The organism is Streptomyces sp. NPDC031670 (assembly GCF_055580545.1).
The window spans coordinates 56994-105289 of sequence record NZ_JBVILC010000024.1 but is presented as its reverse complement, the minus strand read 5'-3'; the positions used below and the strand labels follow the sequence as shown (position 1 = coordinate 105289).

At 72.9% G+C, this 48296-nt stretch carries 48 protein-coding genes and 1 pseudogene (1 of these 49 only partly in view); 26 read left to right on the top strand and 23 right to left on the bottom strand.

Annotated features, from left to right (window positions below):
• Positions 1-101 precede the first annotated feature (101 nt).
• On the bottom strand, positions 102-1892 hold the full coding sequence (locus ACZ5ID_RS31570) for an ABC transporter ATP-binding protein (RefSeq protein WP_468904714.1): 1791 nt from the start codon (positions 1890-1892) through the stop codon (positions 102-104).
• 213 nt (positions 1893-2105) lie between these two features.
• Here ACZ5ID_RS31570 and ACZ5ID_RS31565 point away from each other — a divergent pair, with 213 nt between their 5' ends.
• Positions 2106-2693, top strand: a complete 588-nt coding sequence (locus ACZ5ID_RS31565) for a GNAT family N-acetyltransferase (RefSeq protein WP_468904712.1) — start codon at positions 2106-2108, stop codon at positions 2691-2693.
• 84 nt (positions 2694-2777) lie between these two features.
• Here ACZ5ID_RS31565 and ACZ5ID_RS31560 read toward each other — a convergent pair whose 3' ends face one another.
• A complete protein-coding gene (locus ACZ5ID_RS31560; protein ID WP_468904710.1) occupies positions 2778-3011 on the bottom strand; it encodes a hypothetical protein in 234 nt (77 codons plus the stop codon).
• A gap of 151 nt (positions 3012-3162) precedes the next feature.
• Here ACZ5ID_RS31560 and ACZ5ID_RS31555 point away from each other — a divergent pair, with 151 nt between their 5' ends.
• Both ACZ5ID_RS31555 and ACZ5ID_RS31550 read left to right on the top strand, forming a co-directional pair.
• A complete protein-coding gene (locus tag ACZ5ID_RS31555) occupies positions 3163-3633 on the top strand; it encodes a flavin reductase family protein (RefSeq protein WP_468904707.1) in 471 nt (156 codons plus the stop codon).
• 76 nt (positions 3634-3709) lie between these two features.
• Entirely contained in the window at positions 3710-4252 is a 543-nt protein-coding gene (locus ACZ5ID_RS31550) for a GNAT family N-acetyltransferase (protein ID WP_468904704.1), read from the top strand.
• 35 nt (positions 4253-4287) lie between these two features.
• Here the strand turns inward: ACZ5ID_RS31550 and ACZ5ID_RS31545 are convergent, their stop codons facing one another.
• The gene (locus ACZ5ID_RS31545) at positions 4288-4734 is read right to left on the bottom strand and encodes a phosphatase domain-containing protein (protein WP_468904702.1); all 447 of its coding nucleotides are present in this window, start codon (positions 4732-4734) and stop codon (positions 4288-4290) included.
• 57 nt (positions 4735-4791) lie between these two features.
• On the opposite strand from ACZ5ID_RS31545, the gene ACZ5ID_RS31540 reads away from it, so the two are divergent.
• Positions 4792-5604, top strand: coding sequence for a class I SAM-dependent methyltransferase (locus ACZ5ID_RS31540; protein ID WP_468904699.1), 813 nt, complete (start codon positions 4792-4794; stop codon positions 5602-5604).
• Between the two features lie 68 nt (positions 5605-5672).
• On the opposite strand, the gene ACZ5ID_RS31535 is transcribed toward ACZ5ID_RS31540, so the two are convergent.
• Positions 5673-6671 (bottom strand): hypothetical protein, encoded by a 999-nt coding sequence (locus ACZ5ID_RS31535; protein WP_468904697.1) that lies wholly within the window; start codon positions 6669-6671, stop codon positions 5673-5675.
• A gap of 378 nt (positions 6672-7049) precedes the next feature.
• On the opposite strand from ACZ5ID_RS31535, the gene helR reads away from it, so the two are divergent.
• From helR to ACZ5ID_RS31520, 3 genes are all read left to right on the top strand, one after another.
• Entirely contained in the window at positions 7050-9257 is a 2208-nt protein-coding gene (gene helR, locus ACZ5ID_RS31530) for an RNA polymerase recycling motor ATPase HelR (RefSeq protein WP_468904725.1), read from the top strand.
• Positions 9258-9399: 142 nt separating this feature from the next.
• Positions 9400-10368 carry an aminoglycoside phosphotransferase family protein gene (locus ACZ5ID_RS31525; protein WP_468904695.1) on the top strand — a complete coding sequence of 323 codons (969 nt, stop codon included), beginning with the start codon at positions 9400-9402 and terminating at the stop codon, positions 10366-10368.
• 236 nt (positions 10369-10604) lie between these two features.
• A complete protein-coding gene (locus ACZ5ID_RS31520; protein WP_468904693.1) occupies positions 10605-11699 on the top strand; it encodes a methyltransferase in 1095 nt (364 codons plus the stop codon).
• A 61-nt stretch (positions 11700-11760) separates the two neighbouring features.
• Here ACZ5ID_RS31520 and phzG read toward each other — a convergent pair whose 3' ends face one another.
• Entirely contained in the window at positions 11761-12462 is a 702-nt protein-coding gene (gene phzG, locus ACZ5ID_RS31515) for a phenazine biosynthesis FMN-dependent oxidase PhzG (protein WP_468904690.1), read from the bottom strand.
• A gap of 105 nt (positions 12463-12567) precedes the next feature.
• Entirely contained in the window at positions 12568-12960 is a 393-nt protein-coding gene (locus tag ACZ5ID_RS31510) for a nuclear transport factor 2 family protein (RefSeq protein WP_468904687.1), read from the bottom strand.
• A 90-nt stretch (positions 12961-13050) separates the two neighbouring features.
• On the opposite strand from ACZ5ID_RS31510, the gene ACZ5ID_RS31505 reads away from it, so the two are divergent.
• Entirely contained in the window at positions 13051-13497 is a 447-nt protein-coding gene (locus ACZ5ID_RS31505) for a MarR family winged helix-turn-helix transcriptional regulator (RefSeq protein WP_468904685.1), read from the top strand.
• Positions 13498-13586: 89 nt separating this feature from the next.
• Here ACZ5ID_RS31505 and ACZ5ID_RS31500 read toward each other — a convergent pair whose 3' ends face one another.
• The 4 genes from ACZ5ID_RS31500 to ACZ5ID_RS31485 all read right to left on the bottom strand — a co-directional run bounded on the left by ACZ5ID_RS31500 (position 13587) and on the right by ACZ5ID_RS31485 (position 17823).
• Positions 13587-15305, bottom strand: coding sequence for an acyl-CoA dehydrogenase family protein (locus ACZ5ID_RS31500; protein WP_468904683.1), 1719 nt, complete (start codon positions 15303-15305; stop codon positions 13587-13589).
• A gap of 37 nt (positions 15306-15342) precedes the next feature.
• A complete protein-coding gene (locus ACZ5ID_RS31495) occupies positions 15343-15918 on the bottom strand; it encodes a PadR family transcriptional regulator (protein WP_468904680.1) in 576 nt (191 codons plus the stop codon).
• 191 nt (positions 15919-16109) lie between these two features.
• On the bottom strand, positions 16110-17057 hold the full coding sequence (locus ACZ5ID_RS31490) for an alpha/beta hydrolase (RefSeq protein WP_468904678.1): 948 nt from the start codon (positions 17055-17057) through the stop codon (positions 16110-16112).
• A gap of 142 nt (positions 17058-17199) precedes the next feature.
• Positions 17200-17823 carry a TetR/AcrR family transcriptional regulator gene (locus tag ACZ5ID_RS31485; protein ID WP_468904676.1) on the bottom strand — a complete coding sequence of 208 codons (624 nt, stop codon included), beginning with the start codon at positions 17821-17823 and terminating at the stop codon, positions 17200-17202.
• Positions 17824-17978: 155 nt separating this feature from the next.
• Here ACZ5ID_RS31485 and ACZ5ID_RS31480 point away from each other — a divergent pair, with 155 nt between their 5' ends.
• Positions 17979-18164 carry a hypothetical protein gene (locus ACZ5ID_RS31480; RefSeq protein WP_406553053.1) on the top strand — a complete coding sequence of 62 codons (186 nt, stop codon included), beginning with the start codon at positions 17979-17981 and terminating at the stop codon, positions 18162-18164.
• 52 nt (positions 18165-18216) lie between these two features.
• Here the strand turns inward: ACZ5ID_RS31480 and ACZ5ID_RS31475 are convergent, their stop codons facing one another.
• The 6 genes from ACZ5ID_RS31475 to ACZ5ID_RS31450 form a co-directional block, all read right to left on the bottom strand.
• Positions 18217-21174: an AfsR/SARP family transcriptional regulator gene (locus ACZ5ID_RS31475; protein WP_468904673.1), complete on the bottom strand. Its 2958-nt coding sequence runs from the start codon at positions 21172-21174 to the stop codon at positions 18217-18219.
• Between the two features lie 97 nt (positions 21175-21271).
• A complete protein-coding gene (locus tag ACZ5ID_RS31470; protein ID WP_468904671.1) occupies positions 21272-21667 on the bottom strand; it encodes an NUDIX domain-containing protein in 396 nt (131 codons plus the stop codon).
• Positions 21664-22887, bottom strand: coding sequence for a hypothetical protein (locus ACZ5ID_RS31465; RefSeq protein WP_468904669.1), 1224 nt, complete (start codon positions 22885-22887; stop codon positions 21664-21666). Before ACZ5ID_RS31465 ends, ACZ5ID_RS31470 begins: the two co-directional genes overlap by 4 nt.
• Positions 22884-23648: a dTMP kinase gene (locus ACZ5ID_RS31460; RefSeq protein ID WP_468904667.1), complete on the bottom strand. Its 765-nt coding sequence runs from the start codon at positions 23646-23648 to the stop codon at positions 22884-22886. Before ACZ5ID_RS31460 ends, ACZ5ID_RS31465 begins: the two co-directional genes overlap by 4 nt.
• A complete protein-coding gene (locus ACZ5ID_RS31455) occupies positions 23645-25624 on the bottom strand; it encodes a hypothetical protein (RefSeq protein ID WP_468904665.1) in 1980 nt (659 codons plus the stop codon). The genes ACZ5ID_RS31460 and ACZ5ID_RS31455 overlap by 4 nt, the downstream gene beginning before the upstream one ends.
• Positions 25621-26430 carry a glucose 1-dehydrogenase gene (locus ACZ5ID_RS31450; RefSeq protein ID WP_468904663.1) on the bottom strand — a complete coding sequence of 270 codons (810 nt, stop codon included), beginning with the start codon at positions 26428-26430 and terminating at the stop codon, positions 25621-25623. Before ACZ5ID_RS31450 ends, ACZ5ID_RS31455 begins: the two co-directional genes overlap by 4 nt.
• Before the next feature lie 382 nt (positions 26431-26812).
• Here ACZ5ID_RS31450 and ACZ5ID_RS31445 point away from each other — a divergent pair, with 382 nt between their 5' ends.
• From ACZ5ID_RS31445 to ACZ5ID_RS31415, 7 genes are read left to right on the top strand one after another with little or no spacing between them, the layout of a single operon-like run.
• On the top strand, positions 26813-28018 hold the full coding sequence (locus tag ACZ5ID_RS31445; RefSeq protein WP_468904660.1) for a M16 family metallopeptidase: 1206 nt from the start codon (positions 26813-26815) through the stop codon (positions 28016-28018).
• On the top strand, positions 28015-28842 hold the full coding sequence (locus ACZ5ID_RS31440; RefSeq protein ID WP_468904658.1) for a hypothetical protein: 828 nt from the start codon (positions 28015-28017) through the stop codon (positions 28840-28842). The genes ACZ5ID_RS31445 and ACZ5ID_RS31440 overlap by 4 nt, the downstream gene beginning before the upstream one ends.
• A complete protein-coding gene (locus ACZ5ID_RS31435) occupies positions 28839-29894 on the top strand; it encodes a nucleotidyltransferase family protein (protein WP_468904656.1) in 1056 nt (351 codons plus the stop codon). The genes ACZ5ID_RS31440 and ACZ5ID_RS31435 overlap by 4 nt, the downstream gene beginning before the upstream one ends.
• Positions 29891-30844 carry an ABC transporter ATP-binding protein gene (locus tag ACZ5ID_RS31430; RefSeq protein WP_468904654.1) on the top strand — a complete coding sequence of 318 codons (954 nt, stop codon included), beginning with the start codon at positions 29891-29893 and terminating at the stop codon, positions 30842-30844. The genes ACZ5ID_RS31435 and ACZ5ID_RS31430 overlap by 4 nt, the downstream gene beginning before the upstream one ends.
• On the top strand, positions 30844-31611 hold the full coding sequence (locus ACZ5ID_RS31425) for an ABC transporter permease (RefSeq protein WP_468904652.1): 768 nt from the start codon (positions 30844-30846) through the stop codon (positions 31609-31611). The genes ACZ5ID_RS31430 and ACZ5ID_RS31425 overlap by 1 nt, the downstream gene beginning before the upstream one ends.
• Positions 31608-32420: an ABC transporter permease gene (locus tag ACZ5ID_RS31420; RefSeq protein ID WP_468904650.1), complete on the top strand. Its 813-nt coding sequence runs from the start codon at positions 31608-31610 to the stop codon at positions 32418-32420. The genes ACZ5ID_RS31425 and ACZ5ID_RS31420 overlap by 4 nt, the downstream gene beginning before the upstream one ends.
• Positions 32421-32422: 2 nt before the next feature.
• Complete coding sequence (locus tag ACZ5ID_RS31415) at positions 32423-33202, top strand: HAD family hydrolase (protein WP_468904647.1); 780 nt, start codon at positions 32423-32425, stop codon at positions 33200-33202.
• On the opposite strand, the gene ACZ5ID_RS31410 is transcribed toward ACZ5ID_RS31415, so the two are convergent.
• On the bottom strand, positions 33166-33651 hold the full coding sequence (locus tag ACZ5ID_RS31410) for a carboxymuconolactone decarboxylase family protein (protein WP_468904645.1): 486 nt from the start codon (positions 33649-33651) through the stop codon (positions 33166-33168). The two genes, ACZ5ID_RS31415 and ACZ5ID_RS31410, sit on opposite strands and share 37 nt — an antisense overlap.
• Before the next feature lie 172 nt (positions 33652-33823).
• On the opposite strand from ACZ5ID_RS31410, the gene ACZ5ID_RS31405 reads away from it, so the two are divergent.
• Entirely contained in the window at positions 33824-34756 is a 933-nt protein-coding gene (locus tag ACZ5ID_RS31405) for an RNA polymerase sigma-70 factor (RefSeq protein ID WP_468904723.1), read from the top strand.
• A gap of 60 nt (positions 34757-34816) precedes the next feature.
• Here ACZ5ID_RS31405 and ACZ5ID_RS31400 read toward each other — a convergent pair whose 3' ends face one another.
• Positions 34817-35128, bottom strand: coding sequence for a hypothetical protein (locus tag ACZ5ID_RS31400; RefSeq protein WP_468904643.1), 312 nt, complete (start codon positions 35126-35128; stop codon positions 34817-34819).
• Positions 35129-35362: 234 nt separating this feature from the next.
• Here ACZ5ID_RS31400 and ACZ5ID_RS31395 point away from each other — a divergent pair, with 234 nt between their 5' ends.
• From ACZ5ID_RS31395 to ACZ5ID_RS31385, 3 genes are all read left to right on the top strand, one after another.
• Positions 35363-36361, top strand: coding sequence for an aldo/keto reductase (locus tag ACZ5ID_RS31395; protein WP_468904641.1), 999 nt, complete (start codon positions 35363-35365; stop codon positions 36359-36361).
• 75 nt (positions 36362-36436) lie between these two features.
• On the top strand, positions 36437-37246 hold the full coding sequence (locus ACZ5ID_RS31390) for an alpha/beta fold hydrolase (protein WP_468904638.1): 810 nt from the start codon (positions 36437-36439) through the stop codon (positions 37244-37246).
• Entirely contained in the window at positions 37246-38526 is a 1281-nt protein-coding gene (locus ACZ5ID_RS31385) for a SpoIIE family protein phosphatase (RefSeq protein ID WP_468904636.1), read from the top strand. The genes ACZ5ID_RS31390 and ACZ5ID_RS31385 overlap by 1 nt, the downstream gene beginning before the upstream one ends.
• Positions 38527-38548: 22 nt before the next feature.
• Here the strand turns inward: ACZ5ID_RS31385 and ACZ5ID_RS31380 are convergent, their stop codons facing one another.
• Entirely contained in the window at positions 38549-39166 is a 618-nt protein-coding gene (locus ACZ5ID_RS31380) for a dihydrofolate reductase family protein (protein WP_468904634.1), read from the bottom strand.
• Between the two features lie 131 nt (positions 39167-39297).
• Between ACZ5ID_RS31380 and ACZ5ID_RS31375 the strand changes: the two genes are divergently transcribed.
• From ACZ5ID_RS31375 to ACZ5ID_RS31360, 4 genes are all read left to right on the top strand, one after another.
• A complete protein-coding gene (locus ACZ5ID_RS31375) occupies positions 39298-39756 on the top strand; it encodes a GNAT family N-acetyltransferase (protein WP_468904631.1) in 459 nt (152 codons plus the stop codon).
• A 313-nt stretch (positions 39757-40069) separates the two neighbouring features.
• A complete protein-coding gene (locus tag ACZ5ID_RS31370; RefSeq protein WP_468904628.1) occupies positions 40070-40639 on the top strand; it encodes a hypothetical protein in 570 nt (189 codons plus the stop codon).
• A gap of 201 nt (positions 40640-40840) precedes the next feature.
• Entirely contained in the window at positions 40841-41371 is a 531-nt protein-coding gene (locus tag ACZ5ID_RS31365; protein ID WP_468904626.1) for a DUF2243 domain-containing protein, read from the top strand.
• Positions 41368-42165 (top strand): cytochrome c oxidase assembly protein, encoded by a 798-nt coding sequence (locus tag ACZ5ID_RS31360; RefSeq protein ID WP_468904624.1) that lies wholly within the window; start codon positions 41368-41370, stop codon positions 42163-42165. The genes ACZ5ID_RS31365 and ACZ5ID_RS31360 overlap by 4 nt, the downstream gene beginning before the upstream one ends.
• Here ACZ5ID_RS31360 and ACZ5ID_RS31355 read toward each other — a convergent pair.
• Positions 42145-42705, bottom strand: a complete 561-nt coding sequence (locus ACZ5ID_RS31355) for a carboxylesterase family protein (RefSeq protein ID WP_468904622.1) — start codon at positions 42703-42705, stop codon at positions 42145-42147. The genes ACZ5ID_RS31360 and ACZ5ID_RS31355 overlap by 21 nt on opposite strands.
• A 69-nt stretch (positions 42706-42774) precedes the next feature.
• On the opposite strand from ACZ5ID_RS31355, the gene ACZ5ID_RS31350 reads away from it, so the two are divergent.
• The gene (locus tag ACZ5ID_RS31350; protein ID WP_468904720.1) at positions 42775-43926 is read left to right on the top strand and encodes an MFS transporter; all 1152 of its coding nucleotides are present in this window, start codon (positions 42775-42777) and stop codon (positions 43924-43926) included.
• Positions 43927-44205: 279 nt separating this feature from the next.
• Positions 44206-44805, top strand: a complete 600-nt coding sequence (locus tag ACZ5ID_RS31345; RefSeq protein ID WP_468904620.1) for a cupin domain-containing protein — start codon at positions 44206-44208, stop codon at positions 44803-44805.
• A gap of 68 nt (positions 44806-44873) precedes the next feature.
• Here ACZ5ID_RS31345 and ACZ5ID_RS31340 read toward each other — a convergent pair.
• The 3 genes and pseudogenes from ACZ5ID_RS31340 to ACZ5ID_RS31330 all read right to left on the bottom strand — a co-directional run.
• Positions 44874-45528, bottom strand: a pseudogene (locus ACZ5ID_RS31340) (enolase C-terminal domain-like protein); the annotation flags it as partial.
• Between the two features lie 277 nt (positions 45529-45805).
• Complete coding sequence (locus tag ACZ5ID_RS31335; RefSeq protein ID WP_468904618.1) at positions 45806-47575, bottom strand: NlpC/P60 family protein; 1770 nt, start codon at positions 47573-47575, stop codon at positions 45806-45808.
• A gap of 259 nt (positions 47576-47834) precedes the next feature.
• Positions 47835-48296: the end of an alpha-L-arabinofuranosidase C-terminal domain-containing protein gene (locus ACZ5ID_RS31330; RefSeq protein ID WP_468904616.1), read on the bottom strand. The gene runs 2133 nt beyond the window's last position; the window shows 462 of its 2595 coding nt (coding positions 2134-2595); its start codon lies off the right edge, out of view; its stop codon occupies positions 47835-47837.

Below are 48296 nucleotides of genomic sequence, written 5' to 3'. Positions count from 1 at the left end.
CCCCCCCCCCCCCCCCCCCCCCCCCCCCCCCCCCCCCCCCCCCCCCCCCCCCCCCCCCCCCCCCCCCCCCCCCCCCCCCCCCCCCCCCCCCCGCCCCCGACTCAGCGCCGGTCCGCCCGCTCGGGAGCGCCGTCCAGGAAGCCGCCCGACTGGTGCTGCCACAGCTTCGCGTAGGCACCTTCGGCGGCGAGCAGTTGGTGGTGTGTGCCCTGCTCCACGATCCGGCCGCGGTCGAGGACGACCAGCCGGTCCATGGTGGCGACCGTGCTCAGCCGGTGCGCCACCACCAGCGCCGTACGCCCGTCCATCAGCCGCCACAGCGCGTCCTGCACGAGGATCTCGCTCTCGGAGTCCAGCGCGCTGGTCGCCTCGTCGAGCAGCAGGATCGGCGCGTCGCGCAGGATCGCCCTGGCCAGCGCGACGCGCTGGCGCTGGCCGCCGGAGAGTTTCACCCCACGCTCGCCCACCATGGTGTCGAAGCCGTCGGGCAGCGCGTCGGCGAACTCCGTGACGTGCGCTGCCTCGGCCGCGCGGCGGATCTCCTCGTCGGTCGCGGCCGGCCGGGCGAAGGCGATGTTCTCCCGCAGCGTGCGGTGGAACATCGCCGGGTCCTGCGGGACGTACGCCATCAGCCCGCGCAGTTCGCGCTGGCGCAGCGTACTGATGTCCCGGCCGCCGACCAGGATCCGCCCGCCGTCGACGTCCGTCATCCGCAGCAGGAGCCGGGTCAGCGTGGTCTTGCCCCCGCCGGACCGGCCGACGAGACCGATCTTCGTCCCGGTGGGGACCGCCAGGTCCAGGCCCTCGAAGAGCGGCTTCACGCCCGCGTGGGCGAACGTCACCCCTTCGAAGCGCACATCGCCGGCCCGGGCGGGCAGTGGCTGGGGCGAGGCGGGGTCCAGCACGGTCGGCGGCTCCAGGAGCAGCTCCGTGAACTGCGACGCCTCCGTCATCGAGCTCTCCAGACGGCGGTAGATCTGGTTGAACTCGAACATGATCCGGGTCGCGTTGGCGTAGTACGTGAAGGCGACGATGACCGCCTCGACCCCGTGCTCGCCGCCCCCGAGCCCGACGGCGAGCACCAGGCCCAGCACATTGGTCAGTACGGACAGGGGGGCGACCAGTGTGTCGATGCGCAGGTTCCCGTAGTCCCAGGACCGCAGGGTCAGGCGCCGCGACTCCGCGACACGCAGACGGTGTTCGGCCGCCTCGCGCTCCTCGGCGGCGAAGGCCCTGACGGTGTCCATGTTCATCAGGCTGTCGGCGACATGGCCCGACACCCGGGCGATGGCCCGCTCGCGCTCGGCCACCAGCGCCTGGCGTCGGCGGATCAGGGGCGCCGCGCACAACGCCGTGAACACGATCAGCGTCAGGAGCCCGAGGACGAGCAGCGGGTCGTAACTCCAGAGCACCACCGAGGCGAAGGCCAGTGGCAGGAAACTGCCGACCACGCTGAACGTCAGGGTGTCGACGCAGTCCTCGAAGCGGGTGGCGAAGCTCAGGACGCGCTTGGTGAGCGACCCGGCGAAGTTGTCGTGGAAGAAGGCGGCGTCCTTGGCGAACAGCTCGTCCATGGCTATCACGTAGAGGTGCTCGATGCCGCGCGCGTCGAGCCGGTTCAGACAGTGCAGCCCGACGCGCCACAGCGCCTCCGCGAACAGCAGCACCCCGGCGAAGCCCAGGACGTACGGCAGTATCGACCCGATACCGACGGTGTCGCCCTGCCCGGCCATGCGGGAGACCAGTTTGGCGACGACTAGGGGCGCCACGTACTGGAGGCCGATGTTCCCGAGCGCGGGCAGCAGCAGCGCCGGCACGGTCAGCCGCCGCAGCCGGGCCAGTTCGCGCCCGTAGTAGCGCAGGGCGAGGAGCACCGAGCCCCTGCTCGTCATGCCCTCGCGCGATTCTGATGATCCCATCCCACCCCTGTGCTAGGACCGGCAGGTGAGCACACGAGTGTCCCGCGCCCGTGCGCCCGCGGTCCATGCGTTTTCCGGCGCCGCGCGGAGCGGCCGAGGGGCGGCCCCTTCCCGGCCTCACGCCCGGGCGTACGCGTCGGACTCCTCGGCCGCGTGCGCTGCCCGCCCCCGCCCTATGCTTGGCCGGTGAACGCCTCCGTCATCCTCACGGCCAGCCCGACGCCGACCGCGCCCGCGCTCACTCTCCGCCCGTGGTGCCCGGACGACATTCCCGCCCTGATCGAGGCGTACCGGGATCCCGCCCTGCGCCGTGGTGCCACCGCCCCGCTGGACAGCGAGGACGATGTGCGGCGGTGGATGCGGAGGCAGGAGGAGGGCTGGGCGACGGGCAGCCGGTTCGGCTTCGCGGTCCTCGAAACGGCCCGTGGCCCGGAGCCGGCGCGGCTGGTGGGCAATGTGGCGCTCAAGGACGTGGCCGTGGGCGGCCGGGGCGCCGAGGTCGGGTACTGGACAGCAGCGGCGGCACGCGGTCGCGGCGTGGCCCCGCGCGCCCTGGAAGCCGTCACGGCCTGGGCGTTCGACACCTTCGGGGCCGCCGGCCTGGAGCACCTCGAACTGCTTCACCAGGTGGACAACGGGGCATCGTGCCGCGTCGCGGAGAAGACGGGGTACGCCTTCGACCGGATTCTCCCAGCGTGGCCGCCGAAGTTCCCCCTCGACGGGCACCGGCACGTCAGGAGGGCGACGGGGCGGGCCCCGCGCGCGGAGGAGTAGCACCTTCCTCCGGCAGCCGACCGGCATACGACGACCGGTATGCGACGCCGGGCGCGGGGCCGGGTCGGCCGCGGCACCGTCCCGCTAACCGCGCAGGAAGGCGTCCCCGTGCGTCGCGATATGGGCTTCCAGCGCGCTCAGCGCCTGCTGGGTCGCCTCCGCGGTGCCCGAGCCGCGCCGTTCGGCGTAGTAGGCCGCCCCGAGCTTCTTCAGCAGGTCGTTCCCGGCCCGTTGCTGTTGGACCTCGTCCACCTTCTGCTTTCCCTGGGTGAGGGCGGACTGGGCCTGTTCCTTGGCCCGGTCGAGGAATCCCGGCATACCAACCTCCGCTTTCGGTGTGCGGCCATTGTGCGTGCTGGGACGGGCCGTCCGGGGCAGGGCGCGCCGCCGCGGCGCATGTCGGGACGACGATATGGCGGCGAGCGCGTGCGTATCCTCGATCGAGGACCCGGAATCAAGGAGGCTTCAGGTGAGTTTCGACGACTTCACCAAGCTGGTCGACTCTCCCGTCTACGTGGTGACCGCGTCGGCGGGCGGACGGCGGGCCGGGTGTCTGGTGGGCTTCGCCGGCCAGTGCTCCCTGGAGCCCGAGCGGTTCGTCGTCTGGCTCTCCACCTCCAACCACACCTATCTGGTCGCCCGGGAGGCAGCGGTCCTGGCGGTGCACCTGCTGCCGCAGAACCACGATCTGGCCGTGCGGTTCGGCGCCCTGTGCGGGGCCGAGGTGAACAAGTTCGACGGCCTGGCCTGGACCGAAGGCCCCCACGGCACGCCCCTGTTGGCGGATGCCGCGGCCTGGTTCACCGGGGAGATCCTCGAACACTTCGACGGAGGCGACCACGTCGGATTCCTCCTGGCACCCCTCACCGTCCAGGCGAACGGCGGCACGCCCCTGTCCCTGCACCAGACGCTGGACATCACCGCCGGGCACCCCGCGTAAACAGCTCGCGTAGGCAGCTCGCGTAGGCAGCTCGCCCCCACCCGGCGCTGTCAGTGGCCGGTGCCAGAATCCGCGTATGAACAGCGAACCCCTGGCCCTACGACAGGTCACCACACCCGACGCCGTCACCCCCGAGCTCCGGCAGGCCCTCGTGGACTGCTGGATCGAGGTCACCAACGCCGGTGGGGCTGCCGGTTTCCCCTTCCCGCCGATCGACGCGGCGCAGGCCGCCCCCGCCGTCGACGCGCTCGTGGCGGGCCTGGACCCGAGGACGAGCCGGCTCGTGGTCGCTTCGGTCGGCGGCCACTTGGCGGGCTGGCTGAACGTCCGTCGTACGCTCTTCGAGCTCACCGCCCACTGGGGGACGGTCCACCACGTCCAGACACGGACGGGCCTGCGCGGCCGGGGCATAGGGGCGGCTCTCATGAACCACCTGCGGAAGATCGCCCGCGACGAGATGGGGCTGGAACAGCTCCGCCTGGCCGCGCGCGGCGGTGTCGGGCTGGAGGAGTTCTACGGGCGGCTCGGCTGGAAGGAGACGGGCCGCTGGCCGGACGCCCTTCGCCTGGCCCCCGGAGACGACCGCGACGAAGTCCTGATGATCCTCGCCCCGCTCTGAACAGCCGCCGCCGATTCCCGCCGGGCTCCGGGCGGTCAGCCGCCGAAACGGCGTACGTACCGGTTCTGCCAGGGTGTTTCGACCGCGTGGCGGTCGTAGTCGCGCCGTACGTAGGCGACCGCGTCCTCGGCGGGCACCCCGTCGAGGACCGCCAGGCAGGCGAGTGCCGTGCCGGTGCGGCCCCGGCCGCCGCCGCAGGCGACCTCGACGCGTTCGCGTGCCGCGCGCTCCCAGGCCTCGCGAAGCACCTCGACCGCTCGCGCGCGGTCGCCGGGCAACCGGAAGTCCGGCCAGCGCAGCCACTCGGCCCGCCAGGGGACTCGCGGAGGCTGTTTGCCGAGCAGATACACGGCGTAGGTGGGCGTGGGGCCGTCGGGGAGCGGGCGGCGCAGTGCGCGGCCCCGTACCAGCCGTCCGGAGGGCAGTCGCAGCACTCCCGGTCCGTCCGGATCCCAGGACTCACCGCTCACGCTCACACTCACGCGTCCACCGTAACTGCCCGACGCGGTGCCGCACCGGCCGTCTGCCACAATCGCCGGATGGCTGAGGCTGAGTACGACACCGACCGCGGCTATCTGCTGGACAACCGGCAGTCGGAGGCGGGCGTCCGTTTCCGCGCCCTCGCCGAGATCTTCGATCCGGTGACCTTCCGACACGTGGACCGGCTCGGGATCGGCCCCGGTATGCGGTGCTGGGAGGTCGGCGCGGGCGGCCCCTCGGTGCCGCTGGGGCTGGCCGGGCGCGTGGGTCCGACCGGTACGGTCGTCGCCACCGACATCGACGTGTCGTGGACCCGGGACGCCGCCGACGGCGTGGTCGAGGTGCTCCGCCACGACGTGGCGGCCGATCCGCCGCCGCCCGGCGGCTTCGACCTCGTCCACGCCCGCTTGGTCCTGACGCATGTGAGCGACCGTGCCGAAGCCCTGCGCCGGATGGTCTCGGCGCTGCGCCCCGGCGGCCGACTGCTCCTGGAGGACGCCGATCCCACGTTGCAACCGCTGCTGTGCCCGGACGAGTCGGGGCCCGAGCAGCGGCTCGCCAACCGGCTGCGGGCCGGGTTCCGTACCCTGATGGCGGCGCGCGGCGCGGACCTCGCGTACGGGCGGACCCTGCCCAGGGTGCTCCGGGAAGCGGGTCTGGACGGGGTGGAGGCCGACGCGTACTTCCCGATCACCTCGCCGGCGTGTGCCGTGCTGGAGGAGGCGACGGTGCGGCAGATCCGCCATCTGCTGACCGGGCAGGGGCTGGCCACCGACGAGGAGATCGACCGCCACCTGGCGAACGTCGCCGCCGGACGGCTCGACCTGGCCACCGCTCCGATGATCTCCGCCTGGGGACGCCGACACCCCTAGGGGCGGGGGCGGTTGCGCTTCGGGGGCGGTTGCGCTTCGCCCCGCCGCGGTGCAGCGGGCCCTCCCGTTCAGCGCAGCTTTTCCACCGTGCGGGCGGCTTCACGTGCCGCGCGTTCGGCCTCCGTCAGCGCCTGGGCGGCCGTCCGGTGGTGGTCCTCGGCTGTCCGGTGTTCGTGTTCGGTCTTCCGGAGCTCGTCCCGGGCGCGCCGGAGCTGTTGCTCCAGGGCCGACACCTGCCGGTGGGCCCGGTCGTAGTCGTCGCGTGCCTGGCGCCGCCGCTCGTCCGTCCGCGCGTGCTCGGCACGCCGCTCGCGCAGCCGCCGCTGGGCCGCGTCCGCCGCCTCCTTGGCCCGGGTGAGCTCCGCTTGGGCTTGTTCGGCCTGAGCGCGTTCGGCCTGAGCGCGTTGCTCGGCTTCCTGGTCGCGCTTGCGGCGTCGGGCGGCGAGTTCGTCCTTGGGCGCGGTCTTCGCAGGAGGTGGCGCCGCCGCCTCGCGTCCGGCCGCCGTCTCGCGTCCGGCCGCCCCCTTGCGTGCGGCCGGTTTGCCCGACGCACTGGCCGTCTGAGGGAACGTCGACGGCGGGGTGAGCGCCGACTCCAGACGCCCTGTGGCCCACTGGTCCGCCGCGTCCTGGTCGGCCAGGACCGCGCGCAGGGTGTTCTCGACGTCCTGCCGTGCCGCGTCCGACAGCCGGTGGCCGTTCTGCTGGGCCAGTGCGGCGGCCTGCCCGGACATCGCGGACACCACACTGCGGCGCTGCTCGTTGAGTTCTCTGATCCCGTCGGCGTCGAGCGACCGGTAGGCCTCGCGCAGCGCCTGGCCGAGCTCCAGGAACCGTTCGCTCTCCTCGGGGCGGGAGCGCAGCAGCAGGTTCGCGGCCCAGGCCGCGAGGGTGGGGCGGCGGGCGGCGCGGATACGGCCCGCGTCCTGGGCACGGCCGGCTGCCTTGGCCGCGACGGCCAGCTCCGCACGGCGCGCCACGAAGTCGGGGGGCGGCGTGCCGTAGAGCTGGTCGAGAACCGCCTCCGGGTCCTGGTCCGCGCCGCCCGGCTCGCCCTTGCGCTGCATGGTGTCCAGACTCCGCCGAACCGGCGCGCGACGCACCTCGGCGCCGGAAAGACGAATGGCAAGGAGGTGTTCCCACTCCTTGCCACTCTCAATTTATAGCGCAATGGGGGCCTTGCCGCAAGGCCCCCGAGGTGGGGCACAATCGCGCACCGAGCTCAGAACGTCAGGTCAAAAGGGGGATGTGCGACGTGTGTGCGTTGTTGTCGGTGTACGAGCCGTGGTTGTCGGCTCAGGGGGCGAGCGGTGGCGTGGAGCCGATGGTAGGACCCGTGCGGCCGGCGTGGGCGCCCGGCACCGGTGTGCGGGTGTGCGCCCCGTCGTTCTCCACGGTCGCGTCCTCGGATCGGAGCCGCTGACATGACCAACCTGACCACTGCCATGACCAAGCTGACCACCAGCGCGTTCGACCTGCCCGAGCGGCTGTCCCACAAGGCCGACCGCGCGCTCGTCGACGGCGACGAGCGGCACTTCGCCGCGATCGCGGAGAGCCTCGGCCAGTCGATCGCCGAACTGTCCGACCGGCTGGAGGACACCCGCAGGGCGCCCGGCGGCAAGGGCCGGGAGGCCATGGACCGGGACACCGAGATCCACCGGCTGACCGGCCGTCTGCGCACCCTGCGCCGCTTCGGCCTGGACCTCTGCCTCGGACACTTCGTACGCGAGGACGACGCCGAGCCCGTGTACGTCGGCCGCCTCGGACTCACCGACAGCACGGGCCGCCGGCTGCTGGTGGACTGGCGCTCCCCGGCCGCCGAGCCGTTCTTCGCCGCGACCCACGCCAACCCGATGGGCCTGGCGAGTCGCCGCAGGTACCGCTGGAGCGGGGGCCGGATCAGCGACTACTGGGACGAGGTGTTCACCTCCGAGGGACTGGAGGGGCGCGCCGCGCTCGACGACCAGTCCGCGTTCATCGCCAGCCTGGGCGGCAACCGGTCGGCCCGGATGCGGGACGTGCTCTCCACCATCCAGTCCGACCAGGACGCCATCATCCGCGCGGGCTCGCGGGGCGCTCTCGTCGTCGACGGCGGCCCGGGTACGGGCAAGACCGTCGTGGCCCTGCACCGCACCGCCCATCTGCTCTACTCCGACCCGCGCCTCGGCCACCGTCGGGGCGGCGTGCTGTTCGTCGGCCCGCACCGGCCCTATCTGGACTACGTCGCCGACGTCCTGCCCAGCCTGGGCGAGGAGGGTGTGCGGACCTGCGTCATACGGGACCTGGTCGCCGAGGGCGCCTCCGTGAACGCCGAGACCGACCGGGAGGTGGCCCGGCTGAAGTCCTCCGCGGACATGGTGAAGGCGATCGAGCCGGCCGTCGCCCTGTACGAGGAGCCGCCCACCGAGGGGATGACGGTCTCGACCCCCTGGTCCGACGTATGGCTGAGCGCGGACGACTGGGCCGCGGCGTTCGCGGCCGTGGAGCCCGGCACCCCGCACAACGAGGCACGCGACCAGATCCGCGAGGAACTGCTGACGATCCTCATGGACAAGCACACGGACGAGTACGAGGGCGACGGCGACAGCGACAGCGACGGCGACGGTGAGGCGGACGACGAGGTCCCGCCCGGGCTGCTGCGCAGGGCGCTGCTCCAGAACCGGGAGCTGATGGGCGCCCTGAACCGCGCTTGGCCGATGCTGGAGGCCACCGACCTCGTCGGCGACCTGTGGTCGGTGCCCGCGTATCTGCGCAGGTGCGCCCCTTGGCTGAGCGCCGATGACGTACGCAGGCTCCAGCGCGGGGACGCACGGGCGTGGACGGCGTCCGACCTGCCGCTGCTGGACGCCGCCCGGCAGCGGCTCGGCGACGCGCGGGAGTCCGCGCGCAGGAGCCGCCGCGAGGCCGCCGCCGCCACCGAACGCGCCCGCCGGGCCGACGCCATGGCGAGCATGCTCCAGAACGTCGAGATCGACGAGAGCGAAGGCGCGCTGGGGATGCTGCACGGGCGGGACATCCAGGACACCCTCATCGACGACAGCGCGCTGCCAACCGCCGAACGGGACCCGCTGGCCGGGCCGTTCGCGCACATCGTCGTGGACGAGGCCCAGGAGCTCTCCGACGCCGAGTGGCAGATGCTGCTGCGCCGCTGCCCCTCCCGCAGCTTCACCATCGTGGGCGACCGCGCCCAGGCCCGGCACGGGTTCACCGAGTCGTGGCGGGAGCGGCTGGAGCGGGTCGGACTCGACCGGATCGAGGTGGCCACCCTGAGCGTCAACTACCGCACGCCCGAGGAGGTCATGGCGCACGCCGAGCCGGTCATCCGGGCCGCACTCCCCGACGCCAACGTGCCGGCCTCCATCCGCAGCAGCGGTATCCCCGTCCGGCACGGGTCGGCGACGGAGCTGGAGGCGATCCTCGACGAATGGCTCGCGACGCACGGCGAGGGGGTGGCCTGTGTCATCGGCGCTCCCGGATTCCGCGGTACACCCCGCGTACGGTCGCTGACTCCGACCTTGTCGAAGGGACTCGAATTCGACCTGGTCGTCCTCGTCGACCCGGAGGCGTTCGGCGAGGGCATCGAGGGCGCCGTCGACCGCTATGTCGCGATGACCCGCGCGACCCGGCAGCTCACGATCCTCACCAGCGCCTGAGCTGCCGTGCCACCCGCCGACGGGAGAGCGGGGACGGGAGACCGGGGGCAGGGGGGACGGGAGACCGGGGGCCGGGTGCGGGCGGGCGCCCTCGCGCGAAAACTTCTCGCGTCCCCTCCACCGCATCGCCGATCATGTCCGCATGAGCCTCACCACACCGCCCGCCACCGGAGTCCGCACCGCCTGGGAACAGGTTCCCGAGCACGTCAGGCACGGGTTGGAGGCAGGGCTCGGTGCTCCCGTCGTCGACGCGGTGACCCAGCGGGGCGGGTTCTCGCCGGGCGTGGCCGCGCGGGTGCGGCTGGCGGACGGGCGGCGCGCCTTCGTGAAGGCGGTGAGCGCCGAGGCCAACCCGGGCAGTCCGCTGCTCCACCGTGCCGAGGCGCGTATCTCCGCGTCCCTGCCGTCCGCCGTACCGGCGCCCCGGCTGCTGGCCACCCACGACGAAGCGCCCTGGGTGGCTCTCGCCTTCGAGGACGTCGAGGGGCGTCAGCCCCATGTTCCTTGGCGGGCGGCCGAGTTGGCGCGCGTCCTGGACGCGGTGGGCGAACTCGCGTCGGCCCTCACGCCCGCGCCCGTGGCCGTCCCGGCCGTCGCGGAGGCCGAGGCCGAGTCCTTCCGGGGATGGGAGCAGCTCCTCGACGAGGAGGGCGCGGAGTGCCGGGACCGGCTGGACCCCTGGGTGCGCCGGAACCTGCCCGCGCTCGCCGATCTCGCCGCGCCCTGGGGCGAGTCCGCCTCGGGCGACACCCTCGCCCACGGTGATCTGCGCGCCGACAACCTGCTGCTGACGGCAGACGGCCGTGTCGTCTTCGTCGACTGGCCGCACGCCGTACGGGCCGCGCCCTGGTTCGACCTGCTCCTGATGCTGCCGTGCGTCCGTGCCCAGGGCGGCCCCGACCCGGACGAGGTGTTCACCGCGCACCCGCTGGGCCGGGACGCCGAGCCCGCGGGTGTGACCGCCACTCTCGCCGCCCTGACCGGCTATTTCATACGCCAGTCGCTGCACGAGGCACCGCCCGGCCTGCCGACCGTGCGCGCCTTCCAGGCCGCGCAGGGCGCCGCGGCACTGGAGTGGCTCAGGACGCGGCTGGGCTCACGCCTGCCGTAACGGGCACCCGGGAGCCGACCCACCAGGGACACGAGAGGCGTAAGGAACATGAGGGCATGACGGCCCCCTGCACCCGTTGCCCCTCGGTGCTCGCCACGAAGGCGACTTCCAGGACTCACGTCGCTCTCCAGCGGGACAGGACACACCGGACGTAGGCTGAGGCGCCGTTCACGCGATCGTACGCATATTCCTCTGCGCCCTTGCCGGTGACGGGGGTTGAGAGAGGGGACCCACCGATGGCAGACGCTCGCCCCGAAGGCACCGGAGCTCCGCGGCCGACCGGCACCCCGCACGGCACGGGGGCGCGACGGCACGACGCCTCCCCCGCGACCCCTGAGGTGACGGGCGAGTTACTCGAACTCTCCCTGGGATACCTCTACTCGGCCGCCCTGCACACCGCCGCGCGTTTCGGTGTCGCCGACCATCTGGCGGACGGGCCGCTCGGCGCCGACGAACTCGCCAAGGCGGCGGGGGTCGACGGCCCCCACCTCTACCGTCTGCTGCGCTTCCTCGCCACCAAGGGTGTCTTCCGCGAGGACGACGAGGGCCGCTTCCACCTCACCCCGCTCGCTCAGCCACTGCGCACGGACACCGAGCGCTCGCTGCGCGACTACATCATGGTGCGCGGCGAGCCCGTGTTCTGGCAGTCGGCGGCCCAGCTCCACGAGGCGGTACGCACCGGCAGCACCGCCTTCGAGAACGTGTACGGCGTCCCCTTCTACGACCATGTCGCCGCCGACCCGGAGCTCGGCAGGGCCTTCAACTCCAGCATGGCGGCGTTCTCCGAGACGCTCAGCAACGACGTCGTCGACGCCGTCGACTTCTCCGGAGTCACCAGCGTGGTCGACGTGGGCGGCGGACGCGGCGGTCTGCTGCGCGCCGTCCTGCGGCGCCACCCGCACCTGAACGGCACTCTGGTCGATCTGGAGAGCGTGGTGGCGGGGCATGTGCTCGACACCCCGGAGCTGGCCGGCCGCTGGAGCGCGCGGGCCGGGGACTTCTTCACCTCTGTGCCGTCCGGCGCCGATGTCTACCTCCTCAAGCACGTGCTGGCCAGCTGGCCGGACGAGGAGTGCGTACGCATCCTGCGGACCTGCCGCGAGGCCATGCCCGCGCACGCGCGGCTGCTGGTCATCAACGCGATGATCCCGGCGGGCAACGAGCCGCACCCCGGCAAGACCATCGACGTGCTGATGATGACGGTCCTGAACGGAAAGGGCCGCACCCGCGCCGAGTACGAGGCGCTGCTCGCCACGGCGGGTTTCACGGTCGCGCGGGTCCTGGAACCCTCGCCGCACGCCTCGGTGATCGAGGCGGTCGTGGTGGACTGAGGTTCCGTACGCACCGGGTGACCGGGGGCCGCGGGTGGCGGCCTCCGGTCGGTCCGGCCGGTCAGGGCTGGAGCCTGCTGATGTCCCAGCCGCCGTCGGTACGGTCGTAGCGCAGCCGTTCGTGCAGGCGGTCGGTGCCGTCGGCCCAGAACTCCACGGTCTCGGGGACGAGTCGGTAGGCGGTGAAGGTCGCGGGGCGCGGCAGCGGGCGCCGCGCGTCCGCCAACTCCCTTGCCGTGGCGCGCAACCGGTCCACCTCGTCGAGTCCGTTCATGGTCCGGCTCTGCCGGGAGGCGGTCGACATGGCGTGGGTGAAGACGGGCCGTGCGGACCACATGCGGTCGGACTCGGCGTCGGGCAGTTTCTCCACCGGCCCCGCCACAGTGATCTGCCGGCTTGTCTCGCGCCAGTAGAGCACGCCGGACGCCCAGGGGTTCTCCGCGAGTTCGCGCCCTTTCTGACTGCTGCTGTGACTGAGGAAGACCAGGCCGTCCTTCGTCACGGAGCCGAGCGCCACGATGCGGGAGGAGGAGCGCCCCCGGGCGTCGGCGGTGGCCAGGGCCAGTGCGCGCGGCTCCCGCACTCCGAGCGCGACGCTGTTCTCCAGCCAGGCGGCCAGTAACCCCATCGGCTCGGGCGGCGGGGTCAGGAACTCGGGGAACTCCACCTCGATGGTCCCGGTGAGCGTCTCCGAACGGGAGCCGGGCGGACGGGCGTTGGGGGCCTCGGTGGAAGATCCATGGGTCTGGGGCAGGTCGGGCATGAAAAATCCTTTCGATTGTTTCGCCATGATGACCTGCCCTCCCGATGGCGTCGAGATCGCCGGACCACCCCTCCGGCGACCTCACGTGGCCGGTGACCGCCGGTCTCAGCGCGCGCTGCCGAGGTTGCGGTCGTCGGCACCTCCCGAGAGCATCAGGGTGGTCTCCTCGATGCGGCGGAAGCGGCCGTCGGGGGCGAAGTCGGCGAACACGTACACCTCCATGCTCACCGTCGAGCCGTCCGTCTTGGTGATGTCGACGGTGTGCCGATCGGCGTACTTGGCGCCGTCGTACAGCTCGTCGTGCACGGTGACCTGCCCGGCGGCGACGACGGTGCGCAGATGGGTGATGTGCTCGACGAACCCGGCACGGTCGGCCCACTCTCCGTCCGTGCGCTGACGGTAGTCCGGGGCGAAGTAGCGGTCGGCCGCCTCCTCCACGGTGATGCCGCGGTTGAACAGCAGGTCGTGGAGTGCGGTGGCGATACCGATGCGGTTCATGGTGGATCCTCTCAGGTTTTGCGTGCGCCGCGCACGCTTCTGAGAGCACCTTAACAGGAACGCGTGCGCAGCGCACGCTATTCTTCGGGGGTGAACAACGACGTGGGACACGAGATCGCGGACGCGCTGGGGATTCTGCTGCGGCGCACCACACGCGAACAGTTGCACCGGCAGCTCACCGAGGGCCTGGGCGAAGGGCTGGACGAGGTCACCTATCCGGTGCTCAGCGCCCTGGCCCGGACGGGCCCGCGCAGCGCGGCGGACATGGCCCCCGAGGTCGGGATCGACCGCTCGGGCGTCACCCGCCGCGCCTCGCGCCTGGAGACCGCCGGGCTCGTACGCCGTGAACCGGACCCGGACGACGGGCGGGCCCAGCTGCTCGTCCTCACCGAGCGGGGCCGGGAGGCGGTGACGGAGCTGCGCGGACGGCTGGCCGCGCACATCGCGCAGGCCCTGTCCTCCTGGCCGCCCGGCGAGGCCGAGGCGTTCGCCCGCCAGTTGCGCCGCTTCACGACCGACGGCCCGTTCACGGGCTAGGAAACGCGCTCGGCCCACCGGCGGGCGATGCGCCGGTGGGCCGAGACACAGACCGCTGGTTCAGTGCGCCCGCCGGGCGCCCCCAGGGGTCACTGCGCCATCTCGTACGCTCCCGACAGCGCCTCCACCCGGTCCCAGACACGCGCCGAACGGGCCTCGTCCACGACCGGGCGGCGGACCGCGCCGAGCGCCCAGGACTGCTGCGCCCCGGTCGCCGAGTCCTTGCCGTGCAGCTCCACGGCGTGCGCGGAGAAGTCGCGTACGAGTACCGCAAACAGCTCGTCCAGCACGTCCTGGTCCAGGTCCGTCAGACGGGCCTGCTCCAGGATCAGCTGGCCGTGGACGACCAGCGCGAACAGCTGGCCGACCGCGAGCAGGAGGTCGAGGTCGCGGCTCTGCTCCTCGTCGGGGGCGGCCGTGGTGACGAACTCGCAGAGCGCGTCGGCCTGCTCGCGGAAGCGGGCGACGTTGGGCAGCTCGGCGTAGGCGTCGTAGGCGGCGCGCCAGTCGTGGAAGCGTACGGAACCGAGCCCCCGGGCAGGACCCTGCCTGAAGAGGAAGTCGTCGTCGGCCGCGTCGAGGCGGCTGGGCACGGCCGGGTAGTCCACCGGTTCCAGCAGGTGGTTGCGCATGAACTTCAGGATCAGCGCCAGGTTGACGTGGACCGTGCCCTCCAGCTTGGGCAGTCCGCGGATCTCGATGGCCGCCTGGGCGAAGTAGTTGTCCTTCTCGAAGCCCTTGGCGGCGATGACGTCCCACATCAGGTCGATGACCTTCTCGCCCTCCGTGGTCACCTTCATCTTCGTCATCGGGTTGAAGAGGAGGTAACGGCGGTCGTCCGGTCCGGCGGTGCGGAAGTAGTCGACGGCGCGGTCGCTGAACAGCTTCATCCCGACGAGCCGTACGTACGCGTCCGTCAGCTCGCGGCGCACGTGCGGGAACGCGGTGACGGGGCGGCCGTAGAGGATGCGGTTCTGCGCGTGGGTGACGGCCTCGTACATCGCGTGCTCGCAGATGCCGATCGAGGCGGTGCACAGGTTGAACTTGCCGACGTTGACGGTGTTGAGCGCGGCGTCGAACGCGGCCCGGCCGGTGTGCAGGACGTCCTGCGGGGTGACCGGGTAGTCCGCAAGGCGGAACTCGCTCACGTACTTGGAGGAGTCGACGACGTTCTTCACCAGGTGGTACGCCGGGTGGCGGCTGTCGGCGGCGAAGAAGACGTAACCGTCCGGGCCCTCGATGTCGGTGCGCCGGCCGAAGACGGAGACGAGACCCGCGGCGTTGCCGTTGCCGATGTAGTACTTGGAGCCGGTGGCGCGGAAGCCGCCGTCGCCGTCCGGCTCCAGGAGCATGTCGGTGGAGTAGATGTCGGCGCCGTGCGTCTTCTCGGACAGGCCGAAGGCGAAAACCTCGCCCTGGGAGAGGAGTTCGGCGGCGCGGGCGCGCGCTTCGGCGTTGTCGCTCTGCCAGACGGGGCCGAGGCCCAGGATGGTGACCTGCCAGGCGTACCAGTAGTCGAGGCCGTAGAAGCCGAAGATCTCGTTGAGGGCCGCGATCCGGGCCGTGTCCCAGCGCTGCTCCTCGTTCGAGGCCTCGGAGGCCGGGGTGAGGAAGGTGGCGAACAGGCCCTCCTTGGCGGAGAACGCCAGGAAGTCGGCGAGCCAGGCGCGGGAGCGGTAGTCCTCGATCAGCTGCCGCTTGCCGCGTGCCTCGAACCAGTCGACGGTGGCGCGCAGCAGCCGGCGGGTCTCGGGGTCGAAGTGCGCCGGGTCGTAGGTGCGCGGGTTGAACAGCAGGGCGTCGGCCATGGAGGTCCGCCTTTCGGGAGGGGTCGCGGTCGGGGGTTCAGTGGTCGTCGGTGGCCGGGGAGCCGGTGGAGAGCCGGCGGACGGTGGCGAGGACGTCGTCGAGCCAGGCGATCGTCATCCGCTCGTACGCGATACCGCCCCGCAGCACGACGTGCTGGAGCTCCTGTCCGGTGTCGAGCGGCGCGGGCGCGTCGCGGCCGGTGAAGTCGCGCAGCTCCCCCGCGAGGTAGTGGGCGAGCCGGTCGCTGTGCACCTGGCGGTGGCGTTCGACCTCCCGGATCACGGCGGCCGGGTCGTCGAAGGCGGCGCCGCGGATCTTCACGGCGAGGTCGTGCCGCAGACTCTCGGGCTCGGTCGGCTCGTGCAGCCACTGGGAGAGCGCGGCGCGGCCGGGGGCGGCGACGGAGTATTCCTTCTTGTCCGGCCGGCCCTCCTGGGCCACCTCGCGGACGGCGAGCAGGCCGTCGCTCTCCATGCGCTTGAGCACGCGGTAGATCTGCTGGTGGGTCGCGGTCCAGAAGTAGCCGATGGACCGCTCGAACCGCCGGGCCAGCTCATAGCCTGAGCCCGGCTTCTCCAGCAGGGAGACGAGGATCGCGTGTTCGAGCGCCATACCGCGATCCTTCTATGCAACTCGTTGCATAGCCAAGTCGCACCGCCCGAGTGAGACCCGGATCACCCGGGGCGGAAGCCCCGCACGGCATGGCGACCCCCTCGACGGGCCCCCACCGCGTGGAGGCGGCGGGGGCCCGTCGAGGGGGCCGGGAGGTGGCTGGAGGGGGTGGGTCAGGCGTGGCTACGCCCTCAGACCGACGCGCCCTCGATGCCGGGGGTGGCGCGGTGCGCCGGGTCGGTGGGCAGATGGTGGCGGAGGAAGGCGAGCTCGGCCTCGACGGCGCGTTCATGGCCGCCGAGGAAGGGTTCGTAGTGGCCGCCCGGCATACGGACGAGCTCCCCGGCCGGCGCCCGCCCGGCCGCGTCGGCGGCCGGCCGGGCGAAGGCCGACTGGTCCTGGTCGCAGACGAGGACCAGCAGCGGGCAGGTGATCCGGGCGGCGTGGCGGCCGGGCCGGTAGGTCATCAGGCGCAGAACGGTGCGGGCCGCGATCTCCTGCCGCCACTCGGGGTGGGCGTTGCCCGGGTTGAGCGCCCGGTCGCCGTCGAGGCCGTCCGGTGTGGTGAGGAGCGCGACGGTGCCGGGCTCGCCCGCGAGCGGGACCAGCAGGGGCGTACGGCCGACCAGTTGACCCAATGCGTCGAGCAGGGCCCGGCCGATCGTGCGCAGGGCGGCGAGCGGCTTCTGATGGCGGGCCGCGCCGCGCGCGGACTTCGGCCCGTCGACGAGCGGTGTCTGCGCAATCGCCGCCGCCAGTCGGGGATCGCGCGCCGCGACCGGCAGGACATGGCCGCCGGAAAGGGAGAAGCCCCAGATCACCAACCTGTCCGGAGCGACTTCCGGCAGGTTCGCGGCGCAGTCGATGGCGGCCTGCCAGTCGGCCAGTTGCTCATTGATCCGCACCACCTGGCGCGGGTGGCCGCCGCTCTCCCCCAGATGCCGGTAGTCGAAGGCGAGGACCGAGAACCCGGCCTCGTGGAACCGCCGGGCGAACGGGTCGGTGCCCGGTTCCTTGGTCACCCCGCCCCCGGCGGCCATGATCACGCACGCCCGGTTGGTCCCGGGACAGTGCCAGGCGACGCACTCCACGCCACCACTGACGAAACGGATTTTCTCGCGCTCCAGGGACGCGCTCATGCCGACCTCCGAGTGGTGGGGGCTCACCCCACGCAGGAAGTGAACCACGTGGTTCACATACTGTCCACGTGGATCAACGCGTCGCGCACAGAAGGGATTTGACCGCCGGGCGCCGCAGGTGTCTGCTGCCCGTCCGCGTGGCTCAGCCGGCCTCCTCCCGCTCCAGGGCGCGGGCCAGCGCCTCGAAGCCCGCCGCGATCCCCGCGGTGTCGTCGCCGGTCCGCGCGGCCACCAGGAACCCCCGCAGCGCCGCCAGGACCATCTCGGCGACCTCACGCCCGCGCTCCGCGGACCAGTGCTCGGGACAGACCGCCAGCAGGACGGGCAGATACTGCTCCGACGCCCCCCGGGCCAGTGCCCCGTAGCGGTCCGGGTCGTACATCGCCAGCCCGATCGCCTGCTCCAGCACGCGCGCCTGCGGACCGACGAGGTCGGGCCACACCGCGCGGACCCACTGCGACGGCTTACGGCGGCCGGGCCCCTCGGCGGCGACCGCCCACGCCCGTTCGACACGCTGCTCACGCAGTTGGAGGACCGCCTGCGCCAGCAGGTCGTCCGCGCCCTCGAAGTGGTACAGCAGCACCTTGTGCGTCGTGCCCGCAGCGCGGGCGGCACGCCGCAGGGAGAAGTCGACGAGGCCGTTGGCGGCGAGGTCCTCGCTGACGCGGTCGAGCAGGTCACGGCGTCTGGCCGCACCGCGCGGCGACCCGGTCGACCGGCGGTAGCCCGCTTGCTTCGGTGTGCCGTCCCCGGCGGATGCGTCCATGCGGACAGCTTCCACGATCACGCCGGGCCGCGTCCCGAGCGCGCGTATATGAAGCCCCGTATATGAATCATAGATGCGCCGTTGCGAGACTCCGCGCAGAACAACTCGCAGGCCAGGTCGCAGCCGTAGGCCTCTTCGACAGACAGGGAACTCCCGTGCAGCACAACCCGAAGTCCGCCTCCCGCCGTCTGACCGTCCTGGTCCCCGCCGTTCTCGCCGCGCTCCTCGCCGTCACGGCGCCGGCCCTGTCGGCGACGCACTCGGCGGACACGGGACGGACCTCGCTGGCCGGCGACCCGGGCCACAAGAATGACCACGAGGAGTTCAACACCAAGGCGTGAGCACGGCCGGCAGGGGGAGCGGCCCGGCCGCGCGACGCGGCCGGGCCCCGGCTCACACCGGTACGGCTCCGATGGCGTCCACCAGCAGCCGCGCCTGCGCCGCCTCCGGCAGACCGGCCCGGGTGAAGACCTCCAGCGCCTCGCGGGAGTGGGCCAGCGCCTGTTCGTGCCGGCCGGCGTCGGCGCAGACCTGGGCGTGGATCAGCAGCGCGTAGCCCCGGTCGCGGTCCCGGCCGGGCACGGTCCGGAAGTAGGCCACCGCCCCGGCCGCCGCCTCCCGCGCCGACTCCACGCGCCCCAGCACGCGCAGGGTCTCGGCGTAGCGGTACAGGGCCTGGGCCCGCCGGCCGGGGATCCCCTCCGCCTCGCAGAGCTCCAGGCACTGCGCGTAGTCGATCAGCGCCTGCGGCAGCCGGCCCAGTTCGTGGAGCGCCTGACCGCGTACGCACAGCGCGTGGGCGATCCCGTGGTGGTCCGCCATCGCGCGCAGGGCGCCCAGCGCCTCGTCGCAGGCGGGCAGCGCCTCCTCGGCCCTGCCCCCGCGGATGCGGGCCAGCGCGGCGTTGAGGGTGGTGGTCAGCCCGCCCGAGCGGTTGCCCAGCTCGTGGGCGAGGGCGAGGGCCTGGTCGAAGTGGTCGGCCGCGTCGTCGTAGCGCTGCTCGAACTGGGCGATGACGCCGAGGTCGTTGTACGCCTGCTGGAGGATGGCACGGTCACCGGCCCGTCGGCAGGCCTCGGCGGCGAGCTGGGACTCGGTCCGGGCCTGAGCCAGCTGGGTCGCCTGGAGTGCGGCGTTGCCGCAGATGAAGTGGGCGCGTCCGGCCGCGTGGTGGTTGCCGTGCAGCGCCGAGAGATCCGCCAGCGAGCGTGCGGTGAGGGCCATCCGGCCGTACGGGATGTCCTGGCCGAAGGAGCTGAGGGCCACCAGCAGGTCCGCCGCCACCGTCAGCAGCTCGGGGTCCGCGCCCTCGCCCCGCGCGACCAGGAGCTGGACGGCGTGCAGGGCGCAGTCGAACTCGGCCACGACCCAGGCGCGCGCCTGTCCCAGGGTCGCGAGCCGTTGCTCCCCCGGCTCCCCGCTCACCACGTGGATCGTGCCGTGCACCGGATCGCCGGGCACCATCCGCTGGAACGCCTCGGCCGCCATCCGCAGCAGATGGCTCAGCAGCCGCCGCTCCACCAGGGCGTCCGTCCCGGCCGCCCGCTCGGACTCCGGCCGGGGCAGATGCAGCGCGAAGTCCCGGCCCAGATCGTGGTAGCGGTAGCGGCCCGCCTCCGGCGACTCCAGCAGCGCGGCGTCCACCAGCGCTTCCAGCAGGGTTTCGGTCTCCGGCTCCCCCAGCCCCAGTGCCGCCGCCGCGGCGGACAGACCGATACTCGGCCAGGCGACCGGGGCCAGCGAGCGGAACACCCGCGCCTGCGGGCCCGTCAGCTGGCGGTAGCCGAGTTCGAAGACGGCGGATACGGCCAGGTCGTCGGCCCGCAGCTCGCTCAGCCGGCGCCGTTCGTCGGCCAGCCGGGCCAGCAGGTACGCCACCGTCCAGCCCGGCCGGGCGGCCAGCCTCGCGGCCACGATGCGCACGGCCAGCGGCAGATGGGCACAGGCGCCGACCAGGGCGACCGCCGCGGCCTCCTCCTGGTCGATCCGGTGGGCGCCCACGATGTGCCGCAGCAGGGACAGCGCCTCCTGCGGGCTGAACTCGGTGAGCTGCACATGGGTGCCGGAGGGCACTCCGGAGAGGTGGGCGCGGCTGGTCACCACGACCGCGCAGTGCACCGCGCCGGGCAGCAGCGGCTTGACCTGCGCGGTGTCGCGCGCGTCGTCGAGCAGCAGCAGGACCCTGCGCCCGTCGAGGACCGTACGGAACAGGCGGGCGCGGTCCTCCACCGAGCCCGGTACCTCCGGGCGGGGCACACCGAGGGCGGACAGGAAGCTGGCGAGGACCACGCCGGGGTCGGCCGCGTCCGCGCCCGTGCCGCGCAGGTCCGCGTAGAGCTGGCCGTCGGGGAACTCCTCCTTCACGCGGTGGGCCACCCGCAGGGCCAGGGCGCTCTTGCCGATGCCGCCCATACCGCTGACCGTGGCGACGGCCAGTGCGGTGCGGTCCCGGTCGGTGAGGGCCCCGCCCAGCGCGACGAGCGTGTCGGCCCGGCCGCTGAAGTCGGCGATGTCGGCCGGGAGCTGCGCCGGACGCGGGACGGGCGCCGCGGCCACGGCGTCCACGGGCTCTTCCCGGGCGGGCGGCGCCACGACGGGAGTCGGGGCGGGAGCGGCCAGTTCGGCGTCTCCGGCCAGCATGCGCCGGTGCAGTGCGCGCAGTTCGGGGCCGGGGTCAAGGCCCAGCTCGGCCGCGAGCACCTCGCGCGCCGAACCGAACACCGCGAGCGCGTCGCCCTGGCGCCCGGCGGCGTAGAGCGCGCGCATCAGGAAGCCGTAGGGCCGCTCCCGCAAGGGCTGTTCGCCGATGAACGCGGTGAGCTCCGGGATGACCTGGGTGTGCCGCCCCAGCGAGAGGTCGAGGGCGAAGCGCTCCTCCAGCAGTTGCCGGCGCAGCTCGGAGAGCCGCGAGCGCTGCTGCTCGGCGAACGGCCCCGGCACGCCCGCCAGCGGCTCGCCGCGCCACAGCGCCACGGCCTCGGTGAGCAGGGCGGCGGCCTCGTCGAGGCGGCCGGCCTCGCCCGCGCGTGCCGAGTCGGCCGCCAGCCGCTCGGCGCGGAAGGCGTCGACCGAGGCGGGCGGCACGGCGAGGCGGTAGCCGTCGTTGACGGAGGTCAGCGTCTGCGGATCGCAGCCGCCGCTCTCCAGGATCTTGCGCAGCCGCCAGACGTACGTACGCAGGATCATCACGGCGGAGCCGGGTGCCGTCTCGCCCCACACGGCGCTCATCAGCTCGTGCAGGGGAACGACGTGACCGGATCGGAGGGCCAGGGCCGCGAGGGTGGCCTGCTGCTGGGGCGGGCCGCCGGGCACGACGGCCCCGTCGATGTGTATGCCCACGGATCCGAGCACGAAGAATTCCACAGTTCCCCCGGGCGTGCACGCGCACAACTCTCACCGGCCGCTGGTCTCCAGGGGTCTGGCGCGAACCGGTAAACGGAGGGACATCCTACGTTGCCGGGAGTTCGACCAGGTGAGGCACTATGGCGGCCGGTTTCACCCCGACGGACGCCACCTCGGTCAGGGGCACCCACACCAGCCGGTACTGGTTGCCGGCGTGGTCCCGCTCGCTCTCCGGGCCGCCCAGGCGCGGGGTGCCGGTGGCCCGGCCCATCACGAAGTAGTGCTCGGTGCGGCCCGCGTTGTCGAGGGTGAGCAGGTGCGAGGCCACGTCCGCCGACAGGCCGGTCTCCTCGGCCAGTTCGCGTACGCAGGCCTGTTCGGGTGTCTCGCCCTCCTCGACTCCCCCGCCCGGCAGGGTGTGGTACTCCGCCCCGTCCTTGCGGCGGTGGATCAGCAGTACGGCGTCGCCCTGTCGGACGATGGCCACGGCCCGGGACTTCATCGGGTCCTCCCATGATCGATCAGTGTGCGCAGGACGGTACCGAGGTCGTCGCGCCCGTTCCAGAAGTGCAGTGCCAGAGCCGTGCACACGGCCCGGTCGGTGGGGTCGAGGGTGTCGAGGTCGAGGACGCCGACCGCCCGCATCACCAGGTAGGGGGCGAGCCGGCGGTCGAGGAGTTCGGGGCCGCAGGCCTCCGCGAACACGTCCAGCAGCCGGTGGAGCAGGTCCGCGCGGGCGGGCGAGAGCCGGTGGGCGACGTCGACGCGGAGCGTCGCGGTGCGCGGGTCCAGGTGTGCGGAGCACAGCGGGGCGGCGTCCGCAAAGGGTTCCTCCCGCCAACGGTAGGCGGCGGGGTGGTACTTGGGGAACAGGTACCCGCCGCCGAGGAAGAGCGACCAGAAGGCGGTCGCGAGCTCGCCCCGCACATCGTTGTGCCCGGCATTGCTCAGATCGACGAAGACCGCGCCCCGGCCCACGTTGGTCTCGCTGAAGTCTCCCTGGGACAGCACGCAGTCACGCTCGCCGAGGCCGTCGAAGTACGCCGCGGTGCCCTCCAGGCACTGCCGCATCGTCACCGGCTGCGGCACCCCGTTGACCACCACCGTGCGGTCCAGCCACGGCCGTCGGCGCTCGACGTACCAGGGGATCAGCCGTTCGCCGACGCGGCGGGCGAAGAAGCCGTCGATGGGCGAGGACGAACGCACGCTGCGCCGGGCGCAGTTCGCGCGGATACGGTCGAGCAGCGGCCCGACCTCGTGCTCGGGCAGCAGCGTCCCGGCCCGCTCCGCCCGGCACAGCAGGTCGAAGAGGGTGCCGCGCCCGAGCCCCATGGAGGGCAGGTACTCGTACACCAGGACCGTCCCCGCGCCCGTGCGCAGCAGGGACAGCAGGGTGGGCACCCGGTTGCCCGCGGCGCCGAACTCCAGATAGCCGGCCAGTTCGGCGACGGCGTTCCCGGCGTCTACGTACTTGAAGAAGTGCGGCCGGCCGCCGCGCTGGGCGAAGCCGCAGGTCGAGTTCTTCAGCTCGCTCACACCGGTGATCAGGTAGCCCCAGGACGTCAGCGCGTGCCGCCAGGCGGGGGTGCGGGAGCCGGGCGGGCCCGGCGGCGGGGGCAGCACCTCGACCCCGCTGAGCGCCTCGACGGCTGCCCAGTCCCGTGCCCCGGCCCGCTCGGTGAGCAGTTGCCGCAGGGAGAGCGCGGTCGCGGGCGCGGTCACGGGGACCCGGCCAGGCCCGCGCGCACCCAGGCGGCGGCCCGGGCCGCCGTCGCCTCCCGCTCGGCTCCGGGCAGACCGAGCGCGTCGGCGCCCTTCAGTAGGTCCTCCACGATGTCCTGGACGCGCTGCTGGTAGACGAGGAAGCTGTCGCGGTAGGCCTCCGCGGGCCCGGCGAGGCGCAGTGCGTCGTCGCCGTGCAGGTCCACCCCGCACTCCCAGTACGAGAAGGTCGGCGCCAGGGCCGCCTTGCGGTCGAAGCACTCGGCGACCGGGGTGCGCAGATGCAGGGTGCGGTGCGGCAGCGTGGCCGGGGCCAGCAGGGCGCTCAGCCACTGCCGGTCGCAGCCGCGGGCCTCCGAGCGGCCGATGACGGAGTAGAGGTAGCGGTCCATGATGACCACGCCGCCCGAGGCGAGGTGGGGCAGCACCTCGCGGTTGACGAGGTCGGTGAGCGAGGCCGCGTACAGGAGCGCCATGGTGTACGGGTCCCAGTTGTCGTACTTGCCGCGCGCCTTGGCGTGCCAGATGAGCGGGTTCCTGATGAACGCGCAGACCCGGACGGACCAGCCGTCCTCGGTCAGCGCCGCCTTCAGCAGTTCGATCTGCGTGGTCTTGCCCGCCCCGTCGGGTCCTTCCAGCGCGATGAGCCGTCCCGGCGCCACCGCCTCGGCGGCTGCCGGCCCGATGTTGCGCACCGGCGCCAGTCGGGGGTAGGGCCGGACCACTTCGGCGGGGCCGGGAACGTCGTCGTCGATCTTCACAGTGGTGCTCCTGCGGTCGTGCGGTCGGGTCCGGGGAGGGCGGGCCGGGCGGGGGGTGCGGGGTCGGTGGCCAGGTACCGTTCGAACCACTCCAGGACGGACGCGGCGACCGCCGCGATCTCCTCGCGCCCCATCTGCCGGTATTCCGTGCGGCCCGGAATCCGGGCCCGGTCCGGGGCGGGGAACATCCGGTCGAAGAGGGCGGAGATGGCGCTGGGGTCGGTCTCCTCGGCACCGGCGAGCCGGAGCAGCATCTTGGCGGCGTTCAGCACCGTCTTGTACAGGGCGTAGGGGCTCGTCCCGACGCCCAGCAGCGGTCGCCGGAGCTCGTGCAGGGTCCTCGCCAGGTACTGGATGGTCTGCTGATGGCGCTGGGGGGCGCCGAACTCCGGCAGTTCCAGGTCGTCACTGACGTACTGGCAGCCGATCCGGCCCTGCTGGAGCGAGTGCAGGGTGCTGAAGGTCCGTGAATCGCAGCGCTGGAGCAGCAGCTCATGGCGGGTCAGGACGGTGACGCCGAGTTTCACGTCCAGCTCGCCGCGCAGCCGCGCCAGTGCGCCGGCGAGGTCGGCGGTGGTACCGGCCTCGACGCCGACCAGGACGTCGAGGTCGCTCAGTTCGGGGTCGGCGGTGCCGAATCCGACGCTGCCCGCCACGACGAACAGCAGCAGCCGCTCGCCCAGCGCGGCCCGGAGCCCCGTCAAGGTGGTGGCCGCGGCCCGGCGCAGCGCCGTCGGGGCCGGCAGCTCCAGGGGGCCGGCCATCCGCAGGGACGCCGCGGCCGGGGACGCGCCGGCGCCGGTCATCAGCCGGTCCAGCGCGAGTTCCAGACCGGGACGGGGGCCGGTGTTGTCGATGAGGAGGTCGCACTCCGCCGCGATCTCGTCGGCTCCCCGGAAGAGCTTCACCTCGTCGTTGCGGGCCAGGGCGGCGGGGTCGACGAGCGAGCGCCGGGCCCGGACGGGCGGCGCGGCGTCCAGGTAGACCACGCTGAGCCGTTCCCCGAGGAGCCGCTTCAGCTCCCGGGTGAGCCCGGGCCGGTGCAGGCTCTCGATGGTGTAGTCGCGCAGGTAGTAGTGCGCTCGGGCATACCGGTCCAGCTCGTCGACCACCAGCTCGGCCAGCGGCCCGGGCTCCTCCTCGTACGGCGTCGCGAGGCCGTGCCGGGCGGCGGCCAGGTCGACGAGGTACCCCAGCTTCAGCCGGGTGGTGCCGAACCGGCGGCGCAGATACTCGCCCGCGCTGCTCTTGCCGCTCTCCGACAGGCCCCCGAGACCGACGACGTGCCGGACGTCCTCCAGCAACGGCCGGGTGTGGAGGCCCACTTGGGCCAGATGGGCGCGGAGCTGGTTCTGTACGTCGACGATCGCGGCCCGGTCCGCCTCGATGACCGCGTCGTGGCGGGAGCGGCGGGTCTCCAGCGCGGTGTGCAGCAGGTGCTGGTAGCGCCGGTACCGCTCGTCCGCGACGCGCTCCCGTCCGACGCTGAGCGCGGCGCCGTCGGCCGCCGGGCCCAGGGACAGCAGCACGCTGTACGTCTCGGGGGCCCGGTCGCCCAGGACCTCGGCACGGACGCCCGCGACCAGGGTCTCCGCGTCCCGCGCGGAGCGGCCGTCCTTGAGCATCACGGAGGCGACGCAGGCGGCCTCGACGGTGGCCAGACCGCGGTCGAGGATGACCCAGGGGTGCCGGCCGGTGAGCGCGTCCAGCCGCCGGCCGTAGCCTTCGAGGAGCAGCCCGACCAGTTCCTCGCTCCGTGACTCGGTGAACCACCAGTGGGCCAGTTCGGCGCCGGTGAGCTCCGGCCACCGCGGAAGGTAGTGGTGGACGCCCCCGCCGACGCACACCCCGTCGCCGGTCGCCCGGCGCAGCAGTCTGAGCTGAGTGGTCTTGCCGGAGTTGTCGGCGCCGTCGAGCGCGATGACCCGGGTCCGGACGGGGCTCCGCGGGCCCGCGGGGGGCCGGTGGCCGGTCACGAGGTCCAGTCCTGCTGGAAGTCGGTGTGCAGGCTCAGTCCCCCGTCGATGAGGACCGACTGCCCGGTGATGTAGCGCGCGGCGTCCGAGAGCAGGAACAGGGCGAGCCCGGCCACCTCGTCGGGCTCCCCGATCCGGCCCAGCGGGATGCGCGCCTCGGCCCGGGCCTTCTTGTCCCGGTCGGCGACCCAGTCCCGGTTCATCTCCGTGTCGATGGCGCCGGGGCCGATGGCGTTGACCCGGATGCCGTGGCGCGCATACTCCAGGGCCAGGGTGGCGGTGAGCATCCGCAGCGCCGCCTTGCTCGCCGCGTAGCTGGCGAACCCCGGCTTGGGGACCGTCTCGTGGACGCTCGTGATGTTCAGCACCGCGCCGCGGACGCCGGTGCCGACGAAGTGGTCCAGAGCCGTCCTGGCGCACAGGAACGCGCCGACCAGATTGGTGTCGAGGACCCGCGAGAAATCCGCCAGGGACTGGAGGTGAGCGGCCGAGGGGAGCTGCTCGCCGGCATTGTTGACCAGAAAGTCGAGCGAGCCCGTTCCGCTCAGCGCGAGCTGGAACATGTCCTTCACCGCGCCTTCCGAGGACACATCCGCCTCGATGAGGCGGTAGTCGGCGCCGAGACCGTCCAGGTATTCCCGGGTCTCCTTTTCCCGGCGGCGGCCGGCCGTACTGCTCCAGTCCCGGTCGTTGAGGACCACACGGGCACCGGACCGGGCCAGGCCCCAGGCTATGGATCGGCCGATCCCGGAACCCGCACCGGTTATCAGGGCGCTTTTGCCTGCCATCGGCAACTGGTCGGTCATGGCTGGCCGAACCCCTCTCGTCTGCTGGTGAGCAGCCCAGCCTGGCAAGCCGCCATATACCGCTGATCTACGTCGCAACGGCCCCGCATATACGCCTCATCAACGAATTATCTATACGCGGAGAAAATCCACGATGCCCTTCGATCCGGGCTTGACCCGGCGTTTTTGCTGCCCATATGTTTCTGGGGCACCCCCGACCGAACGAGAACGAGGAGGGAGGAAACGAAAATGCGCGCTCACAAGGTCTCGCTCCGTCCGCGTCTGGACAAGACGTCGACGAAGCAGCGGTAATTTCCGCTCATAAAAGCAGGGCGGAGCACTTGCTCCGCCCTGCTTTGTCTCTCCTCGCGAAACCGTCAGAGAAACCCATGGAAAGGCCGAGATGCCGCCCTCGCCCACCGTCGTCGTACCCACCGCACTGCCGACGATCGCGCTGCTGGACGAGCGGCTGCGCACGACCAGCGTCTGCCTCGCCGTCCGCTACGGCTCCCGCGACGACCCGGCGGAGCACGGCGGCCTCGCCCATCTGCTGGAGCACACCCTGATGTCGGCCCCGCTGGACGGGCGCCCCTCGTTCTGCGAGCAGGTGGAGCGCCTCGGCGGCAACGCCAACGCCGAGACCGGCCTCGACATCATGCTCTTCTACGCCCAGGTGCACGCCGACGACGCCGACGCGGTGGCGCGGCTGCTGCACCAGGCCGTGCTGCGGCCGGAGTTGACCGACGCGGTGCTGGACACCGAGCGCGACGCGGTCCTCCAGGAGCTCGCCGCGGCGCAGGCCGACCCGGGCGACGTCGTGCAGGACGCCTTCCTGGCCCGGCTCTTCCCCGGCCATCCACTGGGCCGGCCGGTCGGCGGCGATGTCGGCCAGATCCGCCGGATCACCCTCGCCGACGTACAGGAGGGGCACCGCACCAGGTTCCTCACCAGCGCCATGACGCTGGTGGTGGTCGGGCCCCGGCTGCCGCGGCTGGACGGGCTGGGGCGGACCGTCGCACCCACCGCCGTCCCGGCTCCCGCCCAAGCCCTGCCGCCGCTCGCCCCGGACTCCGCCGTCGACTGGCCCGAGGAGTACGGCTGGGTCTGCGTCGGCGCCCGCTCCGGCGCGGCCGACGACCCCGGCCGCCGCCGCTTCGCGCTCCTGGCCCAACTCCTCGGCGACAGCCCCTCGTCCCCGCTCTACCGCAGACTGCGCAACCAGGCCGGACTGGCCTACTCGTTCGCGTGCTGGGACCGCGGCTACCAGGAGGCCGGGGCGTGGCGGGTGCTGGTCGGTGTCGAGCCGGGCAACGGCGAGACCGTCGTGGGCATCGTGCGCGACCTGCTGACCGAGCTGGCGTCGGCCGGGCCCGACCCGGAGGACCTGGAGGCCGCCCGCCGGCAGGCCCGGATGCGGCTGATCCTGGACAGCGAGTCGCCGTTGGACCAACTGCGCATGGTCGCGCAGCGCAGCCGGGCCGGCACCGCCGAGTGGTCGCTGGCCGCTGAGCTCGCGGCCCTGGACTCCGTCGACGCCGAACAGGTGCGCGCCGCCGCGGCCGAGGTCCTGGACGGGCTGACCGTCGCCGTACGACCGGAGGCGTCATGAGCTCCCCCGTCCTCGCCACCCCCGCCTATCTGGCCTGGGCCCACGCACAGGAGGTGCGGGCCGAGATCGGCCCGCACACCTATGTGGCGGGCGCGCAGACCGATCCCGTCACCCGGGAGCGCCGCTGTCTGGTGGAGTACGCGGCACCGGAGCTGCTGACCGCTCCCGCCGCACTCGCCGAGCTGGAGCGCCGGCTCGCCGCCGCGCACCCGGACGCCGACGCCCTGCTGCTGCGTGCGCCGGGTGACACCGTGCTGCCCGCGCCCTGGCGCCCGTCGGTCAGCTATGTGCGCCACACCGGCGCCGTGCCGCCGGCAGCCGAGCGGTCCGCCGGGCTCGCCGTCGTACCGGCCGGGCCCGAGCACGACCCGCTGATCACCCAGTGGCTGGCCCGCGCGATCGCCGACGGCTACGGCCCGGCGTCCGGCGACGCCCGAAGGGCCGGGCTGGTCGACGCCGCGGCCACGGAGGTACGGGACGCCCCCGACCGGGTCTCCTTCCTGCTGACCCGCGACGGCCGCCCGATCGGGCACGCCTCCGTGCTGACCGGGGCTCAGGACGAGGTCACCGGCGCCGAGTTCGTCGACCTCTTCGACCTGCTGGTCGACGACGCCGACGCCGTACGGCCCGGGACCGCGGCGCTGGTCGCCGCGTGTGCCGCTCTCGCCGCCGAACGGGGCCGGCCGCTGTTCGGCAACGTCGTGCACGACAGCACCGGCCCCGACAGCGGCGCCCGGGTCGTGGCCTCCCTCCAGGGGCGCGGCTGGCACCTCGACCACCGATTCTGGCGCCGTCCCCGCCCCGACGAGGAGACCCCCGTATGAGCACCGCCGTCCATGACGACCCGGTCGATCTGCCGCTGCTCTACCGGCTGTTCGACCTCTCCCCCGACGAGGACCTGCGGGTCCTGGTCCGCCGCGCCCGGGCCACCCGGGAGGCCCTGGTCCAGCTGGTCTTCTCCGTCGCCGAGCGGGCCGGACACCGCCTCGGCACCGGCTCCGCCGACGAACTGCGCCGCGCCCGCGCCCGCGCGGAGGACTACCGGCGCCTGCACACCGCGATCAGCGCCGCCCACCAGGTCCACGTACTCAAGGGACCCGCGATCTCCCAGCACTACCCCGAAGGCGTCCTGCGGCCCACCGGCGACCTCGATCTGGTCGTGGCGGACGAGCGGGAACTGTGGGCCGTGGTGCGGGTGGTGCTCGGCCACCAGAGCGTAGAGCACCTCGACTACTCCGTGGTCGACGGCGAGCGGCGGCACATGATGGCCACCCTGTCCTGGACACCGCTGGATCCGCTGCTCGACCGCGACGCCAAGGTCGACGTGGGCACCGCCGCCTACTTCGGGGACGGCGCGGTCCTGCCCGTCCGCTCCCGGCCGCCGTCCGACGAGGTGCTCACCAGTCTCCTGGCGATAGCGGAGGAGCGGTTCCAGCGCGCCTTCCACGCCGTCGACGCGATCGACGTGCTCGTGCTGTCCCGGACCGGCCCGGAGTCGGTCGCCTCGGCCGAGGCGACGGTCCGCGAGTTCCGGCTGGCCCCGGAGGTGACGGAACTCCTCGCCCACGCCGGGCGGTGCGCCCCGCTCGGCCCCTTCGAGGAGCTGCGCCGACGGCTGGAGCCCGCCGCGGAGCAGGAGCGCGAGCGGCGCTCGGCGGCGACCGCCGCGCCGCCCGCACGGGTCCGTTACGGCATGGAGCTGCGCCGGGCCCACCGGCCCGACTGGCGGCGCGCGGTGGAGCACCACGCGGGCGGCGACACCCTGATGCTGACCCCGGTCGGCGACTACCTGCTGGTCGAGTCCGAACTGGTCGCGCCGGACCGCTACGAGACGGCCCTCGCCGCCCTCCCCCACCTGCCCGAAGGACCCCGATGAGTGCGATCGAGACCCGTGCGCTGTGCCGCGACTACGGCGAGGGCCGGGCCGGCGCCCGGCGTTCCCACGCCCTCACCGACGTGGACCTGACCGTCGAGGCCGGTGAGGTGCACGGCCTGGTCGGCCCCAACGGCGCCGGCAAGACCACCCTGTGCAAGATCCTCTCGACCGTCCTGGAGGCGACCTCCGGCACCGCGAGCGTGCTCGGGCACGACGTCAGCACGGACGCGGCGGCAGTCCGCCGCGACATCGGGATCGTCTTCGGCGGCGACCGCGGTCTGTACGGACGGCTCAGCGCCCGGCAGAACCTGCGTTTCTGGGCCGCCATGTACGGCCTGCACGGCCCCGCGCTGCGGCTGCGCGTCGACGAGCTGCTGGAGCGCCTCGGTCTCGCCGACCGCGCCGGCGACCGCGTCGACACCTTCTCCCGCGGTATGAAGCAGCGGCTGCACCTGGCGCGCGGGCTGGTGGGCGACCCGAAGGTGCTGCTCCTGGACGAGCCCACGGTGGGCATGGACCCGGTGGCCGCCCGCGACTTCCGCGGCCTCGTCGGGGAGATGCGCGCGGAACGCAGGACCGTGCTGATGACCACCCACGACATGGCCGAGGCCGAGGCGGTCTGCGACCTGGTGACGATGATCGACCGGGGGCGGGTGCTGCTGACCGAGACACCCGCCGAGATCGGCCGGGTGGTACCCCGGCACGAACGCGTGGTCGCCGGCGGCGTTCCCGCCGCGGCACGGCGGGCGCTCGCCGAGCTGGAGGGCGTCCTCGCCGTCGAGGCCGAACCGTCCGGCCGGCTGCGGGTGGAGACGGCCGACTCTTCGGTGACCCGTACCGTACTGCGGCTCCTGGTGGAGGCCGGGGTGTCCGAACTCTCCACCCAGCGCCCCAACCTGGAGGACGCCTACCTCCACCTCATCGGCGACCGAGGGATGGCGGTCGGCTGATGCGGATCTTCCTCACCGGCTTCCGGTTCCAGCTCCGCGTCGCCCTGGGCGCCCCGGACACCCTCCAGATCTGTGTCACCGCGCCGCTGTTCACGCTGGTCTTCATGGCCATCTCGGAGCACGCGGGACGGCCCGATCTCGCCCCGTTCGCCATCGTGTCGCCCACTCTCATGTCGCTGTGGACGCTGGCCCTGTTCATCGCCGGGGAGCTGATCGGCGACGAGCGCAGGTCCGGCACCCTGGAGGCGCTGATCGCCGTACCGGCACGGCTGTCCACCCTGGTGATCGGGCGGATCTGCGCGGTGACCACTCTCGGTCTGCTCTCGTTCGCGGAGGCGTGGCTGGTCGCCGGGCTGGTCTTCGACCGGTGGCTGGCGGTGCGTCACCCGCTGGTGTTCGCCGTGTGCCTGGTGGTGACCGCGCTGGCGATGGCGGCGACCGCGACCATCTTCTCCCCGCTGTTCATCCTGATGCCCTCGGCGCGGACGGTGCAGAACACCCTCACCTACCCGTTCTACCTGCTCAGCGGCGTCCTCATCCCCGTGGCGATGCTGCCGTTCTGGCTCCGGCCGGCCTCCCACGTGATCTTCCTGTCCTGGAGCGGCGACCTGCTGCGCGACAGTCTGGCCGCCCCGGCGCCGCACGACGTGGCCGCCCGGCTGGCCGCCGTCCTGGCGCTGGGCGCCGCGAGCTATCTGATCGGAACGGCGCTGCTGCACCGCGTACTGCGCCGGGTCCGCCGACTAGGAACGCTGTCCCACTCATGAGCCTGACGACATCGATCACCGAGCCCGCGCGCATCATCCGTTACAGCGCCGTCAACGCGCTGGCCGACATGCGCGCCATGTACACCTGGAAGACGTGGACGTTCGGCTGGCTGGGCCGGATGCTGGCCCAGGTCACCTTCTTCGCCTTCTTCGGCCATGTCATCGGCTCCGCCGAGCAGACCCGCTACCTCCTCGTCGGCAACGCCGTCATGACCTGTGTCATCGAGTCGATGATGGTCATCGTCTCGACCACCTGGGAGCGGCGGGTCGGCACGCTCACCCTGCTGAGCGCGGCACCGGCCCCGCTCTCCTGGGTGTTCATCGGCCGCAGCCTGCAGTGGCCGGTCAGCGGGACGGCAACCTCGCTGGCCGCCCTCTTCGCCCTGGGACCGGCCTTCGGGGTGCACTGGCAGGCGGGGCAGATCGCCCCCGTGACGGCCCTGGTCGTCCTCACCGCGGCGAGCACCTACTGCTTCGGTCTCTTCGTCGCGGCGGTGGCCTTCAACGCCGACGGCGCCCGCAACATCGTCTCCAACGCCACCTATCTGCTGATGATGGCGGTCTGCGGGGTCCAGGTGCCGACCTCGTACTGGCCCGAGTGGGTACGGGCGGTGGCGCAGGCGATCCCCCTCACCCAGACGCTCAAGGCGATCCGTTCCGTCGTCGCCGGTGCCGGGGTCGCCGATGTCCTGGTCCCGGCCTGCTGGGCGGTGCTGCTCGGCGCCGGCTGGCTCACCGCGGCCACCTGGATGTTCCGTCTGATGGCCCGGCGGGGCCGGCGGACGGGCTCGATGGGAGCGGGTGCCTGACGATGGCGCGGACCCGTGGCGCGCGCCTGCCGCCCACCGACGCCGTGGTCCTGGACTGCGACGGCACCCTCGTCGACACCCAGGTCCACTGGGACCGCGCCTGCGCGGCCGTCTGCGCCCGGCACGGGGTGTCGCTGCCGGACACGGAGCGGCTCGCCCTGGTGGGTCTGCACCTGCCGGAGCTGGGCCGGGCGCTGGGCCGGGCGCTCGGCCGACCGGCCGCCCACGAGGCGCTGGCCCGCGAGGTCCGCGAGCTCGTGGAGGCCGGTCTCGCCGAGGGTGTCGGCGCCATGCCGGGCGCGGTCGACTTCGTGGCGCGGCTGGCCACGAGCCGCCCGCTGGCGGTGGTCTCCAACTCCCCGCGCCACGCCGTCCTGCGCCACCTCGGACACATCGGCCTGGCCGACGCGTTCGCGCTCGTCCTGGGCAGCGACGACGTCGAGCACCCCAAACCGGCCCCCGACCTCTACCGCGCCGCCTGCGAACGGCTGCGCGTGCGGCCCCGAGGCGCGGTTGCGGTGGAGGACTCGGCGATCGGGGTGCGCTCCGCCCGGGCGGCGGGCCTGTACGTGGTCGCCGTCGCGCCCTCCCCCGGCCCCGAGCCGACCGGCGACGCGTTCCACACCACCCTGGCCGACCCGGCCCTGCTGCGGAGTCTGACCCGGCGCCCCCGACGCGCGGGGGCCCGGCCCCGGACCGTACGATCCGGGGCCGGGCCGCAGACCGGTACCGGTACCGGTACCGGTCAGTTGAACGCGCTCGCGAGCATGCCGACCTCGTAGGAGCCGCCCTGCTGGTGGACCGTCACGGCCAGCCGGTTGGCGGCGTTGATCAGGGCGGTCAGGGCGACGAGCGCGGCGATCCGGTCGTCGTCGTAGTGCTCGCGCACCTGCGCCCAGGTCTCGTCCGACACGCCCTGGTGGGCGTCCGCGAGCCGGGTGCCCTCCTCGGCGAAGGCCAGCGCGGCCCGCTCCGCCTCGGTGAACACGGTGGTCTCGCGCCAGGCCGCGACCAGGTTGAGCCGGACCGCGCTCTCCCCGGCCGCCGCCGCCTCCTTGGTGTGCACGTCGATGCACCAGCCGCAGCCGTTGATCTGGCTGGTGCGCAGCGCCACCAGCTCCTGCGTGGAGGCGGGCAGCGACGACTTCTGGAGCAGCATGCCGGCGTTGGCGAACCGCTTGGCGAACTTGGCGCCGAACTCGTTCTCGAACAGGTGGAAACGGGGTTCCATGACGTCGTCCTCACATGTGGTGTCGTACTGACGACCAAGAGATGCCGGCGGCCCGTTCCCTGTGACGCGGCGGTGGTGTGACGAGGGCCACCGCCGAGGGCTGTCACAGAACCGGCGCGGCCGGTGTCCTGTGCGCATGGCGGCATCGAGGACGAACGGACGGGAGCGGCCGGTGGAGAGCGAGCACGAGCGGAGCGGGGACACGGTCGGCGTACCCGTGGAGGACAGGCGCGTGGACCGCGCCATCGAGGCGTTCGTCGCCCACCGCAACCTGCTGTTCACCGTCGCCTACGAGATGCTGGGCTCGGCCGCCGACGCGGAGGACGTCCTTCAGGAGACCTGGCTGCGGTGGGCGGGCGTGGAGCTCTCGGCGGTGCGGGACCCCCGTGCGTACCTGGTGCGGATCACCACCCGCCAGTCGCTGGTCCGGCTGCGTACGCTCGGCCGCCGCAAGGAGTCCTACGTCGGCACCTGGCTGCCCGAGCCGCTGCTCACCGCGCCGGACGTGGCGGAGGACATCGAGCTCGCCGACAGCGTCTCGATGGCGATGATGCTGGTGCTGGAGACGCTGACGCCGACCGAGCGGGCGGTGTTCGTGCTGCGCGAGGTGTTCGACCTCCCGTACGAGGAGATCGCCGAGGCCGTCGGCAGGAGACCGGCCGCGGTCCGTCAGATCACCCGTCGGGCACGCGCCCACGTCGCGGCGCGCCGGCCCCGCGGAACGGTGTCCCCGGCCCAGACCCGCGACGCGCTCCAGGCGTTCCAGCGAGCCGCCGCGACGGGCGATCTGCGGGGCCTGCTCGACATCCTCGCCCCGGACGTCGTCTTCATGGGCGACGGCGGCGGAGTCAGACAGGCGGTCCCGCACCCCGTCAACGGGGCCCGCAACGTGGCCGGACTGCTGGCGCGGCTCGGCAGGTTCAGCGCGCCCTCGCTGCGCCCGGCCCACGTCAACGGCTACCCGGCGCTCATACTGCGGGTCGGCGGCGAGGTCGACACGGTCGTGGCGGTCCGTATCGACGACGGCCTCATCAGCGGGCTCTACTCGGTACGCAACCCGGCGAAGCTGTCGCACATGCGACGCGAGACGACGCTGTGCCGCTGACGCCGTCCGCACCGCTACCGCGGTACGCCGCGGGAGCGGCCGGCCCCGCCTCGGCGACCGCTACCGGCCGAACCGGACGCTGAGGAAGCGCAGCTCCTTCGGGGCCTGCCGGCCGGGAGCGACCCTGATCGCCCTGCCCTTGCACTCCTTGCCGGTGAACACCGTGGCCACCGACCCCGTCCCGTTGTGGGGAGCGGTGGACCCCTGGGACATCGTGAAGCACTTGCCGTCCGGCACGTCCTGCACGTAGAACACCCGGCCCGCGCTCTGGAAGGTGAACGGCCCCTTCGAGGCGACCGCGGTTCCCGCGGAGACGGTGAGGGCCATGCCCAGCCCGACGAGAGAGACGGCGAACGGACGGATAACACGCATGATGGATCCCCTGGTGGTACACGGTGCACGACGAAGCGGAATTGCTTCACCCGCCTGGACAACGACGCCTGTCCCCGGGCGACACGAGCGGCGGACTTGGTCGGATCGTCGGACGGTGTGCGAACTCGGTCCACGGTCCGGGCCGGCGGGGCCCGCCGGACCGGCGGTTGACTTCGAGCGCACTCCAGCACCTAGCGTCCTGAACAGATCGTTTCGACTTCAGGAGGCAGCGCCATGACCACCGTTCCCGCTCTCCCCACCCGCCACCTCGGCACCCTGGCGGTCGCCGCGCAGGGCCTGGGCTGCATGGGCATGAGCCACGGCTACGGCGCCACGGACGACACCCAGTCCATCGCGACCCTGCACCACGCCCTCGACCTCGGGGTGACCCTGCTCGACACCTCCGACTTCTACGGCTCCGGGCACAACGAGGAGCTGATCGGGCGGGCCATCGCCGGGCGACCGCGGGACGAGGTGGTCCTGGCCACGAAGTTCGGTTTCGCCAACCGGCTGGGCGAGCCCATCGAGATCCGCGGCGACGCCGCCTACGTACGGCAGGCCTGCGAGGCGTCGCTGCGCAGGCTCGGCGTCGACCACATCGACCTCTACTACCAGCACCGGGTCGACCCGTCCGTACCGATCGAGGAGACCGTCGGCGCCATGGCCGAGCTGGTGCGGGAGGGCAAGGTGCGCCACCTCGGGCTCTCCGAGGCCGGTGCGGACACCATCCGGCGGGCACACGCGGTGCACCCGATCGCGGCGCTGCAGAGCGAGTGGTCGCTGTGGACCCGTGACCTGGAGGCGGAGATCGCCCCGGTCTGCCGTGAGCTCGGCATCGGCATCGTCCCGTTCTCACCGCTCGGCCGGGGTTTTCTGACCGGCCAGTACAGCTCGGTGGAGAAGCTGGACGCCAACGACGTGCGGCGCACCCAGCCGCGCTTCGCCGACGGCAACCTGGAGCGCAACCTGGCGATCGTGGCGAAGCTGAACGAGCTGGCCGGGGCGAAGGGGGTCACCGCCGGGCAGCTCGCGCTGGCCTGGATCCAGCACCGGGGCCAGGACGTGGTGCCGATCCCCGGCACCCGGCGCCGCAAGTACCTGGAGGAGAACCTCGCGGCCCTGGCGATCGAGCTGTCCCCGCAGGACCTCGCCGCCATCGAGGCCGCCGCCCCGCCGGAGCAGATCGCCGGCACCCGCTACGACGCGACCAGCCTCACCTACGTCAACAACTGAGACCGGGCCGCCGGGGTCCCCCGTCGGAACCAGCTGTTCCGGGCTCGCGAGGGGGGATCTGCGAGGATGGTCGGTATGACCGTACTCGGCAGGAATCATGTGACGGTGACCGGCCGGGCCGGGGGGCCGGTGGTCATGCTGGCGCACGGCTTCGGCTGTGACCAGAACATGTGGCGGCTGGTGGTACCCCTGCTGGAGGAACGCTTCACCGTGGTGCTCTTCGACCACGTGGGAGCGGGACGGTCCGATCTGTCCGCGTGGAGCCGGGAGCGGTACTCCTCCATGGAGGGGTACGCCCAGGACGTACTGGAGATCTGCCACGAGCTGGCCCTCGGGCCGGTGACCTTCGTGGGGCACTCGGTGAGCGCGATGATGGGCGTGCTGGCCGCCGCGTGGGAGCCGGAGGCGTTCTCCGGTCTGGTGCTGCTGGCCCCGTCGCCGTCCTTCATCGACGACCCCGAGCAGGGCTACCGGGGCGGCTTCAGCGCCGAGGACATCCAGGAGCTGCTGGAGTCGCTGGACGCGAACTATCTGGGCTGGTCGGGCGCGATAGCACCGGTGATCATGGGGAATCCCGACCGTCCGGAGCTGGGCGAGGAGCTGACCAACAGCTTCTGCCGCACCGATCCGGACATCGCCCGTGTCTTCGCCCGGGTGACGTTCCTCTCCGACAACCGCGCGGACCTCGCCAAGGTGACCGTGCCCACCCTGGTCGCCCAGTGCTCCAGCGACGCGATCGCGCCCCCGGAGGTCGGCGCCTTCGTCCGGGCGCGGATCCCCGGCAGCCGACTGGTCACGCTGAACGCGACCGGGCACTGCCCCCAGCTGGCCGCCCCCGAGGAGACAGCCGCCGCGATCGCCGCCTTCGCGGGGGCGGACCACTGATGTGCCCGGCCGGCGACGGCGGGGAGCCCGTTAGCCGGGAGCGGCCGGCCGACGACCACGCGACGTTCGCCGCCCTGCTGGAGGACAGCGCGGAGGACTTGTACGAGCATGCGCCGTGCGGGTACCTCTCCACCCTGCTGGACGGCACGATCGTCAAGGTCAACAGGACGCTGCTGGACTGGCTGGGGTACGAGCGGGGCGACCTGGTGGGTGAGCGGTCCTTCTCCGACCTGCTCACGGTGGGTGGCCGGCTCTACCACGAGACCCATTACGCTCCCCTCCTGCGTATGCAGGGTGAGATCAGCGGGATCGCGCTGGAGCTCAGGGCGGCCGACGGCAGCCGTCTGCCGGTGCTGGTGACCTCCACGGTCAAGACGGGCGGCAACGGACAGCCGCTGCTCATCCGCACCACCCTCTTCGACGCCCGCGACCGCCGCAAGTACGAGGAGGAGCTGCTGCGCGCCCGCCGGGAGGCGGAACGCGAGCGCGAGGAGCTCAAGCGCCTCAACACCACCCTCCAGCAGACCCTGCTGCCGTCGGCGCTGGCGCGGGTGCCGGGTCTGGAGGTGGCCGCGCACTACCACATCGCCTCCGCGGACCGGGTCGGCGGCGACTTCTACGACCTGTTCCCCCTCTCCGCGGGTACCTGGGGCCTGTTCCTGGGCGATGTCTGCGGGAAGGGCGCCGGCGCGGCGGCCGTCACCTCGTTGGTGCGCTACACCCTGCGCGCGGCTGCCGTCTACGACCCCGACCCGGCCGCCGTGCTCACCAACCTCAACACGGTCCTCAACCACGAGTACCACGGCGCCGACCCCAGGTTCTGCACGGTCGTCTTCGGGCTGCTCACCTTCTCGGGCGGTGCCGGGGAGGGTTTCCGTATCACCCTGGCCACCGGCGGCCATCCTCCGGCGCTGCTGATGAGCGCGGACGGCGGCGCCGAGTACGCGCACATGCCGGGCGGCCAGCTCATCGGTGTGCTGCCCCACCCCCACATCGCCACCAGGACCCTCCGCCTGTCCCCCGGCGACACCCTGCTGCTCCACACGGACGGCCTCACCGAGGCCCGTACCGCGCCCGCCGCGGAAGGCGACCGCCGCCGCGACCGCTACGGCGACGACGCCCTCCTCGCCTTCGCCGGCGCCCTGGGCCCGACGACCGCTCCCGGGGCCGTCGCCGCCGTCCGCGACCTGCTCGCCACGCTCGGCCCGGGCGTGGACGACGACACGGCGGTCCTGGCCATCAGCGTGCCGCGGCCGGAGGCCGCCCGCTCCGGCCTGTGAACTCCCGACGCGGCGGCCGGTGTCACGCCTGGTCGTCCTGGGGCAGATGCGTCTTCGCCTCCGCGTACGTGCCCTCCCCCGTCGAGGCGGCCGGTGCGTACACCAGGTGCAGCACACCCGTCCCGAACGCCTTGGACGAGAGCAGCCTCAACGGGATCGCGGACTCGCCCTCGTCGAACAGGCGCATGCCCTTGCGCACCGCCAGGGGGTGCACCAGCAGATGCAGTTCGTCGAGGAGGCCGGCCGCCAGGAGCTGGCGGACGACCGAGATCGAGCCGCTGAGCGAGATGTCGCCGCCGGGACCGTTCTTCAGGGCGGTGACGGTCTCGACGAGATCGCCCTGGAGCTGCTCGGAGTTGCGCCAGGTGAACTCCAGCTTCCGGCGCGAGGCGACGATCTTGCGGGCGTCGCCGAGCGTCTTCGCGAAGCCCGCGTCCTCGCCCCCGGCCGCCTCCCGCTCCGGCCACGCCCCGGCGAAGCTGTCGTAGGTCTTGCGGCCGAACAGGACGGTGTCGGCGGTGCCGAGCATCGCGCCGACGGCCTCGCCCATCTCGTCGTCGAAGTACGGGAAGTGCCACTGGTCCGGCGCCTCCACGACCCCGTCGAGCGAGATGAAGAGGCCAGCCGTGATCTTCCTCATGATGTTCCTCCAGAAAGGCGCCGTTGCGGTCTGCCTCATGAGACCACCGGGACTCCGGAAACTCATCGGTGGTGCGACGGTCCCCGCCCGCTGCGGCTGCCCGCCGGTGGCCGCCGGGTAGGCTCCGCCCCATGTCTGCCAGCACCTTCGTCCCGCCCGACTTCGTCGTCCCCGAGAGTCTGTCCGGTACGGGGTTCCGACTGGAGCCCCTGAACGGGCGGCACAACGAGGCCGATCACGCGGCCTGGACGTCGAGCATCGACCACATCCGCGCCACCCCCGGCTTCCAGAACCGCGACTGGCCGCCGCCCGCCGGCATGAGCCTGGAGGAGAACCTCCGCGACCTGGACAAGCACGCGGAGGACTTCGCACGGCGAACCGGCTTCACCTACTCCGTCCTCGACGACGGCGGCGAGGTCATCGGCTGCGTGTACATCTATCCGTCGAGCACGGACAGCCGGGTGGCACAGGTGAGTTCCTGGGTACGCGCCGACCGCGGCGCGCTGGACGGGCCGCTCCACGACGCGGTGGCCGCGTGGCTGTCCTCGGCGTGGCCGTTCGAGCGGTTCGACTACGCGCCGAGGACGTGACCGCGGCGGCGGAACAGCGGCCCGGCTGCCGGTGACGCCGCGTCACCCCGGTACCGGGCGCGGTGGCCTGCGCGGCGGCCCTGGTCCTCCTGCTCGCCAAGCTGTCCCGCTGGCACGCCCGGAACGGGCCCGGGAAGAACAGCACCAGGAACGTCCCGAACTCGGCCGGGCCCGGATCCCGGCGGCAGGCCGCGCGGCTGTCTCGCTCAGCGGTCGGGAACGACGACTCCAAGACAGATCGGATGACCCGGAACCGGGGAGATGAGGACCCCCTTATGGCTCTCACACAGCTCTGTTCGACATACTTCGCGCCGTGGACCAGCGAACAGATGACCAGCCGACCGCCCTCAACGCCGCCCTGAACGCCGCCGCCCTCAACCCGGCGCACATCCCCGGCCTGATGCCCGCGCCTGCCCCGGCGCCGGAAGCGCCCGCGGACCGGCGGGCCGGGACCGAGCCGGAGTCCGAGCCCGAAGACGCCGTCACCGAAGGCGTGGTGACGGACGACGCCGGGGAGGACGTGCCCGACGCAGCCGCCGCACCGGCGCCGGACGCCGAGGCCGACGATCCCGCTCCCGACCGCCCCGGTCCCGGCGCGGCCGATGACGGGCCCGTCTTCTCCGTGTCCGACCGGCGGGGCGCCATCACCGCCGACCGCTCCGGAATCCGGCTGTCCCTGGACGGTGAGGAGGCCGAGTTCGGATGGGACGAGCTGAGCGCGGTCGAGTACGCGACCTCACGCTGGACCCGCCGTTTCACGATCACCGTGCACCTGCCCCGGCCGCGCTGGTTCCGCAACGACGTCCAGGCCGACGACCGGGCGAGCCTCGACCAGTGGTCCGAGCAGCTCGAAGAAGTACTCAACGCGTACTTCGAGGAGTAGGCCCCACCCACCGGCCTGCCCGGTGCCGAGGCCCGCACCGCGCCGAGTCGCCCGCCCGAGGCCTCGGCGCGGGCGTCGTCGTACCCATGGCCTGATCCGCATGGCTGAACCGTGCGCCGCGAGCGGTGGAGCGGCGGTTGGTGCGGACGGGAAGGGTAGGAGGGGGAGAGCACGGTCCCACTCCCTGTCAGGAGGCCGCCTGTGGCTACCCATTCGACTCCGGCTCCCCGTCGCCGGCCGCCCCCGGACTACGGGACGGTCCGTCCGAAGCGCTCCGTGTGGTCGGGGGTGCTCATCGGGGTCGGGATCGCCGCGTTCGTCGACGAGACGGTGTTCCACCAGCTCCTGCACTGGCACCACTTCTACGACAAGTCCACCCCCGGCGCGGGGCTGGTCTCCGACGGCCTCTTCCACGCCTTCGGCTGGCTGGCCGTCGTCACCGGTCTGATGCTCGTGGCGGACCTGCGGCGGCACGGGGCGCTCTCCGGGGCGGGCCTGACCGGCGGAATCCTGCTGGGTGCGGGGTTCTTCCAGCTCTACGACGGGACGGTCCAGCACAAGCTGCTCAAGCTGCACCAGATCCGCTACCACGTCGACCTGGTCCCCTACGACTGGACGTGGAACGTACTGGCCGTGATCCTCCTGGCCGTGGGCGCGGTGCTGGTGCGGCGCTCCAGCACGCGTGAGGCGCCCGGGACCGAGGCGGCGGAGGGCCGGGAGCCGCGTCGGTGACGCCCACGCACGGCGAACAGGCCATGGGCGCCCCGGCGGCGTTGGCCACCGTGCTCGCCCTCGCCGCGGCGGCGGGATACCTCCTGGCCGCGCGGCGGCTGAGGCGCCGGGGTGACGCGTGGCCGTGGCCGCGGGACGCCTCCTTCACCACGGGTCAGGGAAGCCTGGTCGTGGTCGCGCTGGTGCCGCTGCCGGGCGGGGAGTTCACCGCGCACATGGTCCAGCACCTGGTCATCGGCATGGTGGCGCCGCTGCTGATGGTGCTGGGGCGTCCGGTGACCCTCGCTCTGCGGGCCCTGCCGGCCGGGCGCGCGCGGCGCGGTCTGCTGGCCGTGGTCCGCTCACGCCCGCTCGGTCCGCTGTTCCTGCCGCCGGTGGCCGCCGTGCTCGACGTGGGCGGCCTGTGGCTGCTCTACCGCACCGGTCTCTTCGCCCGCCTCCACGACCACCCGTGGCTGCACGCCGCCGTCTCCACCCATGTCCTGGCCGCCGGGCTGCTGTTCACCTTCACGCTCTGCCAACTCGACCCCGTACGCCACCGGTACGGCCTGCCGCTGCGCGCCGCCACCCTGGTGGCGGCGGCCACCGCGCATGCGGTCCTGGCCAAGACCCTCTACGGCACCTCCCCGCCCGGCACGTCCTTCCCCGGCCACGATCTGGCCCGCGCGGCGGAGGCGATGTACTACGGCGGCGACCTGGTGGAGATCGCGCTGGCCGTGGTTCTGGCCCACCGGTGGTACACCGCAGCGGGCCGGCGGCTTCCGGCCGGGTCCTCACCGCACCGGGCCCTGTGAGCCGGGAGGCTCGACCGTGGCCCAGAAAGCGCACTGGTGGGCCGTCTCGAAGTCGGTGCGGAGGGCGATCGCGTCCGGGGCCAGTGAGAGCGGCCGGTAGGGAGCCGGGGCGGTGGGCGGCCAGGTGAGGGGGCCCGGGGCGCCGGTGTCGGCGAAACGGGACCAGAACGTCGTCATGGCCTGCGCGAGCCGGGACTGGGCCGCGTCGAAGCGCTCGTCGGTGACCTCGGCTCCGCCGACGACCGGGCGGGCCTGCTGGGCGCAGGCGCCGGCGAACCGGTCCGCGTCCCGGAAGCCCGGCCACGGGGTGACCGGCCGGGGCGCCCGCCACCTCCGCTCCCCCACCGGCGACGCGGCGAACGGGATACCGAGGAAGGCACGGCCGCCGTCGGTGACCACACCGCGTACGCGTCCCGCGTCCGTGGTGACCACGGCCGGGTCGCCGGGTGCCGCGGCGCCCGCCCGGGCGGGGACCGCGACGGCGAGGCGCGCGGCTCCTGCCGGGATCTTCCTGATAGGCAGTCGCGGGTGAGCAACCACGTATCCGCGAGCGAGGCGGACGACGCCGGTCCGGGAGGCGGCGGCGCGGGACGCGACTGGCCCTTCGCCGTGGCCGCCTACGCCTTCGCCGTCGCGATGTGCGGCACGACCCTGCCCACTCCTCTGTACCGCCTGTATCAGCGGGAGTTGGGATTCTCCGCGTTCATGGTGACCGTGATCTTCGCGGTGTACGCCCTGGGTGTCATCGTGGCGCTGCTCCTGCTGGGGCAGTTGTCGGACTCCGTGGGCAGGCGCCCGGTCCTGCTGGCGGGGCTGGTGGCGTCGGCGCTGAGCGCGCTGTGCTTCCTCTTCGAGCAGGGGCTGCCGGAGCTGTTCGCGGGGCGGGTGCTGTCCGGGCTTTCGGCGGGCCTGTTCACGGGCACCGCGACCGCCGCCGTGGTGGAGCTCGCCCCCGCGCGGCGGGCCGCGTCGGCCACGCTGCTCGCCACCGCCGCCAACATGGGCGGCCTGGGCAGCGGCCCCCTGCTCGCGGGCCTGATCGCGCAGTTCGCCTCCGACCCGCTGCGCCAGGTCTTCCTGGTGGACCTGGCCCTGGTCGCCGCGGGCGTCGTCGGCGTCCTGCTGATCCCGGAGACGGTACGGGACCGGCAGGGCAGATCACGGCGGCCCCGGCGGCTGCGCGTACCCCGGTCGGTGCGCCCCGCCTTCGTTCCGGCGGCCATGGCCGGCTTCGCCGGGTTCGCCACCATGGGGCTGTTCACCTCGGTGGCACCGAGCTTCCTGAGCGAGGTGGTGGGAGTGAGCGAACCGGCGGTTTCCGGCACGGTGGTCTTCAGCGTCTTCGCCGCCTCCACGGCCGGTCAGCTCCTGATGGGGCGGGTCGGGGTGCGCCGGGCGCTGCCGTGGGGCTGCGTGGTCCTGGTGGCCGGCATGGCGCTGATCGCCTCCGCGCTGCTCGCGGCCTCCCTGCCCCTGCTGGTGGCGGGAGCGCTCACGGCCGGCGCGGGCCAGGGGCTTTCGTTCCGGGCCGGGGTCACCGAGGTGGGCGAGCACAGCCCGCCCGAACGGCGAGCCGAGATCACCTCCGCGCTGTTCGTCGTGCTGTACGTGGCGATCTCGATCCCCGTGGTCGGGGTGGGGGCCATGGCCGTCGCCCTGGGCCTGCGGCCTGCGGGGCTGGTCTTCACCGGGTGCGTCGCGCTGCTGGCGGCGGCCACGGCGGTGTACCTGTGGGTGCGGCCGGTGCGGCGGGAGGCCTGAGAAAGGCGTCCGCTCGTGTCCACGGGGGTGCGGTGGCCGGGCCGGACGTCAGGCGCGCGCGTATCCCGCGCGCGGACGCGGTCCTCGGTAAACACTTCGGCAAGGGTGACGGCGTTGCGCGATCCGACGAGGGGGCGGGCGTCCCGGCCGGCCACGGGAGAGTGCGGAGCAGGGAGCCGCAGCCGCGTTCGACTGCGGACGGGCGCCCGCAGACGAACAGACCCGTTGTGGGGTAGATCAGAACTCAAGCCATCATCAAGCGGAAAGAGAAGCCCTCATATGACGCACATCGTCCTCCCCGGCCAACGCCCCGAAGGCCGCCGCGGGTTCGAGATCGTCCTTTCCAGCAAGATGACCGGCCAAGCGGCCTCCTGGGTGGAGACCCGCCAGGGCCCGGCCTGGTCGGGCCCTCCGCTGCACACCCACGCCGAGTCGACGGAGACCTACTACGTCGTCTCCGGCACCCTCCTGGTCCAGGTCGACGACGAGGTCGTCGAGCTGCGTCCGCGCGCGCTCGCCCACATCACCAGCGGCGCGCGCCACACCTGGGCCACGCCGCCCGGTGAGGGCTGCCACTTCCTGACCCTGCACATGCCGGGCGGTTACGAGGACTACCACCCCACCGCGCTCCAGGCCGAGAAGGACAACGGCGGTCCCCTCACCCAGGAGGACCTTTTCAAGATCGCCGCGCGTTTCGACTGGCGCCCCGCGGGGGACACACCGATGCGTCTGACCCCCGACGGCCGTCTCGTGCCCGCCTCCCAGGCCGACGACGAGGCCGCGCGTCTGCGCGCCGAATGGCTGGCCGCCCAGGGCGAGAGCGCCGAGATCACCCCCATCCACGACCCCGGCTTCTACGTCACCAACCAGCCCGCGTAGCAGCGGCAGATGACCGCTCCGGGCGGGGGCGCGCATCCGCCGTGCCGTATCGCGTCCCTGACCATGCGTCAGGCGACGCGGTACCTCTCCGCCTGCTTCTCCCGCAACGTCAGCCCGAGGCCCGGGGCGCCGCTCCCGCCGGGGCGGATCGCTCCCGCGTCCGGGTCGAGCGCGCCCTCGAAGAACAGGGACTCGATACGGACGTGGTCGTGGAACCATTCGAGGTGCCGCAGGTTCGGCACGGCCGCCGCAGGACACCGGCTCCACGAACCAGGTCACGCCCAGCGCGTGGAGGTGCTCGGCCATGCGGACGGCCTGTTTGGCGGTGTAGCCGCCGTTGGCGTCCACGTACAACCCCGCGCCGTCGCCGATGGCGGCGCGCGCCAGGGACACCCGAGCACGGTCGCGTTCCTCGGCGCGCCCCCACGACTCACCGATCTTGATCTTGACGCGGGGGATGGCCTGCTCGTGCACCCGGCCGCGCAGCTGACGTTCCTGGGTGGCCTCGTCGTACGTGGTGAAGCCGCCGCTGCCGTAGACGGGAACCTCGCCGCGGGCCGCGCCGAGCAGGCGCACCAGGGGCACGCCGAGGACGCGGGCCTTGAGGTCCCACTGGGCGATGTCGACGGCCGACACGGCGCCGGCGACCAGCCCCGGGCGGCCCGCGTTGCGGACGGCGCGGTTCATCGCCTCGTTCGCGGCCGGCACGTCCCACACCGGCCGGTCATTCCCGGGGCCTCGCACCGGGCGGGGATGACTGCGGCCCGGATATCGGGGTATTCACCTTCCGGACAGGGGTGAACCCGAGGGGCCGGTGGTCCGGCCCGGTTCAGGTGGTGATGGCGATGCGACAGACAGTGATCAGGCGGCCGAGGCCGCCCGCCCCCCGGCCGCCCCTGGACCTGCGCACCCCCAGCGGACGACCGCTCCCGTACTGACAGCACCCGGACGCCCGGGCCGTGCTCCGAGCACGGTCCGGGCGTCCTGTCCCGCTCCCGCGTCAGACGCGGTGGACGGTGTGCAGCTTCTTGGCGTACGTGCCCGTGCCGTCCAGCAGCGAGGCACCGCCCAGATCCGCCATGGTGGGGCCGTTGTTCGTCTTGCGGCTGGAGACGAAGCGGCGCTGGCCGGCGGCGTCCAGTCCCAGGTAGATACCGACGTGGTCGATGGTGATGGTGGGGTTGTCGTCGCCGGAGTCGGCGTTGAACAGCACCAGGTCGCCGGGCTGGAGCAGCGCCGCCGCGGGCGGGTTGGTCCCGTCGGTCCGGTCGATGCGCGCTCCGGGCGCGTAGTCCACCATGTCCCGTGACTTGCGCGGCAGACGGGTGCGGGAGGTGTCCTGCCCCGCCGCCATCGGTACGCCCATGTGGTAGCCGTACACCATGCGCGTGAAGCCGGAGCAGTCCAGGTTGCCGACCTGCTTGCTGGACGGGCCGGTGTAGGTGCCGTCGGGGAAGGTCCAGCCGGTGTTCATGTACTCGTGGAAGTCGGCGCCCTCGTAGCGGAAGCCCTGCGGGTCCAGATAGCCGTATCCCGCCTCGCCCAGGACCTGCTTGTCCTTGGCGGGCCCGGAACCGCTGGTGACCGCGGGCCCGTCGGCGAGGAACATCGCCGCGTACGCCAGGACGTCCGGAGCCGTGGAGCCGGCCCAGGCCCGGACGGTCTTCTCCAGCTCCGGCGTCCAGGTCCCGTCGAAGGGCTCGGGCAGCACCCGCACCCAGTCGCCGTGCGTGACGCTCGGCGGCGCGGCCCAGGTCGACTGGTCCACCTGGAAGCGCTTCACGGAGAGCTTGACCGGCAGGTTGGTGCAGCCGTCGTTGGCCAGGGCGCGCAGCCCGACCCGGCCCTTGCGGGCGAAGGTGTCGTCGCTGAGGTCGACGTTCCAGGCCGCCGGCTCCGTCGAGGCCGTACGCCAGGCCTTGACCTGGATTCGGGTGCCCTCGCGGCGCACCCGTATCGTCCAGTCGGTGCCGGCGGCCACGCCCGTGGCGAGGGTGAGCGCGCTGGAGCCGGCGAGCAGGTCGACCTTGTCGGCGACCTCCTTCTCCACGCGCAGCTCGACCGCGCCGCTGGTCAGGAAGGACAGCCGGGCCCGGCAGTTGTTGCTGGTGTCCTGGTAGCCGAAGGACAGGGCGTACGAGCAGGCCTGGCCGGTGGGCACCTTGTCGAAGTGCGCCACGGACCGCGCGTCGAAGTCCGTGATCTCGCCGTCGCGAAGGGTGACATGGCGGCTGGCGTAGTCGGTGGTCAGGCTGATGACACCGGCTCCCGGCACGACCGAGTAGTCGGTGACGGCGGGTCCCAGCGTCGACCAGCTGCCGCCGCCCGGGGAGGTGCCCCAGTACACGCGGTCGGCCTCGGGCAGCGAGAGGTCCGGCAGGGTGCGCCCGAAGTCGTCCACGAAGGACTTCTTGTTCTCCGTGAACGTACGCGACGGACCCGGCAGGACGACGGTACGGGCGCCGTGCGTCAGCAGGGCGACCCGCTTGCCGCCGGAGGTGACCTCGGTACGCGCCGGGGTGCCCGCGAGGACCGCGGTGGTGAGAGGGGTGTTCAGGGTCAGCTGGCTGAAGTAGGACGCGTCCAGCGGCGCCAGCGTGACCGAGGAGCGCGGCGAGGCGAGCCCGGCGGGCGCCGCGAGGGAGCCAGTGGCGGCGGAACCGGTGGAGACAGCGGCGCGCGCCGGAGCGGCGGCGAGACCACCGAGCGGAACGGTGGCGGCCGAGGCCGCGAAGATACCGAGCAGGCTGCGCCTGGAAGTGTGGGACATGCGCGTCATCATGAGGCAGCGGTGGGTGACCGGTGCCACCGGGTCCCCCGGGCGTCCGATGTGCACGACTCGCCGGTTTGCGCCCCGCCTCAGGGCGACACCTCGGGACAACCGGGGCATGTCGTCCCGATCGCGGTGAGTCGTCCCGATCACGGCCGGGGGCCGACGGACCGGGCGGTCAGGCTCCACGCGCCCGACCGCCCCCGGCCGCGCCGGTGACGCCTGCCCTCAACCACCCGGCGCCGTCGCCCGGCCCCGTTCAGGCCGTCCGCACCTCCAGGACCGTGACCGAGTACGGGGCGAAGGTCGCCGTGAAAGCCGGCGAGAGGCCCCTGACGGACCGGGTGTGCGGGACCACCGCCTCCGGGTCCGTGAGGGTGTTGGTGGCCTTCCTGTCCGCCCCGGCCAGGACCGTGACCGTACCCGTCGGCGCCGTACGGGCGATCCCCTTGAGGGAGACGGCCGTCCTGCGGGCCGTGCCGCCCGTGTTGACGACCGCCAGGTAGACGCGGCGGGTGGCGGGGTCATGGGTGGTGACGACGTTGAGGCCGGGCAGCGCGCGCACCTCGGTGGGCAGCACCACCGTGCCCCGGTGGGTGCGCAGCATCTGCTGGGCGTAGTAACTGGGCGAGTTGTAACTGGTCAGACCGGAGTAGGCGATGAGGTTGGTGGCCCAGGTGTTGTCGTTGACATGGCTGAACAGCGGGGCGTAGGACTCCAT

Bases quoted from the DNA above. Each gene is read 5' to 3' on its own strand.
- ACZ5ID_RS31470 (WP_468904671.1), bottom strand. From the start codon at position 21,667: ATGAAGTCCCGGGCCGTGGCCATCGTCCGACAGGGCGACGCCGTACTG.
- ACZ5ID_RS31500 (WP_468904683.1), bottom strand. From the start codon at position 15,305: ATGGCCGACGCCCTGCTGTTCAACCCGCGCACCTACGACCCGGCGCAC.
- ACZ5ID_RS31380 (WP_468904634.1), bottom strand. From the start codon at position 39,166: ATGAGGAAGATCACGGCTGGCCTCTTCATCTCGCTCGACGGGGTCGTG.
- ACZ5ID_RS31540 (WP_468904699.1), top strand. From the start codon at position 4,792: ATGGCTGAGGCTGAGTACGACACCGACCGCGGCTATCTGCTGGACAAC.
- ACZ5ID_RS31495 (WP_468904680.1), bottom strand. From the start codon at position 15,918: ATGGCGCTCGAACACGCGATCCTCGTCTCCCTGCTGGAGAAGCCGGGC.
- ACZ5ID_RS31510 (WP_468904687.1), bottom strand. From the start codon at position 12,960: ATGAACCGCATCGGTATCGCCACCGCACTCCACGACCTGCTGTTCAAC.
- helR (WP_468904725.1), top strand. From the start codon at position 7,050: ATGACCAAGCTGACCACCAGCGCGTTCGACCTGCCCGAGCGGCTGTCC.
- ACZ5ID_RS31445 (WP_468904660.1), top strand. From the start codon at position 26,813: ATGCCGCCCTCGCCCACCGTCGTCGTACCCACCGCACTGCCGACGATC.
- ACZ5ID_RS31385 (WP_468904636.1), top strand. From the start codon at position 37,246: ATGTGCCCGGCCGGCGACGGCGGGGAGCCCGTTAGCCGGGAGCGGCCG.
- ACZ5ID_RS31490 (WP_468904678.1), bottom strand. From the start codon at position 17,057: ATGAGCGCGTCCCTGGAGCGCGAGAAAATCCGTTTCGTCAGTGGTGGC.
- ACZ5ID_RS31390 (WP_468904638.1), top strand. From the start codon at position 36,437: ATGACCGTACTCGGCAGGAATCATGTGACGGTGACCGGCCGGGCCGGG.
- ACZ5ID_RS31430 (WP_468904654.1), top strand. From the start codon at position 29,891: ATGAGTGCGATCGAGACCCGTGCGCTGTGCCGCGACTACGGCGAGGGC.
- ACZ5ID_RS31435 (WP_468904656.1), top strand. From the start codon at position 28,839: ATGAGCACCGCCGTCCATGACGACCCGGTCGATCTGCCGCTGCTCTAC.
- ACZ5ID_RS31335 (WP_468904618.1), bottom strand. From the start codon at position 47,575: ATGTCCCACACTTCCAGGCGCAGCCTGCTCGGTATCTTCGCGGCCTCG.
- ACZ5ID_RS31570 (WP_468904714.1), bottom strand. From the start codon at position 1,892: ATGACGAGCAGGGGCTCGGTGCTCCTCGCCCTGCGCTACTACGGGCGC.
- ACZ5ID_RS31415 (WP_468904647.1), top strand. From the start codon at position 32,423: ATGGCGCGGACCCGTGGCGCGCGCCTGCCGCCCACCGACGCCGTGGTC.
- ACZ5ID_RS31440 (WP_468904658.1), top strand. From the start codon at position 28,015: ATGAGCTCCCCCGTCCTCGCCACCCCCGCCTATCTGGCCTGGGCCCAC.
- ACZ5ID_RS31535 (WP_468904697.1), bottom strand. From the start codon at position 6,671: ATGCAGCGCAAGGGCGAGCCGGGCGGCGCGGACCAGGACCCGGAGGCG.
- ACZ5ID_RS31395 (WP_468904641.1), top strand. From the start codon at position 35,363: ATGACCACCGTTCCCGCTCTCCCCACCCGCCACCTCGGCACCCTGGCG.
- ACZ5ID_RS31420 (WP_468904650.1), top strand. From the start codon at position 31,608: ATGAGCCTGACGACATCGATCACCGAGCCCGCGCGCATCATCCGTTAC.
- ACZ5ID_RS31375 (WP_468904631.1), top strand. From the start codon at position 39,298: ATGTCTGCCAGCACCTTCGTCCCGCCCGACTTCGTCGTCCCCGAGAGT.
- ACZ5ID_RS31550 (WP_468904704.1), top strand. From the start codon at position 3,710: ATGAACAGCGAACCCCTGGCCCTACGACAGGTCACCACACCCGACGCC.
- ACZ5ID_RS31485 (WP_468904676.1), bottom strand. From the start codon at position 17,823: ATGGACGCATCCGCCGGGGACGGCACACCGAAGCAAGCGGGCTACCGC.
- ACZ5ID_RS31525 (WP_468904695.1), top strand. From the start codon at position 9,400: ATGAGCCTCACCACACCGCCCGCCACCGGAGTCCGCACCGCCTGGGAA.
- ACZ5ID_RS31450 (WP_468904663.1), bottom strand. From the start codon at position 26,430: ATGACCGACCAGTTGCCGATGGCAGGCAAAAGCGCCCTGATAACCGGT.
- ACZ5ID_RS31400 (WP_468904643.1), bottom strand. From the start codon at position 35,128: ATGCGTGTTATCCGTCCGTTCGCCGTCTCTCTCGTCGGGCTGGGCATG.
- ACZ5ID_RS31520 (WP_468904693.1), top strand. From the start codon at position 10,605: ATGGCAGACGCTCGCCCCGAAGGCACCGGAGCTCCGCGGCCGACCGGC.
- phzG (WP_468904690.1), bottom strand. From the start codon at position 12,462: ATGCCCGACCTGCCCCAGACCCATGGATCTTCCACCGAGGCCCCCAAC.
- ACZ5ID_RS31425 (WP_468904652.1), top strand. From the start codon at position 30,844: ATGCGGATCTTCCTCACCGGCTTCCGGTTCCAGCTCCGCGTCGCCCTG.
- ACZ5ID_RS31345 (WP_468904620.1), top strand. From the start codon at position 44,206: ATGACGCACATCGTCCTCCCCGGCCAACGCCCCGAAGGCCGCCGCGGG.
- ACZ5ID_RS31410 (WP_468904645.1), bottom strand. From the start codon at position 33,651: ATGGAACCCCGTTTCCACCTGTTCGAGAACGAGTTCGGCGCCAAGTTC.
- ACZ5ID_RS31560 (WP_468904710.1), bottom strand. From the start codon at position 3,011: ATGCCGGGATTCCTCGACCGGGCCAAGGAACAGGCCCAGTCCGCCCTC.